We start from the raw sequence: 41984 nt of genomic DNA on the forward strand, positions 1-41984 counted from the left end.
AAGTAGCGGCCGATGTGGGCCTCGGTCCACGCCGTCTTGTACGTCTCGAAGGACAGCTTGCTCGGCAGGCTGAACGGCGCGTGGGTGAAGATCTCGGTGTTGCTCTTGAACGACGCCAGGATCACCCAGATCAGCGGCGCGATCACCAGGATGCCCCAGATCGCCAGCGCGACGTGGGCGAAGCCGCTGAAGAGCTTGATCTCGCGCTTGCTGCCGGACGCGGTGGCGGCGTGCCGGCGGCCCGGGTACGGCACGGTGCCGGGCGGCGGTGCGGAAACGTCGGTTCGCAGGTTGGTCATCTCAGGCTCCCGGTGCGGCTCAGAGCTCGACGGCATCGCGCCGGGTGACCCGCAGGGTCAGCGCCGCGAACGTGATGGTGAGGAAGAACAGCACGACACCCATCGCCGAGGCGTAGCCGAACTGTGCGTAGTCTTGCATGTTGCGGAAGATTTCCAGGCCCAGCACGGTGGTCGCGCCGTCCGGGCCGCCCCGGTCCACGCTCATGACGTTGACGAGGGCGAAGGCGTCGAAGGCCGCGATGCCGAGGTAGACCCACGCGACCTGCAGCGTGTTCCACAGCAGCGGCAAGGTCACCTTGAAGAACAGCGTGCCGCGGGTGGCGCCGTCCAGCGCCGCGGCCTCGTAGATCTCGGTCGGGATGGAGCCCATGCCGGCCGAGAACAGCACCACGTAGAAGCCGACCGCCTGCCAGACGAGCACCGCCAGGATCGACCAGAGCGCCAGGTTCTTGTCGGCGAGGAACAGCACCGGGCCCGAGCCGAACTGGTGCAGGATGCCGTTGATCAGGCCGCTCTCGTCGGGCGAGTACACCCGGGCGAAGATGACGGCCACCAGGGCCAGCGCGAGCAGCTGGGGGAAGAAGAACACCACGCGGTAGAACTTCGACCCCCAGACACCCCGCGTACGACCGCCCTTCGACCCGCCGCCCACGTTGAGCAGGAACGAGAAGAAGAGCGCCAGGATGATGGTGAACAGGGGCAGGAAGACGAGCAGCAGCGCGTGGTGCCGGATCGCCTTCCAGAAGGTGTCGTCCTGGAAGAGCTTCGTGAAGTTGTCGAAGCCGATGTAGTTCACCTCGGGCGAGAAGCCCCGCCAGTTGGTGAACGACAGCTGGAACGCCTGAAGGTACGCCGCGACCACGAACGTGCCGTAGATGGCCACCGGCACGATCAGGAAGCCGATGATGAACGGGTACCTGCCGTGCTTCATGGTTCTCGTGCTCCGTTCGTGGTCGCGGATCAGGTCGTCGTCGAGGGGATAATCAGCGCTTGAACTTCTCGATGGAGGAGTCCTTCTTGACCGCGTCCGCGGCCTTCTGCATCCGCGTGCAGAACTTGTCGGCGGAGCCGCCCTGGTACATCAGCTCGTTGGTCGCCGCGCGCAGCTCGTCGTCCAGCTTCTTGTACCACGTGTCGAAGCGGAAGCTGAAGGTGTCGGCGCCGGCGGCGCCGAGGGCCTTGTTGCCGGAGGTCAGGCCGGGGCTGATCTCCATGCCGTCGGTGGCGCCCGCGACGACGGTCAGGGTCTTGGTGAGCTGGGTGAAGCCGATGGCGCCGGCCTTGGACAGCATGTGGCGCAGGAACTCCATGCCGCCGCGCGGGTTCTTGCCCTTGGCGGCGACGAAGTACTGCTCGCCGGCCGCGGCGTACAGCGCGGTGACGGGCAGCTTGTCGGCGGTGGTCACGCTCGGGATCGGCATCAGCTGGTAGTCGAAGCCGTCCGGGGTGTCCTTGGCCTGCTCGTTCTCCAGCCACGAGCCGGACGGGTACAGACCGACCTTGTACTGGTTCTGCTGCAGCTGGACCTCGGTGTGCTTGAGGCCGAGGAACGCCTTGTTCGAGTACTTCGCGCCGACCTCGGCCCACGCGGCGGCGGCCTGCTTGACGGCGTCGTTGGTCCAGGCGTTGTCCTCAAGGTTGTCGATGTTCTTGAGGATGTCGGCGCCACCGATCTTCGCGGCGCTGGTGAGGATCACCGTGTACTGGTAGTAGGGCGCGTTGGCGCCGGCGTACCCGTAGGGGGTGATGCCCTTGGCCTTCATCTTGTCGAGCAGCGCGGTGAACTCGGCCCAGGTGCCCGGCACGGTCCAGTTGTTCTCCTTGAACAGCTTGCCGGAGTACCAGAGGCCGAAGACCGTGAACGCGTAGTTGAGCACGTACGGCTTGTCGTTGAACGTGCCCTGCTCCACGGTGCCCGGGATCAGGGTGTCCTTGACGGTCTTGCCGGCGATGTCGAGCGACGGGGCGGCGTACAGGTCGGTGAGGTCCTGCACCTGGCCGGCCTGGACGAGGGCGCCCTGGTCCATCAGCTTCGAGCCGGAGTTGTTGATCATGTCCGGCGGGTTGCCCGCGGTGAACCGCGGCTGCACGACGGTCGAGATCTCCTCGGTCTGGTTGAACGTGACCTTGGAGTTCGGGAAGAGCTTGTTGTACGACGGGATGTCGACGTCCGTCGCGTACTTGGTGCCGAGGCCACCGTTGAAGATCACGATCTCCAGCGGCGCGTCCTCCTTGATGCCCAGCGGGTTCGTCGCCGAGACGGTGCCGGCGGGCTTGTCGCCCTTGTTGTCGTCATCGCTGCTGCCGCCACCGACACACGCGCTCAGCATGCCGACGGCGGGGGTGGCCAGCAGGCCCACGGCGGCCGCGCGGCGCAGCAGCGTCCGGCGGTCGACCTCGGGCTTGAAGATCTCGGACATTCGCTTTCTCCTCAGATGTGATGCGGTGCCGGGTCGGCCGGCGACGGCGCGTGCCGCCGGGCCGGGTGGGACAAGGACTGGTTCATCGGGTGTGTCGTCTTCAAGGGGCGGAACCCCCGTCCTTGGCGGCTTTGTGGCCGTGGACGGCTTGCGCGGTGCGCTGGAACGCCGCGTGCGAACGTTCGTGGGTCCGCTGGGCGACGGCGACGTAGAGCAGGTCCAGCACGACCAGCTGGGGGTGCCGCGCGGAGAGCGCGTCGGGCCGGAAGGTGGTGGCCTGCGTGGCGGTGAGCAGGACGATGTCGGCCAGCTCGGCGAGCGGCGAGGACGGGAAGCTGGTCAGCGCGATCGTGGTGGCGCCGCGGCTGCTGGCCTCGGCGAGCAGCTCGATGGTCTCCCCGGTCTCGCCGCTGTGCGAGATGCCGAGCGCGACGTCGCCCGGACGGGACAGGGCGGCACTGGCCAGGCCGTTGTGCACGTCGGTCCACGCCCAGGCGGCGACGCCGATGCGGTGCAGGCTGAACTGCATCTCCTCGCCGACCAGCGCGCTGCCGCTGGCGCCGAAGATGTTGACCCGCTGCGCGCCGGCGATGGCGACGGCCGCCCGCTCCACCTCGGCGAGGTCGAGCAGCGCGGCGGTGTCGTGCATTGCGCGGGTGTCGGCGGCCATTATCTGGGCGAGCACCCGATCCAGCGGGTCGCTGGGCTGGATCTCGCGGCCGATGTCGACGGTCCATCCCGCCGACCGGGCCCGGCCGGTCTCCGCGGCGATACCGAGCCGCAGGTCCGCGTACCCGTCGAAGCCGAGCGCGCGGCAGAAGCGGGTGACCGTCGCGGGCGAGGTGCCGCTGCGCTCGGCCAGCTCCACGATGGTCGCGCGGGACGCGGCCGCGGGGTTGGTGAGAACCTGCTCGGCGACGCGCTGCAGGGCGCCGGTGAACTCCGGCAGCAGCGTGCGGACCCGTACGAGCACCCCGTCGTTGTGGGACAGGGAACCGGGCGCCTGGTCGCGCGCCAGCGAGTCGACGACCGCTGTCATCGCGGCGCCGTCCGCATCCGGCTCGACCATGGGCCGTCCCCTCAGGTAGGAGTGTTAACTGTCGCGGTAAAAGTTCTTACTGCGGGCCCCTTCCTGTCAAGACCGTGGGCGAAGTTTTCAAACCGTTACCAAGCGCAGCCGCCTGACCTCGGCGAATGGATAGTCGGTTGACGCACGTCGATCCCTAAATGACGCATACGACGTGACCGCCATCACATGTGGCGGTTGATCCCGTTTTGTTCATCATCTGTTCGCCCGATGGCCGACCGACCGACGGATGATTCGACCCCCTAACGTGAAACGCCCTCGCGACAGGCGAGGGCGTTACAGGGGCGCGGCAAAAATTCTGCCCAGAACCGGTTAAGCGCTGTCGCGGACCGCCTGCGCGAAGACCTCCGAGCGGTGCTCGAAGTTGCGGAACCGGCCGTAGCTGGGAGCCGCCGGGGACAACAGCACCACCCCGCCGGCCGGGGTCAGCTTGCGGGCCAGGCGTACGGCGGCGGGCAGATCCTCGGCCGGCTCCGTACGAACCCCGGGCAGCCCGGCCAGCTCGTCGAGGATCCGCGGCCCGCTGTCAGGCAGGCCGATGACGGTAATCTCGCGACCGCGCAGGTGCTCACGCAGCGGCGCGTAGTCCAGCCCGCGATCGGTGCCGCCGACCAGCACGGTCAGCGGGCGGCCCTCGTACGCGTCGATCGCGTGCATGGCCGAATACGGACTCGTGGACAGCGTGTCGTCCACGAAGGTCAGCCCCGACGGATCCTCGATCTCGGCCAGCCGGTGCGGCAGCCCCTCGAACGACGCGACCGCCTCGCGCAACTCCTCGACGCTGCCGAGCACGTCCACGCCCATCCCGTCGAGCACGGCCAGGGCCACGCACAGGTTGCGGCCGTTGTGCTTGCCACGCAGCTTGAGGGTGTCGCGGTGGAACAGGGGCTCGTCGCTGCAGTAGACGAGATCGTCGTCGTCGATACGGAACCGCGAGTCGCCCGCCCCGGCCGGGATCGCCGGGAACCCGTTCAGGTCGCGGACCTCGATCGTCTCGCGCACCAGCCGCTCGTCGGCGCCGTTGACGACGATCAGTTCCGGCCCGTGGGCCAGCAGGTTCAGCTTGTCCCGGTAGTACTCGCGCTCACCGCCGTGCGCGTCGAGGTGCTCGGGGAACAGCGAGGTCACCACCGCCACCCGCGGCGAGTCCGTCAGGTCGCTGCACTGGTAGCTCGACAGCTCCAGCACGTACTGCTCCGCGGCCGGCAGGTCGAGCAGCGGCACGCCGATGTTGCCGCCGAAGACGTTCGGCCGACCCACCGCGGCCAGCAGATGACTGATCAGCGCCGACGTGGTGCTCTTGCCCTTGCTGCCGGTCACGCCGACGGTCCGCCGGGCGTTGTCGGCCATCCACAGCGCACTGCCGCCGGTGATCGTCACCCCGCGGGCGCGCAGATCCGCCATCCACGGGTGGGTCTGCGGCACGCCCGGCGAGCGCACCACGACGTCGGCCGCCGCGAGCGTGGGGAAAGCGTGCTCCCCGCCGGCCAGCGGCGCCAGCGCGGCGAGCTCGCCCTCCCACGGCACGGACAGGAAGTTCGCGCTGTCGTCGACCGCCATCAGGCGTGCAGGGGCGTGCGCGGCGATCGCGGTGACGGCGGCCCGGCCCTCACGGCCGGTACCCCAGACGGCTACTGAACGTCCGCGCAGGTCTGCAAGGCGCACTGAAACTCTCCCTCTGCCAAGTCGCACTAGTATTGCCCGTCGGTCCGATGACAGGAGTTCGCGGGTGCAGTTCGACGTCATGCGCTTCCCCTCGTACGCATACGACCCCCACACCGGGGTCGCGACGTTCGACTACGTGCTCGACGGCCCCGCGCCCGAGTCGTTCACCGAGACCGTCACGTTCCCGGTGCCCGAGGGCCGCGAGGTGCCGCAGACCTTCCACCGGGTGCTGGAGCTCCTGCACGTCGTCGCCGGCGTGAGCTACTACAAGGTCGGCGCGCCGCCGCGGATCGAGGCGCCCACGGCCGTGCCGGCCGAGGCCGCGGCCCTGTTCGACGCCGTCTACAGCAAGGGCCTCGGCGAATACGCGTACGTGAACCAGCTGCCGTACGTGCTCGACATGACGGTCGAGGTGCCCGGGACGGCGCAGCCCGCCGAACCGGTGGACAACGCCGACGGGCGGCCGCTGTCCGCGGTGGGTGGTGGCAAGGACTCCATCGTCACGCTGGAGATCCTGCGCGCGGCCGGGCTCGGCCCGGTGCCGTTCTCGGTCAACCCCAACCCGGTCATCGTGGCCGTCAACGCGGCGTCCGGCCTGCCCGCCCTCGCCGCGCGGCGCAAGCTCGACCCCCGCCTGTTCGAGCTGAACAAGGCCGGCGCCCGCAACGGCCACATCCCGGTGACCGCGATCAACTCGCTCATCGCGATCGCCACCGCCACCCTGCACGGCCTCGGCCCGGTGGTGATGTCCAACGAGCGCTCCGCGTCCGACCCCAACCTGGTCTGGAACGGTCACGAGATCAACCACCAGTGGTCCAAGGGCGTCGAGGCGGAGGGGCTGCTGCGCGCCGCCGTCACCGCGCACGCCGGGCTGACGGAGCCGTACTTCTCACTGCTGCGCTCGCTGTCGGAGCTGCACATCGCCCAGCTGTTCGCCCGGTTCACCGCGTACGACGACGTGGTGACCAGCTGCAACAAGGCGTTCAAGCTGCACGACCCCACGGCCCGCTGGTGCGGCGACTGCCCCAAGTGCCGCTTCGTCGCGCTGGCCATGGCACCGTCGATGCCGCGCGAACGCCTCACCCACATCTTCGGCCGCGACCTGTTCGCCGACCCCGCCCAGGTGCCCGGCTACCTCGAGCTGCTGGGCATCGACGCGCACAAGCCGTTCGAGTGCGTCGGCGAGGTCGAGGAGTCGCTGGTCGCGCTGACCATGCTCGGCGACGACCCGCAGTGGCGCGACGCTCCTGTCGTGACGGCGCTGCGCGCGGCGGTGCCCCCGGCGGCGTGGGCGGAGGCCTCCCGCGAGGCGGTGCTCACCCCGGGCGGGCCGACGTTCGTGCCCCCGGCGTACGCGAAGGCGCTGTCCCAGGTCCTGTAGCTATTCTGTCCCCGACGGTCGTGCTCTCCCGGCCCTTGCTTCGCTGCGGTGCAGTCGATCACTCCGGCCGGTCGTGGTGTATCCGCTCCGGGTGCACCCCGAGCTGCTGCAACGCCGCGCTGGTGGCGGCCAGCATCAGCGGCGGCCCGGCCAGGAAGACCTCGTGCTCGGACCATTCGCCGTACGCCGCGACCGCGTCGGTGACCAGGCCGGAGGCGTACGGGCCGGCCTCACCCTCGGAGATCACCGGCACCACCGTGGCGCGCCGTGCGGACCCCGCGATCGCGGTGATCTCCTCGACGTCGTACAGCTCGGCGAGCGTGCGCGCGCCCCAGAACAGCACCACCGCCCGCGGGTCGCCGGTGGCGGCGAGCTCGGTGAGCAGCGCCTTCAGCGGCGCGACCCCGGTGTCCCCCGCGATCATGAGCAGGTCACGGCCGGACGAGGGCAGCACCATCTCGCCCTCGGCCCGGGACAGGCGCACCTTGTCACCGACGGCCGTCCGGTGCACCAGCGTGCCGCTGACGCCGGTCAGCGTCTTGGCGCGTACGTGCAGCTCGATGACGTTGTCGCGGCGGGGCGCGCCGGCGAGTGAGTACGGCCGCCACACCCCGGGCAGCTCGGACACCTCGATGCGCGCGTACTGCCCCGGCACGTACGGCATCGGCAGGTACGGCCGCAGCCGGATCACCGCCAGGTCCTCCCGCCGCAGCTCGTGCGACACGACCACGGCCGTCCAGGTCACCGGGTGGTACACCGCAGCGGTCATGCCGTGCGCGATCCACTCGTACGCGTGCTGCCACGTCGACCGCCAGGCCTGGTCGAAGTCCTGCCGCCACCCGTTCGCGGCCATCCCGGCGCGCATCGCCTCGGCCAACGCGGCCCCGGCCAGCTGCAGCTGCTGCGGGGCGACGCCGCACTCGGCCAGCGCCGCGCCCAGCCGCCCGAACCCGGCGACCACCGCGGGCGGCTGATCGATCGTGTGCGCCAGCCAGGTCAGCCCTTCAGCGAGCTGCTCGGCCTGCGAGGCCGGGCTGCCCGGGAGGCGGCCGAACAGATCCGGCTGCGCCTGGGTCAGCGCGGCACGCAGCCGGACCGCCACCTCCTGAGGGCCGCCGGCCAGCGACAGGCTGTTGGTGAGCAGCCGCCGCACCTCGCTCAGGGCGGCGTCGTCGGCCGGGTCCATCCCGTCGACCGGCTGCGCGGGCCGATGGGGTACGGGCGGCCGGATCGGGCCGGGACCGGTGAGGGGCGCGACCGGGTCGCCGGGCCACGGCTGCCCCACCAGGCGCGGTCCGCCGATACCGGGAATGCCGCCGATCGGCTGGGTCGAGGCCGCGGGCAGGGCGGCGGGCCACGGTCCGGGCCCGGGCGGATACGGGATGGCCGAGCGCCGCTGCGGTACGGCGGGAAGATCACCGGCCGGCGCGGGGAGGTCGCCGGCCGGTGACGTCGGCGTGCCCGGAGCAGGCGGAGTGGTCCCGGGCGGCAACGGAACGGCCGGAGCAGGCGGGGTGGTCCCGGGCGGCAGCGGAACGGCGGGAGCGGGTGGGAACGTGCCCGGCAGGGGCAGGCCGGCACCCGGGCGGGGCGTCGGGTGGCCCGGCGTGCGGGTCTCGTCCGGCATCGCCGTCGCGGGCAGGGCGGGCAGCGCCGGGCCGTCGATGATCGGCCCGCTGAGATCCTGCGGCGGGCCGGCCGTCCCGGTCACGGCCGGCGGCGGGCTCGCAGGCCCGGTCACAGCCGGGGGTGGAGCGACCGGACCGGCGGCGGTCGCAGGCGGTCCTCCGTCGGTGGCAGGCGGGTTCTTGGCCGGGGTCGGCGCCGGTGGGGTGGCCGGCCGGGCGCCTCCCGGCACAGCACCCAGGCTCGCCCGCGGGCCGCCGGGCTCGGTGCCCTCCCGCTCCTCCGCCTGCGCGGGGGCTCCCTCGAGCTGCGGTCGCGCCGCCGCACCGGGCCACTGCGGGTGCACCAGCAGCTCGGGGTGGATCGGCTCGGGTGCGGCCGGCAGCTCGGTGGCGTCCTGGCCGGCCAGTGCGGCCTCGACGTCCGCGGCACCGGCTGCGGCCGCATCGGGCGCGGCCAGGCGCAGGCGCATCGCCCGCAACAGCGCCAGCATGTGCGGGTCCGACCCGGAACCGGCTGACACCTGCACACCCCCGGAGCGCGAGAACGACGAACAGTACAACCGTACTGCCGCCCGCGCGCGGCCGCCGCTCTACCCGGCCGCGCGGGCCATCCGGTCCACCGCTTCCTCGAGGATTTCCGCGGACGTGCCGAAGTTCAGCCGCACATGACCGGCGCCGGCCGCGCCGAACCGCAGCCCCGGCTCCAGCGCCACCCGGCCCCGGTCGAGGAACAGGCCGGCGGGCTGCCCGCCCTCCTCCCGGGCACGGCAGTCCAGCCAGGCCAGGAACGTACCCTCCGGCGGTTGCCATCGGATCCAGGGCAGACGGGTACGCAGCAGCTCCGCCAGCTGGGCCCGGCGCTCGGCGAGGAAACCGAGAAGCTCGTCCAGCCACTCGTCGCCGTCGGTGAACGCGGCCACCGTGGCCAGCACGCCGAGATGTCCCGTACGCCAGCGCACGTCCGGCGGGAACTGCGGCGCGAGCGGACGGACGCCGTCGACCACCGCCGCGCACTTCAGCCCGGCCAGGTTGAACGCCTTGCTGGCCGAGAGCACGCTGACACCGACCTCGGCTGCCCCGGGCAGGCTCAGGAAGGGCGTGAAGGTGGCACCCGGCAGCACCAGCGGTGCGTGGATCTCGTCGCTGACCACCGTCACGCCGTACCGGGAAGCGAGCGTGACCAATGCGGCCAGCTCGTCGCGCGAATGCACTCGCCCGACCGGATTGTGCGGATTGCACAGCAGGTAGACCGCCGGGTGGGCGGCGAAGGCCGCCTCCAGCGCGGCGAGGTCGAGCCGCAGGTCCGCGGTGAGCGGCACCTCGCGCAGCTGCGCCCCCGCCTCCGGCGCCCAGTGGAAGAACGGCGGGTACACCGGCGGGCTGATCACCACGGCGTCGCCCGGGCGGGTCAGCACGCGCAGCAGCTCCACGACACCGACACCCACGTCGGTGACCGCGGAGACCCGCTCCGGGTCGATCTCCCAGCCCCACCGCCGGGCCGCGAAGCCCGAAACGGCCCGGCCGAGATCGGGTACGGACGCCGAGTAGCCGGTGTCCGACGAGTCGACGGCGGCACGCAGCACGTCGGCGACCACCGGCGCGAGCGGCACGTCCATCTCGGCCACGAACAGCGGGAGCACGTCCGCCGGATACGTACGCCACTTGGCGCTGCGCCGGGCGCGGAGGGTCTCGAGCGAGTCGACCTTCATGACCCCATCCTCGCCCGCCGGCCCGGCCCCGGCACGCCGGTTGCCCCTCGCCATCACCCGGCCCGCCGGCAGGGCCTCGGCACGTCGTGTGCCGCCGCCCGGCTCGCGACCCGGGCCCGGCGATGTCGTACCCGGGTGGCATGCTCGGTCTGCTCGCAGAAGGGGGATCCCATGACCAAGGTGGTCGCCGACATCTCGATGTCTCTCGACGGGTTCGTGACCGGGCCCGACGCCGGTCCTGAGCAGGGTCTCGGCCGCGGCGGCGAGGCGCTGCACACCTGGGCGCTCGCGGGCGACGCCGTGGACCGCGACGTGCTCACCTCCGCAACCGACGCCACGGGCGTGGTCGTCATGGGGCGGCGGCTGTTCGACGTCATCGACGGCCCGCACGGCTGGAGCGACGAGATGGGCTACGGCGCCGACCTCGCCGCCGTGCCGCCCGTGCTGGTGGTGACGGGCACGCCGCCGGAGCGCACGCGGCTGTCCGCCGACCGGTTCACCTTCGTGGTCGACGGCATCCGCAGCGCCGTCGCGAAGGCCAAGGCCATGGCCGAGGAGCGCGACGTCGTCATCATGGGCGGCGGCGAGACCGTGCGCGGCGCCATCGACGCCGGCGTGGTCGACGAGCTGCGGCTGCACTTGGCGCCCGTCCTGCTCGGCTCGGGCACGCCGCTGTTCTCCGGCGCGGTCCCCCGCCCGCTGCGCCAGATCCACGTCCAGGCGTCCGCCCACGCCACCCACCTGACCTACCGGGTGGACTGAGGTGCCCGAGGTCCACCTGATCACCGATCCGCAGGACGAGCGCCTCGGCGACTACCGCGCCCTGACCGACCTCGAGCTGCGCACGAAATGGGAGCCACCTAACGGCCTGTTCATCGCCGAGGGCGAGCTGGTGCTGCGCCGCGCCCGGCGCGCCGGCTACCGTCCCCGGTCGTACCTCATCGACGCCAAGCGGGTCGACCAGCTGAACGACGTCGACGACGCCCCGGTCTACGCGGCGTCGCCGGCCGTGCTCGAACAGGCCACCGGCTTCCACGTGCACCGCGGTGTCCTGGCGTCGTTCCACCGGCTGCCGCTGCTCGCCGCCGGCGACGTCCTGTCGACCGCCCGCCGCGTCGCGATCCTCGAGGACGTCAACAACCACACCAACATCGGCGCGGTGTTCCGCGGCGCGGCGGCCCTCGGCATCGACGCCGTCCTGCTGTCCCCGACCTGCGCGGACCCGCTCTACCGCCGCAGCGTCCGGGTCAGCATGGGCGAGGTGTTCGCGATCCCGTACGCCCGCCTCGAGCCGTGGCCGGACGCCCTCGACGACGTCCGCAAGGCCGGGTTCACCGTCCTCGCCCTGACCCCGGCCGACCACGCGCTCCCGATGCAACGCCTCGACGCCGCCCAGCGGGCCCGGCCGGCGCTGCTGCTCGGCGCGGAGGGCCCCGGCCTGTCCCGCCACGCCCTGGCAGCCAGCGACATCCCGGTACGCCTCCCGATGCGCCGGGGAGTCGACTCGTTGAACGTGGCGGCCGCGGCGGCGGTGGCCTTCTGGGAGCTGAGCCGCGACGACGACCTGTGACCCGCCACGGCTCCCGGGCAGCGGGCCGTCCGAAGAGGACAGCCGATTCCTGGACCGAGCCGAGCCATGCTCTGCGCCGGCCGGTGCGGCCTTCGGTGCGGCCCAAGCCGGCCGGTGCGGCTCAGGCCGGCCGGTGCGGCTTCCGTGCGGATCAGGTGGGCGGGATCAGGCGGGAGCCGGTCCACGCCAGACCCATCCCCGCGGCCAGCAACAGCAGCGCGCCCACCGTCGGCAGTGGCTTCACCGCGTACGAACCGGCCCCGATCGACACCGCCGCCAGGATCAGCAGCACCCCGTCCGCCGGGTTGACCAGCTTGGACCGCAGCACCGCCCAGCCCAGCAGCAGCCACCCGGCGCCCATCACCGCGGCCGCGACCACCGACGCCGTCCGCAGCTGCCCGGCCGTGACACCCGCCGCCTCGAGCCCTCCACCGGGTGGCAGCGCGACCAACGGCAGCCACAGCGAGACCCCGGCCAGGCCGACGAGCAACCCCGCCACGGCCGGCCGGCGCGTACGCGACCCCGCCAGCAACCCGGCCAATGCGACCATCGCCACCGTGCACAGCCAGCCGGCCGCCACCTCGACGACGAACGGGCCCGGCGGGGTGGCGATCCCGAGCGTGGACCAGCCGTAGAGGGCCGCCCCGGCGGGCAGGGCCCAGAGGGCGTTGCGGGCGTACCGGCGCACCGACCAGATCCACACCGCCTCCCGGACCGGCAGCAGATGGTCGTCGCCGGCCGGCGAGCGGGCGCCGCCGACCCAGGCCGGTGCGACGCGCAGCGGGCGGCCGCTGGCGGTCTGGTGCTGACTGATGCTCATGGCTCCGCCTTGACTGGGCTCAAGCTTCAGTGGCCGGGGGCACCGCTCAAGGAATCTGGGTCCACCATGGCAAAACCCCGCGCATCGGCGCGGGGTTTTGCAATATTCGCTACGATCCCGCACCCGGGCGGGTGGCGGGCGCCCCTCGGCCGGGGCGGATGACGGGCGCCCCCGGCCAGGGCGGATGACGGGCGCCCCCGGCCAGGGCGGATGACGGGCGCCCCCGGCCGGGCGGTCGGCGGGGCCCGCGTGGTGAGCCGGTCGAGCAGGCGGCCGGGTGATCAGGCCCGTTCGGGCTCGCCGGCCCCGTTGTAGTCGGCCGAGCCCAGCGCCGCCGACGGCGGGATCGGCTCGGGGGCGGGGAGGCCCTTGGTGCTGCCGTCGCCGGAGACCTGAGCCTCGGCCACCCGGACCTGCTCGTTGACCGCTTCGGCCTCCGCGGCAGCCGCCTGCGCCGCCGCCTGGGCCTCACGCTCGACCGCACCCGCGTCGACCGCCGCCGACGGCTGATCCCCCGCCATGTTGGCGAGGCCGCCGAGGGCGCCGCCGAGGCCTTCCAGGGCCTTGGTCAGCTCGGTGGGCACGATCCACACCTTGTTGGCCGAGCCGTTGGCGATCTGCGGCAACGACTGCAAGTACTGGTACGCAAGGACCTTCTGCGACGGATTCGACGTGTGAATCGCGTCGAACACCGTACGGATGGCCTTGGCCTGGCCTTCGGCCTGCAGAATCCGGGCCTGCCGGTCACCGTCCGCGCGCAGCACCGCCGCCTGCTTCTCGCCCTCCGCGGTCAGGATCTGCGCCTGCTTGTGACCCTCGGCGTTCAGGATCGCCGCGCGGCGGTCCCGCTCGGCGCGCATCTGCTTCTCCATGGAGTCGCGGATGCTCGGCGGCGGCTCGATGGCCTTGATCTCGACGCGGGTGACCTTGATGCCCCAGCGGCCGGTGGTCTCGTCCAGGACACCGGAGAGGTGCCGGTTGATCTCCTCGCGGCTGGTCAGGGCGCGTTCGAGGTCGAGCGAGCCGATGACATTACGCAACGTGGTGACCGTCAACTGCTCGATCGCCTGCAGGAAGTTGGAGATCTCGTACGTGGCCCGGACCGGGTCGACGACCTTGAAATACAACACCGTGTCGATGCTGACCACGAGGTTGTCGGAGGTGATGACCGGCTGCGGCGGGAAGCTGACGACCTGCTCACGCATATCGACCTTGGTCCGCACCGCATCCACGAACGGCACCAGCAGGTTCAGGCCGGGCGACAGGGTGCGCTTGTACTTACCGAGCCGTTCCACCACATCCATCCGCTGCTGGGGAACGATCCGGACCGACCGGACAAGCGTGATCACCGCGAACAGGGCGATCACGAAGATGAGTACACCGATCACGACTTCCATGGGTGCCTCTCTAAATGTTGGGCATGTCGTCGCGCCACACGATGGCGGTGGCGCCCTTGACCTTGATCACCCGGACGCGCTCGCCGGGCAGGTATTTCTCGTCCGCGTCGAACGACCGCGCGGTCCACAGCTCGCCATCGATCTTGACCATGCCGCGGTCCGCGCCGACCTCCTCGAGGACGGTCGCCTGGGCGCCCTCGATCGCCTCGATCCCGAACGGCGTCCCGCCCGACTCGAGGGCGGACTGCTGGTGGCGCAGAATGATGGGGCGGATCGCGCCGACGGAGAGACCGGACACGATGGCGAAGACGATGACCTGCACGAGGACGTTCGCCCCGAGCGCCGCGGCGCCGGCGGCCGCGAGGGCGCCGGCGGCGAAGAAGATGACGAGGAAGGTCACGGCGAAGGCCTCGCCGATCGCGAGGGCGATGGCGAGGACTAACCAGAGGACGGCTTCCACACTCTGATCGTGACACGTCCGTGCACGGGCAGCGACATCGCGTTGCATCCATTTGCGGCGTAGCCCATTTCCGGTCCCCGCCGTTGTACCCATGACCGCCCACCAGGAAGGCTCATCGTGTCCCTGCTGCCGGAAACCGGCCGACGCGTCACCGGGATCGTCGCCCGCGCCCAGGCTGCGGGCCGAGCGCCGTCGCTGGCGCTCGCGGTGGTCCGCGATCGCGCGCTCCTGCACTTCACCGGCGCCGGGGAGACACCGCCGCCGGACCCCAAGACGCAGTACCGGCTCGGTTCGATCACGAAGACGCTGACCGCGACGATGGTCATGCAGCTGCGCGACGAGGGCTTCTTCGCCCTGGACGACCTGCTCTACCGGCATCTGCCGGGCACCCCGGTGGGCGGGATCACGCTGCGGCAGCTGCTCGGCCACGTCTCCGGCCTGCAGCGCGAGCCGGCCGGGCCGTGGTGGGAGCGGCGCGACGGCGGCACCGTGGACCAGCTGCTGGCGGAGCTGGAGTTCGACAAGGTCGCCGGGCCGCCGTTCCGGACGTACCACTACTCCAACCTGGCGTACGGGCTGCTCGGGGCGGTGCTGCACCGGGTCACCGGGGAGTCGTGGGCCGATCTGGTCGGCAAGCGGGTGCTCGACCCGCTGGGCATGAAGCGCACGACGTACCACCCGGTGGAGCCGTACGCCCGCGGCTATGTGGTGCACTCGCTGGACGGCAGCCTGCACGAGGAGCCGCGGCCGGACGCGGGCGCGATGGCCCCGGCCGGGCAGCTGTGGTCCACGGTGACCGACATGGCGAAGTGGGCGGCCTTCCTCGCCGATCCCGCCCCGGCGGTGCTCGCCCGCGCGACGGTCGACGAGATGTGCACGCCGGTCGCGATGCAGGACGAGGCCTGGACGGCCGGGCACGGTCTCGGCCCGGAGCTCAACCGGGTCGGCGAGCGGGTGTACGTGGGCCACGGCGGTTCGATGCCCGGGTACGTCTCCCAGCTCCTGGTGCACCGCCCGTCGCGCGTCGGGGTGGTTGCCTTCGCCAACTCGTACGGTCTGCACGGCACGAGCATCCGCGCGGTGGCGCTGGAGGTCCTGACCGCGGTGCTCGACGCCGAGCCGGCGCCCCCGCAGTCCTGGAAGCCGGCGCCGGCCCCGCAGGGTGAGGCGGCCGAGCTGTGCGGGCGCTGGTGGTGGATGGGCGGCGAGTACGAGGTCGGCACCGACGGCGAGGAGCTGACGATGGCGCCGACCGGCCACGCGGCGCGCCCGCCGTGGCGGTTCGTCCGGGAGGCGCCGGACCGGTGGCGGGGCACCGCCGGGTCCAACACGGGCGAGGTCCTCGAGGTGCTGCGCGGCCCGGACGGCACGGCCGAGAAGCTCGACATCGCGACGTTCGTGTTCAGCCGCGATCCGAAGCACCTCGCCTAAGCCGGCTCCGTCACGAAGTCGATGAGCCGTTCCATGGCGTTGATGAGCGGAGTCTCGACGTCTTTGTAGCTGTTCACGCTGCCGAGGATGCGACGCCACATCTCCGCCGGTTCGGCGATGCCCACCGCCCGGCAGACGCCTTCCTTCCACGGCTGCCCCGGCGGGACGACGGGCCACGCCCGCAGGCCGACCCGCTCCGGCTTGACCGCCTGCCACACGTCGACGTACGGATGCCCGGTGACCAGCACGTTCGGGTCCTTGACCGCCGCGACGACGCGGCTCTCCTTGGAGCCGGGCACGAGGTGGTCGACGAGGACGCCGACGCGGCGCTCCCGGGCCGGGCGGAAGTCGCGTACCGCCCCGGCGAGGTCGTCGATGCCGTCCAGCGGCTCCACGACCACGCCCTCGATGCGCAGGTCGTCGCCCCAGATCCGTTCGACGAGGGCGGCGTCGTGGATGCCCTCGACCCAGATGCGGCTGGCCTTGGCGACCTGGGCGCGTACGCCCGCGACCGCCACCGACCCCGACGCGGTCCGTTGCCGCTTCGGGGCGGCCGGCGCCGCGGCGGCCCTGCGCAGCGTCACGACCTGGCCCTCGAGGAGGAACGCCGCGGGGTCGAGCGGGAAGTTGCGGCGCTTGCCGTGCCGGTCCTCCAGCACCACCGCGCCGTACTCGAATCCGACGACGGCGCCGCAAAAGCCGGAGCCGGCGTCCTCCACCACCATCCCGGGCTCCACGTCCACCTCGGGCACGGCCTTGCGCCGGCGCCAGTTGCCCGCGAGCACATCCTCCCCATACATGCCCGCACGGTAACTCCTCCGGCCGGACACGCCGGGCTGAGACCGGCCGGACACGCCGGGCCGAGACCGGCCGGACACGCCGGGCCGAGACCGGCCGGACACGCCGGGCCGAGACCGGCCGGACACGCGAACCCGAGATCAGCCGGACGCGCCGGCTTCACGACCGGCCGGACACGCCGGTCCGACGCTCCGGCGCAAGACAACGTCGGCGCGGGCCACGTACCCTTGCTCGCATGTCCCCCGCAGCTGATGCGGCGACCCTGACGGCGCGCCGGTCCACCCGGTTCGTCGCCTGGGTACGCGCCTGGCGCGCCGGCCTCGTCCCGTTCGACGAGCTGGCCGACGAGATCGCCGGCGACGAGGAGCACCTCGTCGCCGATGCCCCCGGCACCTGGACCGACGTGCCGCTGGGGCAGGCGCTGCCCGCGTTCGCCAAGCTGCACCCCGACGAGATCCGGCTGGTCCTGCCCGCACCCGGCGATCCGCGCGGCCTGCCCGCCAAGAGCGAGCTGACCGGGCCCGCGATGCTCGCCGGCGAGGCTGTGACGACACCGACCTTCGGCGTCGTGCCGGAGGTACGCCGGCACACGTCGGGCTCCGGCGTGGAGTTCGAGACGGTGCTCTGGCGCTTCTTCCCGGTGACCGACTACCGGCCAGTCTTCCAGATGGGATCGGCGGAGGCGGAAGCCGAGCTGACCCACGCGCTCGCCGAGGCCACCACGCAGCTGACCCGGCTCGACGTCGCCCAGTGGCGCCCGGAGCTGGCCGGGGCGCTGCAGGCGCTGCGCCGCCCGGAGAGCACGGCCACGCTGCCGCCGGGGTTCGACCCGCGGTCCCGCCGGCTGTTCGCGCGCGCCAGCATCCTCGATCAGGTCCTCACGCTCGCCGAGCACAACGCGCCCGGCGGCGCCATCAACGGCTACGAGGCGCAGCAACGCGACGCGGCGCTGCGGCCCCTCACCACGGCATGCCGCCAGGCCCTGGTCGCGGCGTGCAACTCCCCGCTGCATGCCTGACCGCTACGCGCACTGCACGTTCTGCGGGGCGCGCTTCACCCCGGGTCAACCGTGGCCGCGGCGCTGCGCCGCCTGCGGCGAGACCAGCTACCTCAACCCGGCGCCGGTGGCGGTCGCGGTCCAGCCGGTCGGTGCCGGCCTGCTGGTGATCCGCCGCGGCATCCCGCCGGCCGCGGAGCGGCTCGCCCTACCGGGCGGCTTCATCGACATCGGCGAGAGCTGGCAGCAGGCCGCGGCGCGGGAGCTGCGCGAGGAGACCGGCCTGGTGGCCGACCCCGAGGGCGTACGCCTCTACGACACGATCAGCGCCCCCGACGGCACGCTGCTGGTGTTCGGCCTGTTCCCGGCGCTCCCCTCGGAGGCGGAGCTGCCGGAGCCCACGCCGGACGACGAGACGCTCGGCCGGCAGGTGCTGCACCGGCCCGAGCCGCTCGGCTTCGACCTGCACACCCGCGTGGCCGACAGATGGTTCGCCCAGGTGGCGGCCGGTCTGTAAGGGCCCTCAGTCGCGGAAGACGGCCGCGAGGTCGTGCAGGCGGGCCGCCGTACCGGTCAGGTCGCCCACCGCGCGGTGCGTCTCCTCGGCGGCGCCGCGGACCTCCTGGGCCGCGGTGCTGACCGCCACGATGGCCTGGCTGATCTGCTCGGCGCCGGTGCTGACCGTGCCCGCGCCCTCGACCATCGTGCCGGTCGTCGCGGTCTGCTCCTCCACGGCGGCGGCGATGGTCAGCTGGTGCTCGGCGATGGCGCTGATGACGGCGGAGAAGCCGCCGACGGCGTTGACCGCCTCACCGGTGTCGTGCTGGATGCCCTCGATGCGGCGGGCGATCTCCTCGGTGGCCTCGGCGGTGGCCTGCGCCAGCTCCTTGACCTCGCCGGCGACGATGGCGAAGCCCCGGCCCGCCTCGCCGGCCCGCGCCGCCTCGATGGTGGCGTTCAGGGCGAGCAGGTTGGTCTGCGCGGCGATCGCGTTGATCGTCCGGAGCACCTCGTTGATCTCCTGGCTGGAGTCCTGCAGCCGGGTCACGTTGCCGGTGGCGACGCTCACGCCGGCCACCGCCTCGTCGGTCATCCGGGAGACGTCCGAGGTGTTCGTGCTGATCTCCTCGATGGCGGCGCGCATCTGGTGGGTGCCCTCCGCGATCGCACCGACCTCGTCGCTCGTCCGCCGGGCGGACAGCGCCACGGTCTCCAGCTCGCCCGCGGTGGCGTCGGCGGCCCGGGCCATCGTGCTGCTGGCGCGCTGCAGCGTACCCGCGGATCCGTTGACCTCGTCGACCGCGCGGCGGATGCCGGCGACGGTGGCCTGGAAGCGGTCCATCATCGTGTTGTACGCCTCGGCCATCTGGCCGAGCTCGTCCTTGCCCACGACCGGCATCCGCCCGCCGAGGTCGCCGGCGGCGGCCGACTGGATCACCGTGGCGTCGGCGCGCAGCAGGCGCACGATGCTCGACCAGACCGACGCCTGCATGAGCAGACCGATCGGGGCGAGCACCACGGGCAGCCACAGCCCGAGCGTGGCGAGCAGCTCGAGGTCGGCTCGGGCCGGCGAGCCGGCCGGCAGCGCGCCGGCGGCCGAGCCGGCCGCCCGATGGGCGAACACCCCGAGTCCGATCACCCCGCCGACGGTGCTGAGCAGGGCGATGGACGTGCGGACCTTGGTCGGCAGCCGGTCGAGGAGAGCGAACATACCCGGCTCATCGGCCGCCGCGGGCGCGAGTTGAGCCGACCGCCCGCTTCCGCGTGGCGGCCGGCGGCGCGACCGGGTCAGACGCGGGCCGCCGGCCGCGCCGCGACGAGCGTCTCCAGCACGTCGCCGAGCTCGTCGAGCCGCTCCTGGCCGAGCGGCGCGAACGTCTCCGCGAACACCCGGTCGGCGCGGTCCTGACCCTCGTGACGCAGCCGCTCGCCGAGCTCGGCGAGCCGGTGCCGCGCCGTACGACCCCATGCGGACAGGTTCGCCGGAAACGGGCGAGGCAAACCCGATCAGAGGAACTCGTCGAGCAGGCTCGCGAGCCGGACCGGCGTCTCGTACATCGCGTAGTGCCCGGCCTCGGCGAGGACCTCCAGCCGGGCGTTCGGGTACGTGGTGAGCCAGGTGGCCCGCATCGTCGCGGCCCCCAGCGCCGGATCGTGCTCGCCGACGATCGCGAGCGCCGGCACCGGGTTCCCGGCCACCCGCTCGGCGAAGTCCGTCCGCGCCCACGCCGGCAGGTACGCCCCGAACGCCTCGACGGTCGAGGACTCGAGGCTCTCGTCGACCATCGTGTCCAGCCAGTGCGACGACAGCCGGTTGCCGGTGGTCAGATCGATGATCGCCTTGCGGGCGGCCCGGTCCTTCGCCGCCGAGTCGAACAGCGCCCAGCCCTGCTCGTCGAAGGGCACGCCGCTCGCCGGCACCGGGCTGATCCCGACCAGGTGGGTGACCCGCTCCGGGGCGTCGGCCAGCACGTGCTGCGCCGCGCTGCCGCCCATGGAGTGCCCGACCACGGCGAACCGCTCCCAGCCGAGCTCGTCGGCGACGGCCAGCGCGTCCCGGCTGATCTCGGCGATGCTGTGCTCCCCGGCCACGTCCCGCCGCTCGCCGTAGCCGCGGTAGTCGGGGAACGCCCAGGTGAACCGTTCGCGGTCGATCAGCTGCGGCAGGAACCCCCAGCCGCGGGACGAGCCGAACCAGCCGTGCAACGCCAGAACGTGTACGGGTCCACTGCCCACAGTCAGCACCATGCCCGCATTATTCTGGCACTCTGAGCCGATGCACAGTCGCGTGGAGACGGTGAGCCGGGCGCTTCAGCCGTACGTGGACACCGGCGACCTGGCCGGCGCGGTGCCGGACGCCTACGCCACGGCGTTCTGGCGGGCGGTCGCCTGACCCGCGCCATCGCGGGCGCCCCGGGATCAGTACGTGAGCGTCCCCCGCAGCAGGCTCTTGCCGGAGTGGGCGGCGTCGCCGTCGTGAGCCTCGTCGGAGACGTCGACCAGCCGGTAGCGGTTGAGGTCCGTGCCGGGTGGCACGGGCAGGACGGCCTCCGGGCGGGCCGGCAGGTTGCCCAGCGACAGCATCTTGCTGGTGTCGTCCGGGTCGATCAGCCACACCTCGTGGAAGCCGGTGGTCAGCGGCAGGTTCTCCACGTCGACCTCCACCTCGCCGTCGGAGAGCACCCGGACGTCGCCGCGGGCGTCCCGGGGGGCGCTCGGCAGCGGGCTCAGGGTCGCCCGGGCGGTGACGTCCGCAGCCGGCGGCCGATCCAGCCCGCGCATCACCACGGCCGTGCCGGCGACCGCCACCACCGCGGCGGCCGCGGCGGCCAGCACCGGGGCGAGCCAGCGGCGGGGGTGACCGGCCGGGGTGCGGCGCCGGCGCCGGGCCGGGAGCGCGGGTGCCCCGGCGCGGGCGACCTCGGCCTGGATACCGGCCCACACGCTCTCCGGCGGTGGCGGCAGCTCGCGCATGTCGGCGGACTCGGCTCCCAGCTCGGCGACGTGTTCCAGGGTCCGCAGCTCGTCCCGGCAGACGGCGCAGCCGGCCAGGTGGTCCGACTCGTGCTCGTCGGCGACCTCCTCAGCGAGCGCGAGAAGGACCAGCCGATCGGGGTCCAGATGCTGCACCGTCCACCTCCCAACGTCGACGCAGGTTCGCCATCCCCCGGCGAATGTGACTCTTCACGGTGCCCAGTGGCAAACCGGTCACCGCCGCGATCTGCGGATGCGTGAGATCGTCGAAGAACGCCAGCTCCAGCGTGCGCCGTTGCTCACCGGGCAGCCGGTTCAGCTCGTCGGCGATGACGAGCCGATCGACCACGCGCTCCGGGGTGTCGGCCGCGGTGGCGGGCACCGGCTGCGACCGTACGGTGTCGGTGATCCGCTCGTCGCGCGCCGCGGACCGCAGGCGGTCGACGGCCTTGCGCCGCGCGATGCCGAGCAGCCAGCCCAGCAGCGAGCCGCGCTCGGGATCGAAGGTCTCCCGTCCCATCCAGGCCGCCACGAACGTGGCCTGGGTGACGTCCTCGGCGTCCGCCCGGTTGCCCAGCAACCGCACGCCCAGCACGAGCACCGCCGAGCCGTGTCGCTCGTACGCGGTGCGTAATGCCTTCTCGTCGCCGTCGCGGAACCGCTCGGCGAGCTCCTCCCCCGGACCCATCAACCCCCCTCCGACAGCCGTTCACCCTCAGATTCGGCCGCGGCGCCGCGTTCGGATGCACTCGATCCACTTTTCTTCTTCTGCATCCATCCGCATCGACGGCGGCGAAACCCCCGGTGATCCAACCGAGAGCACCACCTCGACACCGGAGGAAGTCCCATGCGCATTCTGCACCCCCGCCGCGCGGCAGCGGCCGGCGTCGCCGCCGTCGTGGCGTTCGGCGGCCTCAGCGCGGTCACGACCGGTCCGGCGCTCGCCGCCTCGTCGCAGGTCTCCGTCGTGCACGGCATCCCCGGCCAGCCGGTGGACGTGTACGTCAACGGCGAGAAGACCGTGCCCGGGTTCGAGCCGGGCAAGATCGCCGGCCCGCTCACCCTGGAGGAGGGCTCGTACGACATCGCGCTCACCAAGCCGGGTGAGGACCTCGGCAAGGCGCTGCTCACGGTCGACGACGCCGAGGTACCGGGCGGCGCGAACATCAGCCTGGTGGCGCACCTGAGCGCCGACGGCAAGCCGACGCTGACCCCGTTCGTCAACGACACGAGCAAGCTGGCCGCGGGCCAGACCCGCCTGGTGGTCCGGCACACCGCGGCCGCGCCCGCGGTGGACGTGCGGGCCGGCGGTCAGCCGGTGTTCCGGGACCTGACCAACCCCAAGGAGGCCAAGGCGGACCTCGCCGCCGGTGACGTCTCCGCGGACGTGGTGCCGGCCGGGACGGACGACGTCGTGCTCGGCCCCACCGACCTGAACCTGCGGGAGGGCACGGCCACGATCGTGTACGCGGTGGGCTCCGCCGAGGACGACACCCTGGACGTCGTGGCGCAGACCCTCACCGGGCTGCACTCGGCGCCCGGCGGCGTGCCGAGCGGCAGCGGCGGACTGGCCGACCGCGGGCTCACCGCTCCCTGGTACGCCGTGGGCGTGGCCGGACTCCTGCTCCTGCTGGCCGGCGCGCTGCGGCTGCGTCCGGCCCGCCGTACGGCCGCGGCACGCCGGTGAGGGCCCGTCCGGGAGGGGCCGCCCTGGTCGTGGCCGCCGGTGTGACGCTGCTGGCCGTCTTCGGCGTGGTCGCGTGCCGCTCCCGGACGGCTCCGGACGTCGGGACCGCCACCGTCACCGCGCTCGTCTCGCCGTCGGACCGGCCACTGGCGCCGGCCGTGGCGGCCTCCGTACCCGTGTCGGACGGCCGGCCGGCACGCGATGCCGGCGCCGGCGCCCCGGCCCGGCTGCGGGTGCCGGCGCTGGAGCTGGACGCCCCGGTGGCCGCCGTCGGCATCGACCCGGCGACCGGCGAGGTCGACGTGCCGGAGGATGTGGGCCGGGTGGGGTGGTACCGGTTCGGGCCCGGCCTGTCCGCGACGGCCGGCTCCATCGTCGTGGCCGGCCACGTGGACAGCGCCCGCCAGGGCCGGGGCGCGTTCTTCCGGCTCGGCTCGCTCACGCCCGGCGACCGGGTCACGCTGACCGGCCCGGGCGGGGCGAGCCGGGACTTCGAGGTCGTCGCCCGCGAGCGGTACGCCAAGACCGCGATCCCCCTGCAGCGCTACTTCGCCCGCGACGGCTCGCCGAGGCTCACCTTGATCACCTGCGGCGGTCCGTTCGACGCCGCGACCCGCCACTACCGCGACAACGTGGTGGTGACCGCCGTGCCCCGGTGACCGCGGCCACCCGCTCATGGCGTCTCGATGGCATGATGTCCGGGACTCTCCCCCCGACCCAGGCGAAGGGGCACCCCACGGACATGGCGCACTTCGAGGCGAGGACGACGGCCGGCGACGGCCGCGTGGTCGTGGCCCTGACGGGCGAGTGCGATCTGGAGGGGCGTGACGAGCTCACCGCGGTGCTGCTGGGCGCGGTGGACGAGGCACCGGTCGTGGTGGTCGACCTGACCGGGGTGACGTTCATCGACTCCAGCGGCATCCACGGCCTGGTGACGGCCCACCGCGCCGCGCTCGAGGCGGGCCGCCGCCTGCACGTCGTGAACGCCATGGGAACGGTCGCCACGGTCCTGGAGATCACCGGGATCGCGAGCCTGCTCGGCGAGGAGCCGGCCGCGACACCCGGCTCCGGGCAGGAGGGCGGCCATGCCTGATCTCGTCCCCGGTTCCGGACTCTCCGCGCTCACCGGCCCGGACACCATGGCGTACGACCGTCCCGGCGATCTGCGGACCGTCCGGGACTTCGTCGCGGACCGGGCCACCGCCCTGGGCCTGCCCGAGGTGCGGGCCGACCTGCTCGTCCTCGCCGTCAGCGAGCTCGCGACCAACACGCTGCAGCACACCGACGGCGGTGGCCGGGTGCGGGTGTGGGCGCAGGACGGCGACGTGATCTGCGACGTCGTGGACCGGGGCCCGGCGCACGACTTCGGCCGGGAGATGCCGGCCGCCGACGCGCTGCGCGGCCGGGGGCTGGCCATCGTCGAGCGGGTCTGCGACGCCGTGGAGGCCACCCCGGTGGCGGACGGCACGCTCGTGCGCATCCGCCTGCATCTTTAGGGGAGCACGCGTACGGCGAGCAGGCAGGTGTCGTCGTCCGGGTTCGGCGCCTGCAGCAGCGTGCGCAGCCGGGGCAGCACCCGATCGCCCGGCTCCGCGGCGGCCGCCGACAGGTTCTCCTTCACCTGGCGCAGCAGGTGGGAGGTGCCCTCACGCCGCCGCTCCACCAGGCCGTCGGTGTAGAACAGCACCACGTCGCCGGTCTCCAGCGGAGTCGTCACCACCTCGTACGCCGCACCGCCGTGCGCGCCCAGCAGCAGGCCGGTCGGCAGGGGCAGCTCGGTGCTCGTCTCCGCCCGGCACAGCAGCGGGGGCAGGTGCCCGGCCCGCGCCCAGGTCAGCTCCCGCCGCTCCGGATCGAACCAGCCCACCACCGCCGTCCCGGTGAGACGCAGCTGCAGGCTGAGCCGGTTCAGGTGGGCGAGCAGCGCACCGGGGTCCCGGATGCCGATGGACAGCCAGGCCACCAGCGCGAACCGCAGGTGGGCCATCCCGCTCGCCGCCTGCAGCCCGTGCCCGGCGACGTCGCCGACCGCCAGCACCACGGCGCCACCCGGCAGGGTCTCCGCGTGGTACCAGTCGCCGCCGACGCGTACCGCGCTCTCGGCGGGGAGGTAGCCGACCATCGCCTCGAGGCCGTGCAGAGCGATCGTCTCCCGCGGCACGGGCTGGATCATGTTCTGCAGCTGCGCGGCCAGCCGGTGCTCGGCCAGCGCGGTCATCTCGCGGTTGTGCAGCCGGTCGCTGAGCCGCTGCAGCTCCGTGCGCGAGCTCTCCCGCGCGGTCACGTCCTGCACCACGGCGTAGATCTTCAGCGGCGCCCCGGCGGCATCGCGGGCGACGTCGGACAGGATCCGAAGATGCTTGACCATCGCACCGAACCGGAACCTGACGGTGACGTCGGATCGGCCGCCGCTGTCGAGGGTCTGCCACGCGGTCTCGGCGATCCCCCGGTCGTCGGCGAGCATCGCGGCGCCCTGCTCGGCGCGGGGCAGCGGGCCGAGCGCCGGGTCTCGTTCGAAGATCCGGTACATGCCCGGGGACCAGTCGCTGCGCCCGGTGACGAGGTCGTACTCCGACCAGCCCAGGCTGCCGAGCAGTTCGGTGTTCGCCAGCCGCCGCTCGTTCTCGTCCGAGCGCTGCCACCACACGAGCAGCCCGCCCAGCACCGGGTGCACGGTGACGGCGAACCGCGAGTACGCGACGACACCGGCGGTCTTCTGCTCGTACTCGAAGTCCTCGAGCCGGCCGGGGCTGCCCTCGGCGAGCACCTGCTCGTAGAGCGACCACAGCGGACCGCCGACCATGCTCGGGTAGAGCTCGCTGAGCCGCGAACCGACCCGGCGCACGCCCCGGCGGTGGATGTCCGGCACCTGATCGGTGGTGGCCGCGACCGTCCAGTCCACGACGCACCCGTCCTCGCCCGTGACCGGGAACAGCCACGTGCACCCGGCGGGGATCGCGGCGAGGACCTCCTGCATCAGCGCGGCGACCGACGCGCCGACGCCGGGTGCCACCGGGGAGCCGTCCTCAGCCATACCCGGCACTCTAACGGTCAAGAACGGACACGACCGCCGTCCCGCTATGCCACCACGGACGTGGCTCCGCCGGAGTGGGCGGGCGCCGGCGGCAGGGGCAGCGGGAGGCCGGGCAGCCCGTCCAGGCTCGTGGCGATGTGGTCCTTCTTGGCGAAGTACGCGCTCAGCGACTCGTCGTCCTCGCGGCTGAAGCGCTGCCCGTGCAGCTCGCGGTCGCCCTCGTACGTCATCAGCGGCACGGCGTAGCCGCACGAGTCGCGGATCAGCTCGGCCCGCACGACGATGATCGCGCGCAGCCCGTGGTCGCGGCTGTCGATGTCCGGGAAGTGCGCGATCAGGCCCGTCCAGCGCGGGTCGTCGCGGAGCACCGCCTCGCCCCGGCCGTGCACCCGGACGATGTTCGGCGGGCCTTGGAAGGCGCACCACATCAGCGTGATGCGGCCGTTCTCGCGCAGGTGGGCGACGGTCTCCGCGGTGCTGCCGGCGAAGTCCAGGTACGCGACCGTGCGCTCGTCGAGCACGGCGAACGATCCGGTCAGGCCCTTCGGCGACAGGTTCACCGTGCCGTCGCCGCTCAGCGGCGCGGTGGCGGCGAAGAACACCGGCTGGGCCTCGATGAAGTCCCGCAGCCGTCCCGAGATCGACTCATGTGTTTTCCCCATGCCCGGATTCTGTCAGGCGTCCACGAGCCGTCCCATCTTCTGGAACCAGGGCAGTGATGGGCTCGCAGGATGTTTGCCGTCCGCGCCGGACGCACCGAGGTGGCCGCGCGTTTTTGTTGCAGCAAACCGATCGCGGTCGCAAACCATCATTGACCTGCTTCAATCACCGGTCCTAGCGTCCGGCGCATGGACAGGCGCAGGTTGCTCACGCTGGCCGCCGCCGGAGCGGTCGCCGGCGTCACCGGACCGGCTGCCGCGTACGGACGGCCCCGGGCCCGGCTGGTCGTCGCCGCGGACGGCACCGGCGACCACACCACCGTCCAGGCCGCGGTGGACGCCGTCCCCGCCGGCGGGCTCGTCGACATCCGGCCCGGCATCTACCGCGGGCAGGTGATCGTCCCGGCGGACAAGCCGGACCTGCGGTTCCGGGGGCTCGGTGCCGGCCCGGCCGACGTGGTCGTCGTCGACGACCGCGCCAACGGCACCCCGCGGCCCGGCGGCGGCACGTGGGGCACCTCGGGCAGCGCGTCCGTGACCGTCGACGGGCCCGGCTTCCAGGCCCGCAACCTGACCTTCGCCAACGACTTCGACGAGGCCGCGCACCCGGAGATCACCGGACGGCAGGCGGTGGCCGTGCTGACCCGCGCCGACCGGGTGGTGTTCGAGGCCGTACGGTTCCTCGGCAACCAGGACACCCTGTACCTGAACAGCCCGGCGACCGGCGTGCCCGCGCGGGTCTCCCTGCGCGGCTGCCACGTCGAGGGCGACGTCGACTTCGTCTTCGGGCGCGCCACCGCGGTCCTCGAGCGGTGCCGGATCCACTCGCTGAGCCGCGGCTCCACGACCAACAACGGCTACGTGACCGCGCCCAGCACCGACATCGCGAACCCGTACGGATTCCTCTTCGTGGCGTGCCACTTCACCTCGGACGCCCCACCGGCCAGCGTGTACCTCGGCCGGCCCTGGCATCCGAGCCAGGACCCGGACGCGATCGGTCAGTGCGTGATACGCGACTCGGTGCTCGGCCCGCACATCGGGCCGGCGCCGTGGAGCGACTTCGGCAGCTGGCCGTGGCGGGACGCCCGCTTCGCCGAACACCGCAACGCGGGCCCGGGAGCGGTGGTGACGCCGGATCGTCCGCAGCTGACGCCGGAGCAGGCGGCGGTCTTCACCCCGGCCGCCTACCTCGCCGGGTGGACGCCCTAGATCTCGTTGATGAGGTCCGCCACGCTGTCGACGATCCGCGACGGACGGTACGGATACCGCTCGCTCTCCACCCGCGTGCTGATGCCGGTCAGCACGAGGATCGTCTCCAGCCCCGCCTCCAGGCCGCACAGCACGTCGGTGTCCATCCGGTCGCCGATCATCGCGGTGCTCTCGCTGTGCCCGCCGATGACGTTGAGCGCCGAGCGCATCATCATCGGGTTCGGCTTGCCCACGAAGTACGGCTCCACGCCGGTGGCCTTGGAGATCATCGCGGCGACCGAGCCGGCGGCCGGCAGGGCGCCCTCGTTGGACGGGCCGGTCGCGTCCGGGTTGGTGCAGATGAACCGGGCCCCGTCGTTGATCAGCCGGACCGCCTTGGTGATCGCCTCGAAGCTGTACGTGCGGGTCTCGCCGAGCACGACGTAGTCCGGCGCGAACTCGGTCAGCACGTACCCCGCCGCGTGCATCGCCGTGGTGAGGCCGGCCTCGCCGATCACGTACGCCGTCCCGCCGGGCCGCTGGTCCGCGAGGAACTGCGCGGTGGCCAGCGCGGCCGTCCAGATCGACCGCTCGGGCACGTCGAAGCCCATCCGCGCGAGCCGGGCCTGCAGGTCGCGCGGGGTGTAGATGGAGTTGTTGGTGAGGATCAGGAACGGCTTGCCGGACGACTTCATCCGGTTGACGAACTCCGGCGCACCGGGGACCGGCTCGCCCTCGTGGACGAGCACCCCGTCCATGTCGGTGAGCCAGCTCTCGATGGGCTTGCGCTCGGTCATACTGTGCCCCATTGGCATGCTCTCCTGGCCCTCACCGTCGCGGCCGTCGGCCACGAACGCAAGCGTAGTTCGGTGCAGTCGATCATGCCGGTCCTCGTCTCTGCGGTGCGGGGCAGCAGTCGGCCGGGCAGACGTCCCAGACCGGGAGCGTACCGAGCCGCTCGCGCCCGGCGCCGCCGGTCCGCTCCTGCACCAACTCACGGATCATGGTGACGAACCGCGGGTCGGTGCCGGGCGTCGCCGCGCGGGCGTAGCCCAGCTGCAGCCGGGCCGCGGTGTCCCGGGCCTCATTGTCCAGGTCCCAGATGACCTCGAGGTGATCGGAGACGAAACCGATCGGGCTGACCACCACGTCGGTGACGCCCTTCTCCGCGAGCGCCTCCAGGTGGTCGTTGATGTCCGGCTCCAGCCACGGCACCTGCGGCGGGCCGGAGCGGCTCTGCCACACCAGGTCCCACGGCAGCTCGGGCGCCGCGGCGGCGTGCACCAGGGCCGCCGTCTCCTGCAGCTGCGCCTCGTACCGGCCGCCGGTCGGGCCGGCCGTGGCGGCCATGGAGTTCGGGATGGAGTGCGCGGTGAAGACCACGCGGGTGGTCGCCCGCCGGGCCGGGTCCAGCTTCCCCAGAGCATCGCGTACGGCGTCAGCATGCGGCTGCACGAATCCGGGGTGGTCGTGGAAGTGCCGCAGCTTCGTGATCGCCGGCGCGCCGGGACCCACCTTCGCGCGCGCCTGGGCGATGTCCTCCCAGTACTGCTTGCAGGAGGAGTAGCCGCCGTACGCGCTGGTCGCGAAGCCGAGCGCCGAGGTGATCCCGTCGTCGCGCATCTGCGCCACGGTGTCGGCCAGCATCGGCTGCCAGTTCCGGTTGCCCCAGTACGCCGGCAGGGCCACCCCGTTCGCGGCGAAGTCGGCCTGCACCGCGGCGAGCAGGTCGCGGCACTGCTGGTTGATCGGCGAGACCCCGCCGAAGTGGTAGTAGTGCTCGGCCACCTCGGCGAGCCGCTCCTCCGGGACACCGCGCCCGCGCGTCACGTTGCGCAGGAACGGCATCACGTCGTCGGGATGCTCGGGGCCACCGAAGGACAGCAGGAGGAAAGCGTCGTACGCCACGCGACCATCCTCCCCTGCCCGCCGTACCAGCGACGACCGGCCCTCCGCGGACGCGGTCCGGGCCACAATCCGCATCCGGCGACGGCCCGGGGAACGAAGAGGGGCCCACCCGGCCCTGGACCGGGCCGCCCGGCCGGGCCTATGAGTGGGAGAGCGAAACCCGTCGATGACAGGAGGGGCCATGACGTGGCGGAACCGATGGCAGCGCACCCTGCCGCTCGCAGCTTTCCTGCTCGCCGCCGCCGGTTCGGCAGCGCCGGCTGCGGCCGGGCCGCCGGACGGTCACACGTTCCGGCTGGTCGTCATCCCGGACACCCAGATCGCGACGCAGAACAAGCCGGAGCTGTTCTACGCCCAGACCGAATGGATCGCGCAGCAGGACGCGACCGGCCGCATCCCGTTCGTCATCCACCTGGGCGACCTGGTCGAGTGGCCGTCACGCGTGTCGGACTGGGAGCGGGCCGTGACCGCGATGCACCGGCTCGACGGCGTGGTGCCGTACGCGACGGCGGTCGGCAACCACGACCTCGACGCGTGGGCGTGCACCCCGGAGGCGACCTGCGACCCGTGGGCCGGGATCGCCACCGACCGCAGCACCACGATGTTCAACACGTACTTCCCCTGGTCCGCGGCCCGGCAGAAGCCGACGTTCCGGGGCAGCTACCCGTGGCGGCAGATGGACAACAGCTACTTCGCCTTCCGGGCCGGCGGCGTGCGCTGGCTCGTGGTGACGCTCAAGTTCGACCCCACGGCCGACGAGATCGCCTGGGCCGGCCGCGTGATCGGCAACCACCCGCACCGGCAGGTCATCCTGGTCACCCACGAGTTCCAGCGCGGGACCGCGCGCACGGCGATCGGCGACCGGGTCTGGGAGAACCTCGGCCGGCTCCACCCGAACATCCAGTTCATCCTGTCCGGCCACTACACCCGGGTGGGCAACCGGACCGATCCCGGCGACGCGGGCAACCTCGTGTATCAGATCCAGGCCGACTACCAGACGTACAGCGTCCCGAAGGTCGACAACAACAGCTACCTGCGGGTGATGGACTTCGACACCGCGGCGGGCACGGTGGCCGTGCAGACGTACTCGCCGTACTGCGCGACCACCGGCGAATGCCCCGCCGAGCTCACCGACGCGGGCAACCGCTTCACCCTGACCGACGTGCAGTTCCCGACCCGGGAAGGAGAGGGCTAGGCGCCGAGGGCGTGGTAGCCGCCGTCGACGTGGACGATCTCGCCGGTCGTGGCCGGGAACCAGTCCGACAGCAGCGCGCACACCGCGCGGGCTGCGGGCTCCTGGTCGGTGAGGTCCCAGCCCAGCGGCGCGCGCTGCGCCCAGGCCTCCTCGAACTGCTCGAAGCCCGGGATGGACTTGGCCGCCATCGTGCGCAGCGGGCCGGCCGAGACGAGGTTGCTGCGGATGCCCTGCTTGCCGAGGTGCAGCGCGAGGTAGCGGGACGCCGACTCGAGGCCGGCCTTCGCCACGCCCATCCAGTCGTAGACCGGCCACGCCTTGGTGGCGTCGAAGGTCAGGCCGACGATGCTGCCGCCCTGACCCATCAGCGGCAGGCAGGCGGTGGCCAGCGCCTTGTACGAGTACGTCGAGACCTGCAGCGCCTTGGCCACGTCGTCCCAGCCGGCGTTGAGGAACTCGCCGCCGAGCACGCTCTGCGGGCCGAACGCGATCGAGTGGACGACGCCGTCGAGGCCGTCGACGTGCTCGCGGACCCGGCCGGCGAGCGCGTCCAGGTGCTCGGGGTCGGTGGCGTCCAGCTCGATCACCGGCGCGGGCTCGGGCAGCCGCTTGGCGATCCGCTCGACCAGCGACAGCCGCCCGAAGCCGGTCAGCACGACCGTCGCGCCGTTCTCCTGCGCCAGCTTGGCCACCGAGAACGCGATCGACGCGTCGGTGATGATGCCGGTGATGAGCAGCCGCTTACCGGCCAGCAGTCCAGACACGCTCTCTCCTGTGAATTGGTGGGTCAGTGACCCATGCCGAGGCCGCCGTCGACCGGGACGACCGCGCCCGAGATGTACGCCGCCCCGTCGCCGGCGAGGAAGGTGACCGCCTGTGCCACCTCGTCGGGGCGCGCGAGCCGCCCGGCGGGGATCGCCTTCAGGATCTCCTCCCTGCGGGCGTCGGTCAGCACGTCGGTCATCTCCGTGGCGATGAAGCCCGGCGCGACCACGTTCGCGGTGATGTTACGGCTGCCCAGCTCGCGGGTGATCGACCGGGCCATGCCGACCAGGCCGGCCTTGCTCGCCGCGTAGTTCACCTGGCCGGGTCCGCCGTAGAGGCCGACCACGGACGAGATGAAGATGATCCGGCCCCATTTGGCGCGCAGCATCTTCGAGCTGGCCCGCTTGGCGCAGCGGAACGCGCCGGTCAGGTTGGTGTCGAGGACCCGGGTGAACTGCTCCTCCGACATACGCAGCAGCAGCGTGTCGTCGGTGATGCCGGCGTTGGCCACGAGCACCTCGACCGGGCCGAGCTCCTTCTCCACGGTCGTGAACGCCGCGTCGACGGCCGCGCTGTCGGTGATGTCGCACTGCACGCCGAACAGCCCCTCGGGGGCGCCGCTGCCGCGGTGCGTCACAGCCACCCGATCACCCTGCTCGGCGAAGGCCTGGGCGATGGCCAGGCCGATGCCGCGGTTTCCTCCGGTCACCAACACGGTGCGGGCCAACGCGCTGCTCCTTACGTCGCTTGCCGGAAGGCTCTGTGCATCCGGACCGCTCGCAGACTAGGCGTTACCTGCGGGTAGGCGGAACCCGGGCCGGGGCGGCGCGGCGTCGTACCCGGGTAGGGGGTACGGGATGGCTCCGCAGGGTCACGACGCCTCGGCGGCCGGGTCGTAGCCTGCCTGACATGGAGATCCTCGGTCCGCTGCGCCGGCTCGTCGCCGGCCCGGACCCCCGTCCGCCGGCCCGGCCGCGGCCCCGGCGCTGGTTCCGGGTGTACGGCGTCCCGCTGGGTCTGCTGGCCCTGGTCGCCATCGGGTTCGCCGACGCGCAGTACCAGATGGGGACCCGGGGCCTGCCCGAGCCGGTCGCCGCCGCGGTGGCGGCCCTCATCCTGCTGCCGGTGCTGCTGACCGCCGCGGGCCGGCCGCTGACGGCGTGGCGGGTGGCGTACCCGCTGGTCTTCCTCGGTGCGATCGGTGGCGGCGGGGCGTTCCCGTGGGGCCCGGTGCAGATCATCGCGTATCTCGCCGTCTTCGCGGGGCTGACGGTCCGCGCCGAGCCGGCCGTCAACGCCTGGGCGACCGCGCTGACGGTCGTCCCGGTCCTCGTGTTCGCGGCGCCGGGCAACGCGTGGGGCGCGAACCTCCTGGTCGTGGCGATCGCGCTGGCCGGCGACCTGGTGTCGCGGCGGCGGCGGGCCCGGGAGGAGCTGGCCGAGCAGGCCGAGCTGACCGCGGTGGAGCAGGCCCGGCGTGCGGTGCTCGAGGAACGGACCCGGATCGCCCGGGAGATGCACGACGTGGTGGCCCATCACATGTCGATGATCGCCGTGCAGGCGGAAACGGCGCCGTACCGGGTGAACGGCCTTCCCGCGCCGGCCGAGGCCGAGTTCGCATCGATCGCCACGGCGGCGCGCTCGGCGCTGGGCGACATGCGGCGGCTGCTGGGGGTGCTGCGCGCCGACGCGGACGAGGCCCCGCGGACGCCGCAGCCCGGGCTGGCCGACGTGGCGGCGCTCGTGGAGACGGCGGCCCGGGCGGGGCTGGAGGTGTCGCTGACCGGGGAGGCGCTGCCCGAGGTGCCGGAGGCGACGGGGCTGGCCGCGTACCGGATCGTGCAGGAGGCCCTGGCGAACGCGGCCCGGCACGCGCCCGGCGGCCCGGTGCGGGTCCTGGTGCGCGCGACGCCGCAGGCGCTGCTCGTCGACGTCCGCAACGGGCCGCCGGTCAGCGACCGCGAGCCGACCGCGGCGCTGCCGGACGCGGTGGCCGGGCCGGGGCACGGGCTCGCCGGGATGCGCGAACGCGCCACACTGCTCGGCGGAACCCTCGACGCCGGCCCGCAGGAGGACGGCGGTTACCGGGTGGCGGCGGTCCTGCCGCTGCCGACGGAGGACACATGATCCGGGTGTTGATCGCCGACGACCAGGCCATGGTGCGGCAGGGCTTCGGCGCGCTGCTGGCCGCCCAGCCCGACCTGCTCGTGGTCGGCGACGCCGCGGACGGCGCGGCCGCGATCACGCAGACCCGGCGGCTGGACCCCGACGTCGTGCTCATGGACGTGCGCATGCCGGTCATGGACGGCCTCGAGGCGACGCGGCGGCTCTGCGCCGCCGGCGGTGGCCCGCGGGTGCTGATCCTCACGACCTTCGACCTGGACGACTACGTGTACGAGGCGCTGCGGGCGGGCGCCAGCGGTTTCCTGCTCAAGGACGCGCCCGCGGCCGACCTCGTGCAAGCCGTCCGCGTGGTGGCCGCCGGCGACGGGCTGCTCGCGCCCTCGGTGACGCGGCGGCTGATCGCCGAGTTCGCGACCCGGCCCCGCGCGCAGCGGCCCCGCCCCACGGCGCTCAACGCCCTGACACCCCGTGAGACCGAGGTGCTGCGGCTGATCGCGCGGGGACGCTCCAATCAGGAGATCGCCGCGGACCTCGTGGTGGCGGAGCAGACCGTGAAGACCCACGTCGGACGCATCCTCGCCAAGCTGGGGCTGCGGGACCGGGCCCAGGCCGTCGTGTTCGCGTACGAGTCCGGTCTGGTGGCCGCCGGCGAATAGCTCCCGGGTAGCACGGCGCAGTGAGCGCCGCGGGGTGACGCCCGGCTCCCCGTCGCCGCCGGACGCTGCCGGCCATGCGAATCACATCGGTGCTGGTGGTCCTGGCCCTGGCTCTGCTCTCGATCGGCCTGCCGTCCGGCGCGCCCGTGACGCCGGCCGTGCGGGATCCCGCTCCCCCGGCGGCCGTCACCGCCGCGATGGTCTCCGCCGGGGAGCCGTACGCGGCCTGGGCGCGCAGCGGGCGGCGATTCCTCGCGTTCGACCCGCGCGGCGACGGAACGGCCGTCGAGGCGGTCGGGGACCTCGCCACGGCGGACCGGATCGCGGTGCTCGTGCCCGGGGTCAGCACGACGCTGCGCGACTTCGACCGGGGGCTGGGCGGGGTCTCCCGGCGAGCCCCGGCGGTCCAGGCCCGGGCCGTGCTCGCGGCGTTGCGGGCGGCGGAACCCTCGGCGCGCGTCGCGGTGGTGGCGTGGCTCGGGTACGACCCGCCGGAGGGCCTGTCCCTGGACGCCGCTCGTGACCTGCGGGCCCGGGCCGGTGCGCCGGCGCTGGTGGCGTTCGTGCGTACGCTGCCGCCGCGCGCGTCCGTGACGCTGATCGGGCACAGCTACGGAGCCCTGGTGGCGGGGCTGGCCGCGCGGCAGCTGCCCCGGGTCACCGACGTCGTGGCGCTGGGAGCGCCGGGGATGGGCGTGGGCCACGCCGCCGAGCTGGGCGGGGCGAGGGTGTGGTCCGCGCTCGCCCCGGACGACTGGATCCGGCGGGTGCCGCAGCTGCGGCTGGGTCACCTGGGGCACGGGCGGCGGCCGTCCGCGGCGGCGTTCGGCGCGCTCCCCCTGCCCACCACGAACGTGGACGGGCACGACGGGTACTTGTGCCCGGGATCCGCGACGCTCACCGCGGTGGCCGGCGTGGTGCTCGGCCGTACGGATGCGGCGGTCGTGCCGTGACCGCGCCAGGGCGGGACGCGACGATCGACGCGGCGCGGGCGTACGCGATCGCCGGGGTGGTCCTCGGGCACTGGCTGGTCACCGGTTTCGTCCTCACGCCGGACGGGCTGCGCGTGTCCAGTCCCCTGTCGGCGATGCCGGGCCTCGCGCCGGTCACGTGGTTCCTGCAGACGCTGGGCCTGTTCTTCTTCGCGGGCGGGTTCGCCGCCGCACGGGCGGGACGGCGGCCCGGGGGCCGGCGGCGGACGACTCGCCGGGTTCTCCTGCCGATGACCGTGCTCCTCGCCGCGTGGGGTGTGCCGCTCGGGGCCGGGGCGGTGCTCGGCGTGTCCTCCGTGACGCTGGAGACGGTGGGCAAGCTGGTGATCAGCCCGCTGTGGTTCCTCCTGCCCTATCTGCTGCTGCGCTCGGTGGCGGCGCCGCTGAACCGGGTCGTCGCCCGGAGCGGCCCGCTCCTCGCCGTTCCCGCCGTCGCCGTGGTCGCCGCCGTGGACGCGGGCCTGCTGCCGGGCTGGGTGGCCGTGGCGGCGGCGTGGGCGGTGCCGTGGGTGCTCGGCGCAGCCGTGGCTCTCGGGCGCCTCACCCGGCCCTGGACGGGGCCGGCGCTGCTGGCGTGCGGGAGCGCGGCCCTCGCATTGCTGATCGCGGTGGGCTACCCGGTCAGCGCGGTGGGGGTGCCCGGCGACGGCCGGTCGAACCTCGCGCCGCCCTCGCTGGTCGCGGTGGCGCTCGCCGTCACCCAGATCGGTGGTTTCCTGACCCTGCGGGCGCGGCTGGCGGACGCGCTGCGCCGGCCTGCGGCCCGCCGGGCGGTGGCCCGCGTGAACCGCGTCGCGGCGCCGGTCTACCTGACCCATCAGAGCGTGCTGCTGGTCGTCGTCTGCCTGGTCGGCACGGGTCTGCCGGGCCTCGTCGGGGTGCCGGAGGACGGGCTGTGGGTAGCCGCGCGGATGGTCTGGTTACCCGTTCTCGCGCTGCTCCTGGCGGTGGCGACGCGTGGCGGGCGGCACGGCTGGGGGTGCGTACATTAAGCGGGCCTTAAGGGGTACTCTCTTCGACGGTTCGACGTTGCCCGCTCTATCGACGGAGGTGATCGCTGTGCGAGATAGCGATCCTCCCAGTCGTGGCCGGGCCGCCCGTCAGCCGCTCTGAGCCCGGCCGGCCGCCGCGCGTCACCGCGCGCGGTGAGCCGAGGCTGGTTCCGACCCGCTGACACCGCTTCCCTCTCCCTGCCGCCTCACGGCTCGTCCGGCATTTCCGGGCGTGAGCCGAGGGCCGTCGTGCCGCGCCGCGACGCCGCAGGGTGCCCGGCCGCGACGTTTCGTGTGCGCACTTTCCCCGTCGGCTCGATCGGAAAGTCACTGCCATGAACCGTTTCGTCGCTCCGCTGAGCTTCACCATCGCCGCCGCCTGGGTGGTCGTGGTCTTCGTCCTCGTGCACAACACCCCGTGACCCGGCCGCCCCGGCGTCACGACACCGTGAACGTGAAGGTGTACGGCTGCCGGATCGGCACGCCGGCCGCCCCGGTGCTGCTCACCTGCGCCACCGTGACCGTGTAGCCGCCCGCGGGCAGCGCCGCGGCCGGCGTCCAGGTGAGCGTGCCCGGCGTCGTCTCGGCGACCGGGCCGGCCACCGCGCCGGACGGCCCCTCGACCCGGACCGCGCCGCTGTAGTCCGCCCCGGAGGGCTGGATGTCACGCTGGAAGCGGACGGTGACCGCGGCCGGGGACGGCCCGCTGCTGCCGGCCGCCGGGGTCGTGGCGACCACAAGCGGGTCACGCCAGTACTGGATCGCCAGGTGGGTGTCCGGCACGCCGGGCACGCCCCAGTCCGTCGAGGTGTCGTCGACGACCATCGTCCGGGTGATCCCGCCGTCCACGGTGACGCTGCGGTTGTTCGTCCCGGTGATCGATCCCCATTCCTCCACCGTCTCCCAGCTGCCCCGGGTGTACTTGTACTGGATCTCGGTGCCGTCCAGGACGGTGACGGTGCTCTCCCAGACGCCGTTGCCCCGGTTGGTCATCGGCTGCTTCGCGGGATCCCAGGGCCCGAGTTCGGCGATGTTGCCCGGCACGTAGAGGGTCGCGTCCGGCGGGGTGCCCGGCGGGGCCAGGACCCGGAAGGTCACGGCGACCGGGCGTACGGGCACGGTCAGCGCCGCCGGCAGGGTCGCCGCTGTGCCGTCGGGATTCTTGTACGCGAGCCGCGCCACCACGTTCTGCGTCCGCGGTGACGGACCGGCCGGCGTGACGTCGTACGTGACGGTGAAGGTGCCGCCCGGCGCGAGCGAGGCGGCGGTCGCCGGCGTCCGCGGGGTGACCGTCCAGCCCTGCGGCGCGGCCACGGTGGCCGACAGCCCGGTGATCGTCCCCGGGCCCTCGTTGCGGGCCGTGGTGACCAGCGTGCTCGTCGCCCCGGACTGCAGGCCGTCCGGCGCGGTGAAGGACAGGTCGACGGCCGGCTGCGGCGCGACGGTCAGCGTCGCGGCGTCGTGCACGACGGTCACCCGGCGGCCTGCCGCCGTCGCGGGAACCTCCACCGTCAGCTGGTGGGTCTCCCGGTCGTACGACCACGGCACGGCCCGGCCGCCGATCAGCACGACATGCGGACGCGTGACGCCCTCGAACGCAACGGTGTACCGGCGCGTCGCCGGTGCGCCGGGATAGTCGCCCTGGACCGGCCCGACGGTCAGCACTTTGAGGCGTCCCTCGGCATAACGGACCGGCGTGCGGGTGAACTGCCCGGTGCGGTAGCCCAGCCCGTCGCCCGCGTCGTCGTAGATCGAGGTGGCGCCCGAGGCGTGCGGGTAGACGGTGAGACCGAGGCGGTCCTTCGGTTGCGCGGCGATGGAGGCGGCCGCCGGGGCGCCGGCCACGATGCCGCCGGCGCGGACGTACACCGGCATCCGGTCCGGGGTCGCGCCGACGGTCCGGGTCGCCGGGCCGCGGAACGTCGCGCCGGTGAAGAAGTCGGTCCAGGTGCCCGGCGGGAACCACACGGCGGTGGTGGTGCTCAGCCCCGGTCTGGTCACCGGCGCCACGAGCAGCGAGTCGCCCAGCGTGTACTGGGTGGCGTGCCGGTACGCCTCCTCCTGTTCCGGCCAGGTCAGGTACAGCGCGCGGGCCATCGGCAGCCCGGTGTCGTAGGTCTGCCGCGCAGCGGTGTAGAGATACGGCGCGAGCGACTCCCGCAACCGCAGGAAGTCGGCGGCCGCCGTGCTGACGGTGTCCGAGTACTCCCACGGGAGCCGGTCCCCGTGGTCGGAGTGCAGGCGCAGCACGGGCTGGAACGCGCCGAGCTGCACCCACCGCAGGTACAGGTCCTCGGGCAGGTGTTTGCCGGCGAAGCTGCCGATGTCGTGGCTGACGTACGACATGCCGATGCTCGCCTCGGCCGGGGTCATCGCCGCGGCGAACGCGAGGGTCTCCCAGTCCGGCCGGGTGTCGCCGGTGAAGTGCACGGTGCTGCGGTGCTCGCCCCACGGCCCGGACGGCCCCGGGGTGGTGTACGCGGGGAACGCCGCCCCGATCCGCGCCAGCGAGAACCCGCGCAGCCCGCGCGCCTCCCCGTCGCGGCGGTACAGGTCGTTGACCCAGCTGTCCGCGGTGACGCCGGGGGTGGTCACGGTGCTGTCGTCGCAGCAGTAGTCCAGCCACCACTGCCGTACACCCTGGTCCTCGAACGGTTCGTGCAGCGACGCCCACGCGGCGGCCTGGTCGCGGTCGGTCCAGTCGAAGCGGTACGGGTTCGGCGCGAAGCTGCTGGTCGCGGGGGTGAGCTTGCCCTTGGCGACGGTCTGCGCGGCGGCGAACCGGGGGTCGTCGCCGGAGATCGCGGCGTGCACGTTGAGGGTCGCGTGCACGCCCTGCCGTTCGAGGCGGCCGAGGAACGCCTCGGGGTCGGGGAAGAGCTGCGGGTTCCAGTTCCAGCCGGCCCAGGCGTTCGGCGCCTTCCAGTCGGTGTCGACCACGAGCGAGTCCAGCGGCACGTCGTGCGACCGGAACGCGGGCAGCAGCGAGGTCTCGTAATCCGCGGTGCTGTACGCCTGATACTTCGAGAACCACGTGCCGAACGCCCACTTCGGCGGGAGCAGCGACGGTCCGGTCAGGGTACGCAGGTCGGTCAGGCCGCGCGCGTAGTCGTGGCCGTACCCGAACAGGTAGCCGTCCTGATAGGCCTCGGTCCGGGCCGGGCGGGCGCCGACCCAGCCGTCGGTGGTGCGCAGCGCGGTCGCGGTGTCGTCGAGCAGATACCAGCCGCCGCGGTTGAGCATGCCGGGGTGCAGGTTGATCTGGTCGACCGGGCCGGCCTGGCCCGCGTAGTAGTCCAGGCCGCGGTACCAGCCGCCCAGCGCGTCGGCGCGGGCCGGTGAGCCGAACGCCGGGTGCACGCTGGTCCGGCGGCCCGCGACGGTCAGGTCGAGCGTGGTGTTCTGCGCACCGACCGGGCCGCCGTCGAGGTCGTGGTGCAACGTGACCGCGCTCGTGCGAACGGTCAGCTCGCCGTTGCCGGTGCGCGCCGAGAACCAGGTGCGCGCCGGCGTACGGTCGACCGCGGTGAACGTGGGGCGGTCCTCGAAACGGTCGTCGGCCGCGTACTCGAGGCGCAGCAGCGTGGGGCTGAGCACCTGGACCCGCAGGTGTCCCGCCCGGACGGTCTGCCCGTGGATCTCGGGCGCCCGCGGCGCGGCCAGGGCCGAGCCGGGCACGCCGGCCAGGGCCAGCAGGATGGTGAGCAGCACGGACATCCGGGTACGCAACGACACGACACCCTCCCCCACACCCGCGTGACGCCGTCGTCACGGGATGTGGGGAGCTTTGCGCCGCCGGTCCGCGGCTGTCAATAGTGGACCGTCGATCCACTTCCCGGATCGGCCGCGGCGGCGCAGGACGCGCCTCGCGCGGGCGGCTGTCACTCGCGCGCGGCGAGGCCCTCCAGCCGGTCGATCGCCGCGGCCACCTGGTGGCTGAGATCGGCGACGACCTCGGCCTGCTCGGTGGTCATCGTCTGGGCGTCGGCGGTGGTGCAGTCGATGGCGGTGATGGTCGCGCTCATCGTGGTCATGATGTCCACCACCGCCGTGACCCGCTCGTTGAGCTCGTCCAGCGTCGAACTGATCGTGTCGGTGGACTCGGCCGTGGTGGCGGCGAGCGTCTTCACCTCGCCGGCGACCACGCCGAAGCCCTGCCCCGCCTCCCCCGCCCGCGCCGCCTCGATGGTGGCGTTGAGCGCGAGCAGGTTCGTCTGCCGGGCGATGCCGCCGATGAAGCGGGCCACCTCGTCGACCTTGCGCAGGCTCTCGTGCAGGGTGCCGACGGCCTGGCTGGCCTCGGCGTTGTTGGTCAGCAGCAGCCCGGCCGCCAGCCGGGCGTCGCGGACCTGCCCGTCGATGCGCCCGGCCGCCGCGCCGACCGTCGCGGCCCGCGCGGACACGTCGTCCAGCTGCCGCGCGACCAGGTCCGAGGTCTCGTCGACCAGCTCGCGGGTCCGGCGCTGCATCTCCCGCTCGGCCGCCCGCTGCCGCTCGTGGGTCTCCTCGAGCTCGCGCCGGCGCTGCTCCTGCTCGGCCTGCAGGAGCCGGTCGCGGCTGCTGATCGTGTCGAGCATGCTGTCGATCGCCCGGCCCAGCGCGGCGATGTCGTCGTGACCGGTTCCGCCGACGCGCAGGTCGTGGTCGCCGGAGGCGATGATCTGCTCGGTGGTGTGCCGCAGCGGCCGCACGCGGCGGCGTACGGCCCGCCGGGTGGACCAGGTCATGTACGCCACCACGAGCAGCGTGGCGACCGCGACGAGCCCGAACAGCTTGCGGGCGGTGGCGGTGGCGGCCGCGTGGATGGGCCGGGGGCGTACGGACTCCAGCACGAGCCGCTGCCCGTTCACGGTGGCGATCTCGGCGTCGAGGGCGATCCGGTCGGCGCCGAGCACGGTGGTGTGCACGGCGACCGGACCGAGCAGGCTGCGCACCGGCTCCTGCTCGGCCCCGCCCGGCCGGCGCTCGCCCACCACGGTGGTGCTCAGGCCGATGTCGGCGCTGAAGGCCTGCATCCCCGTCGCGGAGAGGCGTTTGAGCAGGATCAGGCCACCCGAGGGCCGGCCCTCGCCCGAGCTCGGGAACACGCCGAGCCCGCAGTAGACGTACATGGCGTCGGCGGCTACGACACCGCACCGGGCGGAGCCGGGATCACCGGCCGGGTCGTAGAGGCGGTTCAGCAGCGCCGGGTCGGTCAGCTGCGCGGCGGGCGTACCGTAATCGGCCGCGCCCGTGTAGCCGCCCACCACGACGCGTCCGCCGGCGTCGACGCCGAGCAGGCCGTCGAGGCCGTTCACGCTCTCCGGCTCGTCCGGCGGGAAGTCCTCGGCGAAACCGGCGGCGTCGGCCTTCGCGATGTGGTCGTACATGGTGTCCCAGACGGCGTTGGTCGCCCCGAACGACGTCAGCAGGCGAACCTGGGCATCCAGCGCTATGCGGATGCGGGTGGCGTCCTGGGCGACCTGCTGGGCCTCGAGTCCGTCGAAGGCGCCCGTGGCGACCTGCTCGAGGACGAGGAACAGCGAGCCGCACGCGGCCAGCGCGGCCAGCGCCGGGCCCATCCGTCTGATGATTGCCTGCACACAGGTTCAGTCGGCCCGCCGGCAGACTTGCTGAGCCGCCGTGACACCGGTCATGACCGGTGTCAC

Annotated in this window: 40 protein-coding genes (1 of these 40 cut by a window edge); 16 read left to right on the forward strand and 24 right to left on the reverse strand. The window is 73.1% G+C overall.

The features are described 5' to 3' along the window. The 5 genes from AB0K03_RS09170 to murD form a co-directional block, all read right to left on the reverse strand. Window positions 1-299: the beginning of a carbohydrate ABC transporter permease gene (locus tag AB0K03_RS09170; RefSeq protein WP_364682368.1), read on the reverse strand. 634 nt of this gene lie to the left of the window's left edge; only the first 299 of its 933 coding nucleotides appear in the window; its start codon is at window positions 297-299; its stop codon lies off the left edge, out of view. A gap of 19 nt (window positions 300-318) precedes the next feature. Next, window positions 319-1230 (reverse strand): sugar ABC transporter permease, encoded by a 912-nt coding sequence (locus AB0K03_RS09175; protein ID WP_364682372.1) that lies wholly within the window; start codon window positions 1228-1230, stop codon window positions 319-321. A gap of 52 nt (window positions 1231-1282) precedes the next feature. Further along, window positions 1283-2719 (reverse strand): N-acetylglucosamine/diacetylchitobiose ABC transporter substrate-binding protein, encoded by a 1437-nt coding sequence (gene ngcE, locus AB0K03_RS09180; RefSeq protein ID WP_364682374.1) that lies wholly within the window; start codon window positions 2717-2719, stop codon window positions 1283-1285. 100 nt (window positions 2720-2819) lie between these two features. Then, entirely contained in the window at window positions 2820-3788 is a 969-nt protein-coding gene (locus AB0K03_RS09185) for a MurR/RpiR family transcriptional regulator (protein ID WP_364682376.1), read from the reverse strand. 330 nt (window positions 3789-4118) lie between these two features. Beyond that, window positions 4119-5471 carry a UDP-N-acetylmuramoyl-L-alanine--D-glutamate ligase gene (gene murD, locus AB0K03_RS09190; RefSeq protein ID WP_364682378.1) on the reverse strand — a complete coding sequence of 451 codons (1353 nt, stop codon included), beginning with the start codon at window positions 5469-5471 and terminating at the stop codon, window positions 4119-4121. A gap of 79 nt (window positions 5472-5550) precedes the next feature. Here murD and AB0K03_RS09195 point away from each other — a divergent pair, with 79 nt between their 5' ends. Beyond that, window positions 5551-6852, forward strand: coding sequence for a hypothetical protein (locus AB0K03_RS09195; protein ID WP_364682464.1), 1302 nt, complete (start codon window positions 5551-5553; stop codon window positions 6850-6852). A 58-nt stretch (window positions 6853-6910) separates the two neighbouring features. Here AB0K03_RS09195 and AB0K03_RS09200 read toward each other — a convergent pair whose 3' ends face one another. Together AB0K03_RS09200 and AB0K03_RS09205 are read right to left on the reverse strand one after the other, a co-directional pair. Then, entirely contained in the window at window positions 6911-9001 is a 2091-nt protein-coding gene (locus tag AB0K03_RS09200) for a flavohemoprotein (protein WP_364682380.1), read from the reverse strand. A gap of 69 nt (window positions 9002-9070) precedes the next feature. Then, the gene (locus AB0K03_RS09205; protein WP_364682382.1) at window positions 9071-10189 is read right to left on the reverse strand and encodes an aminotransferase class I/II-fold pyridoxal phosphate-dependent enzyme; all 1119 of its coding nucleotides are present in this window, start codon (window positions 10187-10189) and stop codon (window positions 9071-9073) included. A 171-nt stretch (window positions 10190-10360) separates the two neighbouring features. Between AB0K03_RS09205 and AB0K03_RS09210 the strand changes: the two genes are divergently transcribed. Together AB0K03_RS09210 and AB0K03_RS09215 are read left to right on the forward strand one after the other, a co-directional pair. Further along, window positions 10361-10951: a dihydrofolate reductase family protein gene (locus AB0K03_RS09210; RefSeq protein ID WP_364682384.1), complete on the forward strand. Its 591-nt coding sequence runs from the start codon at window positions 10361-10363 to the stop codon at window positions 10949-10951. Window position 10952: 1 nt separating this feature from the next. Beyond that, window positions 10953-11759 carry an RNA methyltransferase gene (locus AB0K03_RS09215; protein ID WP_364682386.1) on the forward strand — a complete coding sequence of 269 codons (807 nt, stop codon included), beginning with the start codon at window positions 10953-10955 and terminating at the stop codon, window positions 11757-11759. Window positions 11760-11910: 151 nt separating this feature from the next. Here AB0K03_RS09215 and AB0K03_RS09220 read toward each other — a convergent pair whose 3' ends face one another. From AB0K03_RS09220 to AB0K03_RS09230, 3 genes are all read right to left on the reverse strand, one after another. After that, window positions 11911-12579 (reverse strand): hypothetical protein, encoded by a 669-nt coding sequence (locus AB0K03_RS09220; protein WP_364682388.1) that lies wholly within the window; start codon window positions 12577-12579, stop codon window positions 11911-11913. A 281-nt stretch (window positions 12580-12860) separates the two neighbouring features. Beyond that, window positions 12861-13976 (reverse strand): SPFH domain-containing protein, encoded by a 1116-nt coding sequence (locus tag AB0K03_RS09225; protein ID WP_364682390.1) that lies wholly within the window; start codon window positions 13974-13976, stop codon window positions 12861-12863. 10 nt (window positions 13977-13986) lie between these two features. Further along, on the reverse strand, window positions 13987-14436 hold the full coding sequence (locus tag AB0K03_RS09230; protein ID WP_364682392.1) for an NfeD family protein: 450 nt from the start codon (window positions 14434-14436) through the stop codon (window positions 13987-13989). Between the two features lie 117 nt (window positions 14437-14553). Between AB0K03_RS09230 and AB0K03_RS09235 the strand changes: the two genes are divergently transcribed. Next, entirely contained in the window at window positions 14554-15867 is a 1314-nt protein-coding gene (locus AB0K03_RS09235; protein ID WP_364682394.1) for a serine hydrolase domain-containing protein, read from the forward strand. Here AB0K03_RS09235 and AB0K03_RS09240 read toward each other — a convergent pair. After that, complete coding sequence (locus AB0K03_RS09240) at window positions 15864-16667, reverse strand: DUF3097 domain-containing protein (protein WP_364682396.1); 804 nt, start codon at window positions 16665-16667, stop codon at window positions 15864-15866. The two genes, AB0K03_RS09235 and AB0K03_RS09240, sit on opposite strands and share 4 nt — an antisense overlap. Window positions 16668-16900: 233 nt before the next feature. Between AB0K03_RS09240 and AB0K03_RS09245 the strand changes: the two genes are divergently transcribed. After that, window positions 16901-17683: a hypothetical protein gene (locus tag AB0K03_RS09245; protein WP_364682397.1), complete on the forward strand. Its 783-nt coding sequence runs from the start codon at window positions 16901-16903 to the stop codon at window positions 17681-17683. After that, on the forward strand, window positions 17676-18179 hold the full coding sequence (locus AB0K03_RS09250) for an NUDIX domain-containing protein (RefSeq protein WP_364682399.1): 504 nt from the start codon (window positions 17676-17678) through the stop codon (window positions 18177-18179). Before AB0K03_RS09245 ends, AB0K03_RS09250 begins: the two co-directional genes overlap by 8 nt. A 6-nt stretch (window positions 18180-18185) precedes the next feature. Here the strand turns inward: AB0K03_RS09250 and AB0K03_RS09255 are convergent, their stop codons facing one another. The 5 genes from AB0K03_RS09255 to AB0K03_RS09275 form a co-directional block, all read right to left on the reverse strand. Beyond that, on the reverse strand, window positions 18186-19373 hold the full coding sequence (locus tag AB0K03_RS09255) for a methyl-accepting chemotaxis protein (protein ID WP_364682401.1): 1188 nt from the start codon (window positions 19371-19373) through the stop codon (window positions 18186-18188). 77 nt (window positions 19374-19450) lie between these two features. Continuing rightward, window positions 19451-19663: a hypothetical protein gene (locus AB0K03_RS09260; RefSeq protein WP_364682403.1), complete on the reverse strand. Its 213-nt coding sequence runs from the start codon at window positions 19661-19663 to the stop codon at window positions 19451-19453. Window positions 19664-19669: 6 nt separating this feature from the next. Beyond that, the gene (locus AB0K03_RS09265) at window positions 19670-20410 is read right to left on the reverse strand and encodes an alpha/beta hydrolase (protein ID WP_364682404.1); all 741 of its coding nucleotides are present in this window, start codon (window positions 20408-20410) and stop codon (window positions 19670-19672) included. A 171-nt stretch (window positions 20411-20581) separates the two neighbouring features. After that, window positions 20582-21292, reverse strand: coding sequence for an anti-sigma factor (locus AB0K03_RS09270; RefSeq protein WP_364682406.1), 711 nt, complete (start codon window positions 21290-21292; stop codon window positions 20582-20584). After that, on the reverse strand, window positions 21246-21824 hold the full coding sequence (locus AB0K03_RS09275) for a sigma-70 family RNA polymerase sigma factor (protein WP_364682408.1): 579 nt from the start codon (window positions 21822-21824) through the stop codon (window positions 21246-21248). The genes AB0K03_RS09270 and AB0K03_RS09275 overlap by 47 nt, the downstream gene beginning before the upstream one ends. A gap of 159 nt (window positions 21825-21983) precedes the next feature. Here AB0K03_RS09275 and AB0K03_RS09280 point away from each other — a divergent pair, with 159 nt between their 5' ends. The 4 genes from AB0K03_RS09280 to AB0K03_RS09295 are packed head-to-tail and all read left to right on the forward strand — an operon-like array spanning window position 21984 to window position 24319. After that, window positions 21984-22823, forward strand: coding sequence for a DUF4397 domain-containing protein (locus AB0K03_RS09280; protein ID WP_364682410.1), 840 nt, complete (start codon window positions 21984-21986; stop codon window positions 22821-22823). Between the two features lie 29 nt (window positions 22824-22852). Next, window positions 22853-23482 (forward strand): class F sortase, encoded by a 630-nt coding sequence (locus tag AB0K03_RS09285; protein ID WP_364682412.1) that lies wholly within the window; start codon window positions 22853-22855, stop codon window positions 23480-23482. 35 nt (window positions 23483-23517) lie between these two features. Then, the gene (locus AB0K03_RS09290) at window positions 23518-23916 is read left to right on the forward strand and encodes an STAS domain-containing protein (protein ID WP_364682414.1); all 399 of its coding nucleotides are present in this window, start codon (window positions 23518-23520) and stop codon (window positions 23914-23916) included. Beyond that, on the forward strand, window positions 23909-24319 hold the full coding sequence (locus AB0K03_RS09295) for an ATP-binding protein (RefSeq protein WP_364682415.1): 411 nt from the start codon (window positions 23909-23911) through the stop codon (window positions 24317-24319). Before AB0K03_RS09290 ends, AB0K03_RS09295 begins: the two co-directional genes overlap by 8 nt. On the opposite strand, the gene AB0K03_RS09300 is transcribed toward AB0K03_RS09295, so the two are convergent. Both AB0K03_RS09300 and AB0K03_RS09305 read right to left on the reverse strand, forming a co-directional pair. Further along, window positions 24316-25857, reverse strand: coding sequence for a SpoIIE family protein phosphatase (locus AB0K03_RS09300; RefSeq protein WP_364682417.1), 1542 nt, complete (start codon window positions 25855-25857; stop codon window positions 24316-24318). The genes AB0K03_RS09295 and AB0K03_RS09300 overlap by 4 nt on opposite strands. Before the next feature lie 44 nt (window positions 25858-25901). Continuing rightward, the gene (locus tag AB0K03_RS09305; protein ID WP_364682419.1) at window positions 25902-26519 is read right to left on the reverse strand and encodes a pyridoxamine 5'-phosphate oxidase family protein; all 618 of its coding nucleotides are present in this window, start codon (window positions 26517-26519) and stop codon (window positions 25902-25904) included. 186 nt (window positions 26520-26705) lie between these two features. Between AB0K03_RS09305 and AB0K03_RS09310 the strand changes: the two genes are divergently transcribed. After that, on the forward strand, window positions 26706-27725 hold the full coding sequence (locus tag AB0K03_RS09310; RefSeq protein WP_364682421.1) for a pectinesterase family protein: 1020 nt from the start codon (window positions 26706-26708) through the stop codon (window positions 27723-27725). Here the strand turns inward: AB0K03_RS09310 and AB0K03_RS09315 are convergent. After that, on the reverse strand, window positions 27722-28501 hold the full coding sequence (locus AB0K03_RS09315) for an HAD-IIA family hydrolase (RefSeq protein ID WP_364682422.1): 780 nt from the start codon (window positions 28499-28501) through the stop codon (window positions 27722-27724). The genes AB0K03_RS09310 and AB0K03_RS09315 overlap by 4 nt on opposite strands. 82 nt (window positions 28502-28583) lie before the next feature. Beyond that, window positions 28584-29612, reverse strand: a complete 1029-nt coding sequence (locus AB0K03_RS09320) for a ferrochelatase (protein WP_364682424.1) — start codon at window positions 29610-29612, stop codon at window positions 28584-28586. A gap of 181 nt (window positions 29613-29793) precedes the next feature. Between AB0K03_RS09320 and AB0K03_RS09325 the strand changes: the two genes are divergently transcribed. Continuing rightward, window positions 29794-30807 carry a metallophosphoesterase gene (locus AB0K03_RS09325; RefSeq protein WP_364682426.1) on the forward strand — a complete coding sequence of 338 codons (1014 nt, stop codon included), beginning with the start codon at window positions 29794-29796 and terminating at the stop codon, window positions 30805-30807. Here the strand turns inward: AB0K03_RS09325 and fabI are convergent. Both fabI and AB0K03_RS09335 read right to left on the reverse strand, forming a co-directional pair. After that, on the reverse strand, window positions 30804-31571 hold the full coding sequence (gene fabI / locus AB0K03_RS09330) for an enoyl-ACP reductase FabI (RefSeq protein WP_364682428.1): 768 nt from the start codon (window positions 31569-31571) through the stop codon (window positions 30804-30806). The genes AB0K03_RS09325 and fabI overlap by 4 nt on opposite strands. Window positions 31572-31594: 23 nt before the next feature. After that, window positions 31595-32299, reverse strand: coding sequence for a beta-ketoacyl-ACP reductase (locus AB0K03_RS09335; RefSeq protein ID WP_364682429.1), 705 nt, complete (start codon window positions 32297-32299; stop codon window positions 31595-31597). Window positions 32300-32481: 182 nt separating this feature from the next. Between AB0K03_RS09335 and AB0K03_RS09340 the strand changes: the two genes are divergently transcribed. From AB0K03_RS09340 to AB0K03_RS09355, 4 genes are all read left to right on the forward strand, one after another. After that, the gene (locus AB0K03_RS09340) at window positions 32482-33699 is read left to right on the forward strand and encodes a histidine kinase (protein WP_364682431.1); all 1218 of its coding nucleotides are present in this window, start codon (window positions 32482-32484) and stop codon (window positions 33697-33699) included. After that, window positions 33696-34352, forward strand: a complete 657-nt coding sequence (locus tag AB0K03_RS09345) for a response regulator transcription factor (RefSeq protein ID WP_364682432.1) — start codon at window positions 33696-33698, stop codon at window positions 34350-34352. Before AB0K03_RS09340 ends, AB0K03_RS09345 begins: the two co-directional genes overlap by 4 nt. 74 nt (window positions 34353-34426) lie before the next feature. After that, window positions 34427-35305 (forward strand): alpha/beta hydrolase, encoded by an 879-nt coding sequence (locus AB0K03_RS09350; RefSeq protein WP_364682434.1) that lies wholly within the window; start codon window positions 34427-34429, stop codon window positions 35303-35305. After that, window positions 35302-36336, forward strand: coding sequence for an acyltransferase family protein (locus tag AB0K03_RS09355; protein ID WP_364682436.1), 1035 nt, complete (start codon window positions 35302-35304; stop codon window positions 36334-36336). Before AB0K03_RS09350 ends, AB0K03_RS09355 begins: the two co-directional genes overlap by 4 nt. Before the next feature lie 438 nt (window positions 36337-36774). Here AB0K03_RS09355 and AB0K03_RS09360 read toward each other — a convergent pair whose 3' ends face one another. Next, window positions 36775-40071 (reverse strand): TIM-barrel domain-containing protein, encoded by a 3297-nt coding sequence (locus AB0K03_RS09360; protein ID WP_364682438.1) that lies wholly within the window; start codon window positions 40069-40071, stop codon window positions 36775-36777. A gap of 146 nt (window positions 40072-40217) precedes the next feature. After that, window positions 40218-41897, reverse strand: coding sequence for a methyl-accepting chemotaxis protein (locus AB0K03_RS09365; protein ID WP_364682440.1), 1680 nt, complete (start codon window positions 41895-41897; stop codon window positions 40218-40220). Window positions 41898-41984 lie beyond the last annotated feature (87 nt).

The organism is Actinoplanes sp. NPDC049316 (assembly GCF_040677315.1).
GTDB lineage: Bacteria > Actinomycetota > Actinomycetes > Mycobacteriales > Micromonosporaceae > Actinoplanes.

Excerpts from the sequence above, each read along its gene's own strand:
- AB0K03_RS09315 (WP_364682422.1), bottom strand. The coding sequence starts at position 28,501 with ATGACCGAGCGCAAGCCCATCGAGAGCTGGCTCACCGACATGGACGGG.
- AB0K03_RS09275 (WP_364682408.1), bottom strand. The coding sequence starts at position 21,824 with ATGGGTCCGGGGGAGGAGCTCGCCGAGCGGTTCCGCGACGGCGACGAG.
- ngcE (WP_364682374.1), bottom strand. The coding sequence starts at position 2,719 with ATGTCCGAGATCTTCAAGCCCGAGGTCGACCGCCGGACGCTGCTGCGC.
- AB0K03_RS09245 (WP_364682397.1), top strand. The coding sequence starts at position 16,901 with ATGTCCCCCGCAGCTGATGCGGCGACCCTGACGGCGCGCCGGTCCACC.
- AB0K03_RS09185 (WP_364682376.1), bottom strand. The coding sequence starts at position 3,788 with ATGGTCGAGCCGGATGCGGACGGCGCCGCGATGACAGCGGTCGTCGAC.
- AB0K03_RS09210 (WP_364682384.1), top strand. The coding sequence starts at position 10,361 with ATGACCAAGGTGGTCGCCGACATCTCGATGTCTCTCGACGGGTTCGTG.
- AB0K03_RS09305 (WP_364682419.1), bottom strand. The coding sequence starts at position 26,519 with ATGGGGAAAACACATGAGTCGATCTCGGGACGGCTGCGGGACTTCATC.
- AB0K03_RS09175 (WP_364682372.1), bottom strand. The coding sequence starts at position 1,230 with ATGAAGCACGGCAGGTACCCGTTCATCATCGGCTTCCTGATCGTGCCG.
- AB0K03_RS09195 (WP_364682464.1), top strand. The coding sequence starts at position 5,551 with ATGCGCTTCCCCTCGTACGCATACGACCCCCACACCGGGGTCGCGACG.
- AB0K03_RS09280 (WP_364682410.1), top strand. The coding sequence starts at position 21,984 with ATGCGCATTCTGCACCCCCGCCGCGCGGCAGCGGCCGGCGTCGCCGCC.
- AB0K03_RS09365 (WP_364682440.1), bottom strand. The coding sequence starts at position 41,897 with ATGGGCCCGGCGCTGGCCGCGCTGGCCGCGTGCGGCTCGCTGTTCCTC.
- AB0K03_RS09205 (WP_364682382.1), bottom strand. The coding sequence starts at position 10,189 with ATGAAGGTCGACTCGCTCGAGACCCTCCGCGCCCGGCGCAGCGCCAAG.
- AB0K03_RS09240 (WP_364682396.1), bottom strand. The coding sequence starts at position 16,667 with ATGTATGGGGAGGATGTGCTCGCGGGCAACTGGCGCCGGCGCAAGGCC.
- AB0K03_RS09225 (WP_364682390.1), bottom strand. The coding sequence starts at position 13,976 with ATGGAAGTCGTGATCGGTGTACTCATCTTCGTGATCGCCCTGTTCGCG.
- AB0K03_RS09345 (WP_364682432.1), top strand. The coding sequence starts at position 33,696 with ATGATCCGGGTGTTGATCGCCGACGACCAGGCCATGGTGCGGCAGGGC.
- AB0K03_RS09350 (WP_364682434.1), top strand. The coding sequence starts at position 34,427 with ATGCGAATCACATCGGTGCTGGTGGTCCTGGCCCTGGCTCTGCTCTCG.
- AB0K03_RS09250 (WP_364682399.1), top strand. The coding sequence starts at position 17,676 with ATGCCTGACCGCTACGCGCACTGCACGTTCTGCGGGGCGCGCTTCACC.
- AB0K03_RS09300 (WP_364682417.1), bottom strand. The coding sequence starts at position 25,857 with ATGGCTGAGGACGGCTCCCCGGTGGCACCCGGCGTCGGCGCGTCGGTC.
- AB0K03_RS09265 (WP_364682404.1), bottom strand. The coding sequence starts at position 20,410 with ATGGTGCTGACTGTGGGCAGTGGACCCGTACACGTTCTGGCGTTGCAC.
- AB0K03_RS09340 (WP_364682431.1), top strand. The coding sequence starts at position 32,482 with ATGGAGATCCTCGGTCCGCTGCGCCGGCTCGTCGCCGGCCCGGACCCC.
- AB0K03_RS09325 (WP_364682426.1), top strand. The coding sequence starts at position 29,794 with ATGACGTGGCGGAACCGATGGCAGCGCACCCTGCCGCTCGCAGCTTTC.
- AB0K03_RS09220 (WP_364682388.1), bottom strand. The coding sequence starts at position 12,579 with ATGAGCATCAGTCAGCACCAGACCGCCAGCGGCCGCCCGCTGCGCGTC.
- AB0K03_RS09290 (WP_364682414.1), top strand. The coding sequence starts at position 23,518 with ATGTCCGGGACTCTCCCCCCGACCCAGGCGAAGGGGCACCCCACGGAC.
- AB0K03_RS09255 (WP_364682401.1), bottom strand. The coding sequence starts at position 19,373 with ATGTTCGCTCTCCTCGACCGGCTGCCGACCAAGGTCCGCACGTCCATC.
- AB0K03_RS09295 (WP_364682415.1), top strand. The coding sequence starts at position 23,909 with ATGCCTGATCTCGTCCCCGGTTCCGGACTCTCCGCGCTCACCGGCCCG.
- AB0K03_RS09310 (WP_364682421.1), top strand. The coding sequence starts at position 26,706 with ATGGACAGGCGCAGGTTGCTCACGCTGGCCGCCGCCGGAGCGGTCGCC.